This window comes from Aquipseudomonas guryensis, assembly GCF_014164785.1.
Classification (GTDB): domain Bacteria; phylum Pseudomonadota; class Gammaproteobacteria; order Pseudomonadales; family Pseudomonadaceae; genus Aquipseudomonas; species Aquipseudomonas guryensis.
In genome coordinates this window covers 790,856-848,526 of the sequence record NZ_JACJFN010000002.1, presented here as the reverse complement: position 1 = coordinate 848,526, position 57,671 = coordinate 790,856, and the positions used below count along the sequence as shown (strand labels likewise).

35 protein-coding genes (2 of these 35 running past the window's edge) are annotated in these 57,671 nt (G+C 65.1%); 21 read left to right on the top strand and 14 right to left on the bottom strand.

The window, feature by feature from the left end; translation table 11 throughout:
• Nucleotides 1–143, bottom strand: partial view of a LysR family transcriptional regulator gene (locus H3H45_RS11600; protein WP_182833868.1) — the 5' end (the start) only. The gene continues 793 nt to the left of window position 1, outside the view; the window shows 143 of its 936 coding nt (coding positions 1–143); it begins with the start codon at nt 141–143; its stop codon lies beyond the left edge, outside the window.
• A gap of 159 nt (nt 144–302) precedes the next feature.
• Between H3H45_RS11600 and H3H45_RS11595 the strand changes: the two genes are divergently transcribed.
• Entirely contained in the window at nt 303–1,532 is a 1,230-nt protein-coding gene (locus H3H45_RS11595) for an acyl-CoA dehydrogenase (RefSeq protein WP_182833867.1), read from the top strand.
• A gap of 119 nt (nt 1,533–1,651) precedes the next feature.
• On the opposite strand, the gene H3H45_RS11590 is transcribed toward H3H45_RS11595, so the two are convergent.
• The 4 genes from H3H45_RS11590 to xthA form a co-directional block, all read right to left on the bottom strand.
• Entirely contained in the window at nt 1,652–1,834 is a 183-nt protein-coding gene (locus tag H3H45_RS11590) for a hypothetical protein (RefSeq protein WP_182833866.1), read from the bottom strand.
• The gene (locus H3H45_RS11585) at nt 1,834–2,826 is read right to left on the bottom strand and encodes a TerC family protein (RefSeq protein WP_182833865.1); all 993 of its coding nucleotides are present in this window, start codon (nt 2,824–2,826) and stop codon (nt 1,834–1,836) included. The genes H3H45_RS11590 and H3H45_RS11585 overlap by 1 nt, the downstream gene beginning before the upstream one ends.
• A gap of 204 nt (nt 2,827–3,030) precedes the next feature.
• On the bottom strand, nt 3,031–4,401 hold the full coding sequence (locus H3H45_RS11580) for a substrate-binding domain-containing protein (protein WP_182833864.1): 1,371 nt from the start codon (nt 4,399–4,401) through the stop codon (nt 3,031–3,033).
• A 247-nt stretch (nt 4,402–4,648) separates the two neighbouring features.
• Entirely contained in the window at nt 4,649–5,461 is an 813-nt protein-coding gene (xthA, locus tag H3H45_RS11575; protein WP_182833863.1) for an exodeoxyribonuclease III, read from the bottom strand.
• Nucleotides 5,462–5,594: 133 nt separating this feature from the next.
• Between xthA and H3H45_RS11570 the strand changes: the two genes are divergently transcribed.
• From H3H45_RS11570 to H3H45_RS11540, 7 genes are all read left to right on the top strand, one after another.
• The gene (locus H3H45_RS11570; protein ID WP_182833862.1) at nt 5,595–6,239 is read left to right on the top strand and encodes a GNAT family N-acetyltransferase; all 645 of its coding nucleotides are present in this window, start codon (nt 5,595–5,597) and stop codon (nt 6,237–6,239) included.
• A 226-nt stretch (nt 6,240–6,465) separates the two neighbouring features.
• On the top strand, nt 6,466–7,812 hold the full coding sequence (locus H3H45_RS11565) for an alanine/glycine:cation symporter family protein (RefSeq protein WP_182833861.1): 1,347 nt from the start codon (nt 6,466–6,468) through the stop codon (nt 7,810–7,812).
• Nucleotides 7,813–7,882: 70 nt separating this feature from the next.
• Nucleotides 7,883–8,383, top strand: a complete 501-nt coding sequence (tpx, locus tag H3H45_RS11560) for a thiol peroxidase (protein WP_182833860.1) — start codon at nt 7,883–7,885, stop codon at nt 8,381–8,383.
• Between the two features lie 162 nt (nt 8,384–8,545).
• A complete protein-coding gene (locus H3H45_RS11555) occupies nt 8,546–9,760 on the top strand; it encodes an MdtA/MuxA family multidrug efflux RND transporter periplasmic adaptor subunit (protein ID WP_182833859.1) in 1,215 nt (404 codons plus the stop codon).
• Entirely contained in the window at nt 9,757–12,849 is a 3,093-nt protein-coding gene (locus H3H45_RS11550; protein ID WP_182833858.1) for an MdtB/MuxB family multidrug efflux RND transporter permease subunit, read from the top strand. The genes H3H45_RS11555 and H3H45_RS11550 overlap by 4 nt, the downstream gene beginning before the upstream one ends.
• 103 nt (nt 12,850–12,952) lie before the next feature.
• A complete protein-coding gene (locus H3H45_RS11545; RefSeq protein ID WP_182833857.1) occupies nt 12,953–16,060 on the top strand; it encodes an efflux RND transporter permease subunit in 3,108 nt (1,035 codons plus the stop codon).
• A complete protein-coding gene (locus H3H45_RS11540; RefSeq protein ID WP_182833856.1) occupies nt 16,057–17,574 on the top strand; it encodes an efflux transporter outer membrane subunit in 1,518 nt (505 codons plus the stop codon). Before H3H45_RS11545 ends, H3H45_RS11540 begins: the two co-directional genes overlap by 4 nt.
• Before the next feature lie 163 nt (nt 17,575–17,737).
• Here H3H45_RS11540 and H3H45_RS11535 read toward each other — a convergent pair whose 3' ends face one another.
• Nucleotides 17,738–18,187, bottom strand: a complete 450-nt coding sequence (locus tag H3H45_RS11535) for a DUF4440 domain-containing protein (RefSeq protein ID WP_182833855.1) — start codon at nt 18,185–18,187, stop codon at nt 17,738–17,740.
• A gap of 78 nt (nt 18,188–18,265) precedes the next feature.
• On the bottom strand, nt 18,266–19,561 hold the full coding sequence (locus H3H45_RS11530) for a glycosyltransferase (protein ID WP_182833854.1): 1,296 nt from the start codon (nt 19,559–19,561) through the stop codon (nt 18,266–18,268).
• Between H3H45_RS11530 and H3H45_RS11525 the strand changes: the two genes are divergently transcribed.
• On the top strand, nt 19,545–19,991 hold the full coding sequence (locus H3H45_RS11525; protein ID WP_182833916.1) for a hypothetical protein: 447 nt from the start codon (nt 19,545–19,547) through the stop codon (nt 19,989–19,991). The genes H3H45_RS11530 and H3H45_RS11525 overlap by 17 nt on opposite strands.
• Nucleotides 19,992–20,087: 96 nt before the next feature.
• Entirely contained in the window at nt 20,088–20,306 is a 219-nt protein-coding gene (locus H3H45_RS11520; RefSeq protein WP_182833853.1) for an LPXTG cell wall anchor domain-containing protein, read from the top strand.
• 130 nt (nt 20,307–20,436) lie between these two features.
• Here the strand turns inward: H3H45_RS11520 and H3H45_RS11515 are convergent, their stop codons facing one another.
• The 4 genes from H3H45_RS11515 to H3H45_RS11500 all read right to left on the bottom strand — a co-directional run bounded on the left by H3H45_RS11515 (nt 20,437) and on the right by H3H45_RS11500 (nt 27,454).
• A complete protein-coding gene (locus H3H45_RS11515) occupies nt 20,437–21,933 on the bottom strand; it encodes an efflux transporter outer membrane subunit (protein ID WP_182833852.1) in 1,497 nt (498 codons plus the stop codon).
• Entirely contained in the window at nt 21,930–25,109 is a 3,180-nt protein-coding gene (locus H3H45_RS11510; RefSeq protein WP_182833851.1) for an efflux RND transporter permease subunit, read from the bottom strand. The genes H3H45_RS11515 and H3H45_RS11510 overlap by 4 nt, the downstream gene beginning before the upstream one ends.
• A 13-nt stretch (nt 25,110–25,122) precedes the next feature.
• On the bottom strand, nt 25,123–26,364 hold the full coding sequence (mexE, locus tag H3H45_RS11505) for a multidrug efflux RND transporter periplasmic adaptor subunit MexE (RefSeq protein ID WP_182833850.1): 1,242 nt from the start codon (nt 26,362–26,364) through the stop codon (nt 25,123–25,125).
• A 172-nt stretch (nt 26,365–26,536) separates the two neighbouring features.
• A complete protein-coding gene (locus H3H45_RS11500) occupies nt 26,537–27,454 on the bottom strand; it encodes a LysR family transcriptional regulator (protein WP_235983577.1) in 918 nt (305 codons plus the stop codon).
• 202 nt (nt 27,455–27,656) lie between these two features.
• On the opposite strand from H3H45_RS11500, the gene H3H45_RS11495 reads away from it, so the two are divergent.
• The 11 genes from H3H45_RS11495 (at nt 27,657) to fhuF (ending at nt 53,883) form a co-directional block, all read left to right on the top strand.
• Nucleotides 27,657–28,676, top strand: coding sequence for a zinc-dependent alcohol dehydrogenase family protein (locus tag H3H45_RS11495; RefSeq protein ID WP_182833849.1), 1,020 nt, complete (start codon nt 27,657–27,659; stop codon nt 28,674–28,676).
• Nucleotides 28,677–28,910: 234 nt separating this feature from the next.
• Nucleotides 28,911–29,414, top strand: a complete 504-nt coding sequence (locus H3H45_RS11490; protein WP_182833848.1) for a sigma-70 family RNA polymerase sigma factor — start codon at nt 28,911–28,913, stop codon at nt 29,412–29,414.
• A 32-nt stretch (nt 29,415–29,446) separates the two neighbouring features.
• Nucleotides 29,447–31,135 (top strand): multidrug ABC transporter permease/ATP-binding protein, encoded by a 1,689-nt coding sequence (locus H3H45_RS11485; protein ID WP_182833847.1) that lies wholly within the window; start codon nt 29,447–29,449, stop codon nt 31,133–31,135.
• Between the two features lie 128 nt (nt 31,136–31,263).
• Nucleotides 31,264–31,467 (top strand): MbtH family protein, encoded by a 204-nt coding sequence (locus H3H45_RS11480; protein ID WP_182833846.1) that lies wholly within the window; start codon nt 31,264–31,266, stop codon nt 31,465–31,467.
• Nucleotides 31,467–32,192, top strand: coding sequence for a thioesterase II family protein (locus tag H3H45_RS11475; protein WP_182833845.1), 726 nt, complete (start codon nt 31,467–31,469; stop codon nt 32,190–32,192). Before H3H45_RS11480 ends, H3H45_RS11475 begins: the two co-directional genes overlap by 1 nt.
• 24 nt (nt 32,193–32,216) lie before the next feature.
• Nucleotides 32,217–43,007: a non-ribosomal peptide synthetase gene (locus H3H45_RS11470; RefSeq protein WP_182833844.1), complete on the top strand. Its 10,791-nt coding sequence runs from the start codon at nt 32,217–32,219 to the stop codon at nt 43,005–43,007.
• Nucleotides 43,004–48,391, top strand: coding sequence for a non-ribosomal peptide synthetase (locus tag H3H45_RS11465; protein WP_220494233.1), 5,388 nt, complete (start codon nt 43,004–43,006; stop codon nt 48,389–48,391). Before H3H45_RS11470 ends, H3H45_RS11465 begins: the two co-directional genes overlap by 4 nt.
• Before the next feature lie 105 nt (nt 48,392–48,496).
• Complete coding sequence (locus H3H45_RS11460; protein ID WP_182833843.1) at nt 48,497–50,686, top strand: TonB-dependent siderophore receptor; 2,190 nt, start codon at nt 48,497–48,499, stop codon at nt 50,684–50,686.
• Complete coding sequence (locus tag H3H45_RS11455) at nt 50,676–51,674, top strand: GNAT family N-acetyltransferase (protein WP_182833842.1); 999 nt, start codon at nt 50,676–50,678, stop codon at nt 51,672–51,674. Before H3H45_RS11460 ends, H3H45_RS11455 begins: the two co-directional genes overlap by 11 nt.
• A 144-nt stretch (nt 51,675–51,818) precedes the next feature.
• Complete coding sequence (locus tag H3H45_RS11450; protein WP_182833841.1) at nt 51,819–53,117, top strand: lysine N(6)-hydroxylase/L-ornithine N(5)-oxygenase family protein; 1,299 nt, start codon at nt 51,819–51,821, stop codon at nt 53,115–53,117.
• A gap of 16 nt (nt 53,118–53,133) precedes the next feature.
• Nucleotides 53,134–53,883, top strand: a complete 750-nt coding sequence (fhuF, locus tag H3H45_RS11445) for a siderophore-iron reductase FhuF (RefSeq protein WP_182833840.1) — start codon at nt 53,134–53,136, stop codon at nt 53,881–53,883.
• 166 nt (nt 53,884–54,049) lie between these two features.
• On the opposite strand, the gene fhuB is transcribed toward fhuF, so the two are convergent.
• The 3 genes in view from fhuB to H3H45_RS11430 are tightly spaced (each overlapping or abutting the next) and all read right to left on the bottom strand, a layout consistent with a single transcriptional unit that may run on beyond the window.
• Nucleotides 54,050–56,065: a Fe(3+)-hydroxamate ABC transporter permease FhuB gene (gene fhuB, locus H3H45_RS11440; RefSeq protein WP_182833839.1), complete on the bottom strand. Its 2,016-nt coding sequence runs from the start codon at nt 56,063–56,065 to the stop codon at nt 54,050–54,052.
• Nucleotides 56,062–56,919 (bottom strand): ABC transporter substrate-binding protein, encoded by an 858-nt coding sequence (locus H3H45_RS11435; RefSeq protein ID WP_182833838.1) that lies wholly within the window; start codon nt 56,917–56,919, stop codon nt 56,062–56,064. The genes fhuB and H3H45_RS11435 overlap by 4 nt, the downstream gene beginning before the upstream one ends.
• On the bottom strand, nt 56,919–57,671 hold the 3' portion of the coding sequence (locus H3H45_RS11430) for an ATP-binding cassette domain-containing protein (protein WP_182833837.1). The gene runs 15 nt beyond the window's last position; the window shows 753 of its 768 coding nt (coding positions 16–768); the start codon falls outside the window, past its right edge — the gene reads right to left on this strand; the stop codon is at nt 56,919–56,921. Before H3H45_RS11430 ends, H3H45_RS11435 begins: the two co-directional genes overlap by 1 nt.

The window sequence follows — 57,671 nt, the reverse complement described above, 5'->3', positions numbered from 1 at the left end:
AAGGTTTCGCGCAGGCGCGACAGGGCGTTGGACACCGCCGGCTGGGTGATGCCGACGATCTGCCCGGCGCGAGTCAGGTTGGCTTCGGTGTAGATGGCGTCGAAGACGATGAAGAGGTTGAGGTCGACCTTGCTCAGATTCATTGCGGGCTCTCGTCATGCCGATCCAGGGCGCCGGATCATATATCAGTGATGAATGTTAATAAGCCATGAAAATAGGTTCGATAAATCAAGGTCACTGTTCTAGCATCATTTGCAGATTGAAACCACAACCTCGCCCTGGTCGTTAGAAGGTAGCTACCCATGGATTTCGCCTACTCCCCCAAAGTTCAGGAACTGCGTGAACGCGTCACCGCCTTCATGGATACCCACGTTTACCCGAACGAGAGCGTGTTCGAGCAGCAGGTCAACGAAGGTGACCGCTGGCAGCCGACGGCGATCATGGAAGAGCTGAAGAACAAGGCCAAAGCCGAAGGCCTGTGGAACCTGTTTCTGCCGGAGTCCGAGTACGGTGCCGGCCTGACCAACATGGAATACGCGCCGCTGGCCGAGATCATGGGCCGCTCGCTGATGGGCCCCGAGCCGTTCAACTGCTCGGCCCCGGACACCGGCAACATGGAAACCCTGGTGCGCTACGCCAGCGAGGCGCAGAAGCAGCAGTGGCTGGAGCCGCTGCTGCGTGGCGAGATCCGCTCGGCCTTCGCCATGACCGAGCCGGGTGTGGCCTCATCCGACGCCACCAACATGGAAGCCAACGCCGTGCGCGATGGCGATGAGTGGGTGATCAATGGCCGCAAGTGGTGGACTTCCGGCGCCTGCGACCCGCGCTGCAAGATCATGATCTTCATGGGCCTGACCAACCCGGACGCGCCGCGCCATCAGCAGCACTCGATGATCCTGGTGCCGACCGATACCCCCGGGGTGAAAATCCTCCGTCCGTTGCCGGTATTCGGCTACGACGACGCGCCGCATGGCCACGCCGAAGTGCTGTTCGAGAACGTGCGCGTGCCCTACGAGAACGTGCTGCTCGGCGAGGGTCGTGGCTTCGAGATCGCCCAGGGTCGCCTTGGCCCAGGCCGTATCCACCACTGCATGCGCTCCATCGGCATGGCCGAGCGCGCCCTGGAACTGATGTGCAAGCGCGCGGTCAGCCGCACCGCCTTCGGCAAGCCGCTGGCACGCCTGGGCGGCAACATCGATCACATCGCCAACTCGCGCATCGAAATCAACCAGGCGCGCCTGCTGACGCTGAACGCCGCCTACATGATGGACACCGTGGGCAACAAGGTCGCGGCCAGCGAAATCGCCCAGATCAAGGTGGTGGCCCCCAACGTCGCGCTCAATGTGATCGACCGGGCGATCCAGATCCACGGCGGGGCCGGCGTTTCCAACGATACGCCGCTGGCCTACTTCTACGCCATGCAGCGCACCCTGCGCCTGGCCGACGGCCCGGACGAAGTGCACCGCATGGCCATCGGCAAGTTCGAGATCGGCAAGTACGTGCCGCGTGAGGCGATGAAAGCCAGCCGCTAACACCGGCTCGGTAACGACAAGGCCCGCAGATGCGGGCCTTGTCGTATTTGTCGGTGGGTAGCCCGGATGCAATCCGGGAAAGAGGCAGCTCCGCTCCCGGATTGCATCCGGGCTGCGCATCAGTGGCTGTCGGCGCTGTCTGCCTGCGCCTGCCGGCTCAGCCAGTCCAGGCGAATATGCAGTTGAGCGGCAAAGGTGCGCGCGGCCAGCTCCTCGTGAAAGGTCAGGGCGCGCCTGCCCACACGTACCCGCCACACCTGACGGCCTTGCTGTTCCAGCGTTTCGATGCGCACATCGGGCATTAGGGTTTGCTCTCCTGGTCCTGCTCGCGGGTTTTCAGCAGCGACAGCAACACACCACCCACCAGCAGGCCGAAGGTTACGCCAAGAGAGAGCAAGGCGGGAATCTTGCCGATCAGGCCGTGCAGGAAAATCTTCCCGCCGATGAACACCAGCACCAGGGCCAGGGCGTACTTCAGGTAGATGAAGCGGTGCATCAGCGCGGCCAGGGCGAAGTACAGCGAGCGCAGGCCGAGAATGGCGAAGATGTTCGAGGTGTAGACGATGAACGGGTCCTGGGTGATGGCAAACACGGCCGGCACGCTGTCCACGGCGAACACCAGGTCGGCCAGCTCGATCAGTACCAGGGCGAGAAACAGCGGCGTGGCATAGAGCAGGGGATGGGGCTGCCCCGGTGGCTGCAGGCGCACGAAGAAATGCCCGTCATACAGGCTGTCGGTGATGCGAAAATGCCGGCGGATAAAGCGCAGCAGTGGGTTCTGCGCCAGGTCCGGGTGCTGTTCGGGGTGGCTGAAGAGCATTTTCACGCCGCTGAACAAGAGGAAGGCGCCGAACAGGTAGAGCATCCATTCGAAGCGCTGCACCAGCGCCGTACCCAGGCCAATCATCAGGGCGCGCAGTACGATCACCCCGAGAATGCCCCAGAACAGTACGCGGTGTTGGTAACGCCGGGGGATATCGAAGAAGCCGAAGATCATTGCCATGACAAACACGTTGTCCATCGACAACGATTGCTCGACCAGGAAACCGGTGTAGAACTCCAGAGCGCTTTGCGCGCCGAGTTCGTACCAGACCCATACACCGAACAGCACGCCAACGCTGAAATAGCCGCTGTACAGCAGCAGGCTCTCGCGCATCTCGATTTCATGCTGGTCGCGGTGCAATACGCCGAGATCGAATACCAGCAGGGCGATGACGATGACGAAGAAGCTCAGCCACAGCCAGGTCGGCGTGCCAAGCATGGGACTGGTGAGGATACTGAACAGGTCGTGCATGGGGCCCTCCCGTCGCTGCCTGCAGACAGTGACTCCGACATCACGGTGAAAGATTCACCGCCAGAGGGGCCCGGCGTCACTACTGGCAGGCTAGTGCGCCTGATGGGCTAGGGCAACTCGCCGGCTGTTGCAAAAGCTCCACAGCCTGAAAAGAGCAACGCCCTGATGTGCAGGGCGTTGGTTGTGGCGTGCGGGGCTGGGCAGTCAGTAGACCCAGACTTCCACCCGACGATTCTTGCTGCGGCCTTCATCGCCACTGTTGGCGGCCACCGGCAGCTGGGCGCCGAGCCCGGTGATGTCGCGGAAAATCACTCCACCGCGCGACAGCTCACGACGCACTTCCATGGCCCGCAGTTTGGACAGCAGGGCTGAGCGGCTGGGGTCGTTCTTCGGATCGCCGAAACCGACCAGCACCACCTTGCTGCGCAGCTTGTCGTGGATTTTCAGGTAGTCGAGCACCCGGGCGATATCGCGCTGGGCTTTGTTGTCCAGGGTGGCGCTGTTTTCCTGGAAGCGGAAATTCACCGACAGGCGCTGGGCCTCGCTGGTCAGCTTCTGGTAGCTGGCCGGCATGCTCGGGCTGCCATTGACCTTAACCGCCTGCACCGTCTGCGCGATGAAGCCGTTCTGTTCGACGATCGCCTGGCCTGCCGGGCTGTGGGCGAATTCCAGCAGGGACTTGGCCCAGGCATTCTCGGCAGTGGGCGAGGTGTAGAGGAACAGGCGGCGCGACAGCGGATAGTCCTCGGTGGCGATCAGCGTAGTGCTCGGTAGCATCGGCTGGGATTCACCGGCGGCAATCGCGACGGCCTTGCTCTGGCGGATATAGGGCAGGCCGATGAAACCGATGGCGCTGGGGTCCTGGCTGACACTGTCGGACAGCTGGGTGCTCGACTCGAAGCGCTTGGCACCAGCGGCGAGGCTCTTGCCATTGGCCGTCAGCACCAGTTCCTTGAAGGTGTCATAGGTGCCGGATTTGTCATCGCGGGCATACAGGGTGATGGGGCCACCACGGCCACCCAGCTGTTCCCAGGTGCTGATTTCGCCGGCAAAGATCGCCGCCAGTTGCTCGGTGCTGAGCGCTGTCAGCGGGTTGCCCGGATGCAGGATAATGGCCAGGCCGTCGATGGCGATGATCTGTTCGGCCGCGCGGCTACGCATGTCGCCGAGCCTGGTCAGACTATCGGCCTCGCCATCCTTGATCGGCCGCGACGAGGCAGCCAGTTCGGCCGTGCCGTCCAGCAGCGAAGTGAAACCGGTGCCCGAGCCATGCGCCGCAACGCTGATGCTCAGCGCTCGGCCGTTTTTGTCTTCGGCCATTACCAATTGCTCGTTCTCGGCGGCAGCCGGTTCGATACGGATATTGCGCAGCCCCTGCTGCTCGAACAGGCCCTGCACCAGGGCCGGGCCGAGCTTGGCGCCGATGGTGTTGGAGCCCTGGATGCGCAGCACGCTTTCGGCATCGTTTGCGGCGAACACGGACCAGGGCAGGGCGTAGCAGATGAAACCGAGGAGCAGCCAGGCATAGGCCTGGCGCCAGGAGTGCCGATCACTAATGGGCAGGGTGCGCGACATCGCAGCAGGAACCTTCTTCGAGGGAGGGAAAGTGCCGCGCAGATTAAGACGGTTAGATTGCAGCCAGGTTACAGCGGCCGCTCTGGGTAAGGCCTTTCACCGTATTTCAGTCCGTAGCCCGGATATAATCCGGGAAGCAGGTGGCACCGCTCCCGGATTGCATCCGGGCTACAACGCGACCATTCAGCCCCTGTTTAGGAAGCCCACAGCCTACTCCCCTAGCCCGTGGACCGCAGGCGCCCTTGCTTCAGTTCAGCTCCAGCCAGATCGGCGCATGGTCCGAGGGCTTTTCCATGCCACGTAGCTCGTAGTCGACGCCGGCATCCTTGATTCGCGCCTGCAGTGGTGTGCTGGTCAGGATCACGTCGATGCGCAGGCCACGCTTGGGCTCATCCTCGAAGCCGCGGCTGCGGTAGTCGAACCAGCTGAAGCGGTCGTTCACCGTCGGGTTGAGGTGGCGGAAGCTGTCGACCAGGCCCCAGCCCTTGAGGGTGGCCAGCCATTCACGCTCTTCCGGCAGGAAACTGCACTTGCCGGTCTTCAGCCAGCGCAGGCGGTTCGCTTCGCCGATGCCGATGTCGCAGTCTTCCGGGGAGATATTGATGTCGCCCATCACCACCAGCGCCTGCTCCGGCTTGAACGAATCGTTCAGCAGGTTCTGCAGGTCGGCGTAGAAGCGCTGCTTGGCCGGAAACTTGGTGGGGTGGTCACGGCTCTCGCCCTGGGGGAAGTAGCCGTTCATCACGGTCACCGGATTGCCCTGGGCGTCGACGAAGGTGCCGTAGATAAAGCGGCGCTGGGCGTCTTCCTCATCACTGGGAAAACCCTTGTGCAGTTCCAGCGGTGCCTGGCGCGAGAGCAGGGCTACGCCGTAGTGGCCCTTCTGCCCGTGGTAGTGCACGTGGTAGCCGAGCGCACGAATTTCTGCTTCCGGGAACTGCTCGTCGGAGACCTTGGTTTCCTGCAGGCCGATCACATCCGGCTGGTGCTTCTCGATCAGCGCCGCCAACTGGTGGGGGCGGGCGCGCAGGCCGTTGATATTGAAGGAAACGATCTTCATGGGCAGCTACCGGCAAAGTAAAAACGCGATGCTAGCCCAGTCATCCGGTGACGGCCAGCGTCTGGCGGGCCTCACGGCACGGTGCTACCTTGGCTTTCGACCCGCAAAATCTATAACAAATGAGGTCAGCCCGATGCCCCATCGTACCGCCGAAGTCCGCATGCTCGACCATGGCTACAGCCGCGAAGCCCGCTCCCTGCTGTACCACGCCTACCGTCACGACCCGACCTTCGCCTACCTGTTCGAAAGCGAGCGCCCCGGCTTCGACCAGCGTGTGCGCGCTACCGTGCGCGAGCTGGTGCAGCAGCACTTTGCCGAGGAGCTGCCGGCCATCGGCCTGCTGATCGAGGAACGCCTGGTCGGGATCGCCCTGATCGCCCCGCCAATCCGTCGCCTGGACATCACCGAAAGCTGGGGCTGGCGCCTGCGCATGCTGATGACCACCGGTTTCCGTTGCACCAAGCGCTACCTGGAGTACCACGACGCGGTACTCGCCTGCCTGCCGCCCGGCCCCTATCACGTACTGCCGTTGATCGGTGTGCACCCGGAATTCCAGGGCCAGCACCTCGGCGAACAACTGCTCGGCGCGCTGCACAACTGGTGCGCGGAAGATGCCGACTCCCAGGGCGTAGTGCTGGATACCGGCAACCCGCATTACCTGGAGTTCTACAAGCGCCAGGGCTACGAGGAAATCGGCGAAGTGGCGGTGGGACCGATTCGCGAGCATGTGTTTTTTCATGCCAATCCGCAGCCAGCAGTGCAACGGGTTACGGCCTGATCCGGCATCACGCACACAAATCCTGCAGATCGTGTAAAAATCCCCGGCGGCGTTGCGAGCGTCTGCCGCGGGCCTTGTTGCATGTCGTACAGCTAGTTCTGGCCACTTCGTCGCGATGCCAACCATTGTCTGACGACGGCTGATCACGGAGCACTGCCTTACCGGCAGTCGCATCCAATCCAGGCGCGTTACCCGCGTGCCTTATAAGAAAAATGGAGCGTGACCAATGGAGATCCTCAACTCGCTAGTCAACCAGATCAACGGCTTGGTCTGGGGCCCGCCGATGCTGGTGCTGATTCTCGGCACCGGCCTGATCCTGATGCTGATGCTCAAATTCATGCCTGTGCTGCGTATCGGCACCGGCTTCGCTCTGATGTGGCAAGGGCGCGCCAAGGGCGACGCCAGCAGCGGCGAAATCAGCCCATTCCAGGCGCTGATGACCTGCCTGGCGGCCACTGTCGGCACCGGCAACATTGCCGGCGTGGCCACGGCAATCTTCCTCGGTGGCCCGGGCGCGTTGTTCTGGATGTGGTGCACGGCCCTGGTGGGCATGGCCACCAAGTATTGCGAAGTGGTGCTGGCGGTGCATTACCGCGAGAAGGATGACCGTGGTGAGCATGTCGGCGGGCCGATGTATGCGATTAAGAACGGTCTGGGCAAGAAGTGGGCCTGGCTTGGCGGCGCCTTTGCCATCTTTGGCGGCTTCGCCGGCTTCGGCATTGGCAACATGGTTCAGGTCAACAGCATGGCCGACGCCCTGCATGGCTCCTTCGGCATCCCCGACTGGATCACTGGCGTGGTGACCATGGTCATCGTCGGCCTGGTGATCCTCGGCGGCATTCAGCGCATCGGCAAGGTAGCCGCGACCCTGGTGCCGTTCATGTGCGTGGCTTATGTCATTGCCGCCATCGTGGTGCTGGTGGTGAATGTCGAGGCGATTCCCGGTGCCTTTGCCCTGATCTTCGAATCGGCGTTCAACCCGGTTGCCGCCACCGGCGGTTTTGCCGGCGCGGCGGTGATGGCAGCGATCCGTTTCGGCGTGGCCCGTGGCATCTTCTCCAACGAGGCAGGCCTGGGCACTGCCGGTATCGCCCAGGCGGCCGGCACCACCGACAGCCCGGTACGTTCGGGGATGATCGGCATGATCGGTACGTTCATCGACACCATCATCATCTGCAGCATGACTGGCCTGGCGATCATCTGCTCCGGCGTCTGGACCAGTGGCGCCAGCGGTGCGGCCCTGTCCGGGGCAGCCTTCGAGTCGGCGATGCCGGGTATCGGCGGCTATATTCTGACCGCTGCCCTGGCAGTGTTCGCCTTCACCACTATTCTGGGCTGGAGCTACTACGGCGAAAAATGCTGGGAGTATCTGGTCGGCACTCGGGCGATTCTGCCGTTTCGCATCGTCTGGGTGCTGGCGGTGCCGTTCGGCGCCATCGCCCAACTGGATTTCGCCTGGCTGCTGGCCGACACCCTCAACGGTCTGATGGCCTTGCCCAACTTGATGGCGCTGTTGCTGCTCAGCCCGGTGGTGGTCAAGCTGACTCGCGAGCACTTCGCCCAGAACCGATGATCTATCCGCCGGGCAGGGTTCTGCCCGGTTTCCCACCTGCAATATCTCACCTGCAAAAAAGGACATTGAAATGGCTCAAGTAACCCTCAAGGGCACCCCGATCCAGGTTGACGGCCAGCTGCCGCAAGCCGGCCAGCAGGCGCCGGCCTTCAGCCTGGTGGGCAAGGATCTCTCCGACGTGAGCCTGGCCAGCCTGGCCGGCAAGCGCAAAGTGCTGAATATCTTCCCCAGCGTCGACACCCCGACCTGCGCCACCTCGGTGCGTACGTTCAATAGCGAAGCGAGCAAGCTGGCCAACACCGTGGTGCTGTGCATTTCCGCCGACCTGCCGTTCGCTCAGTCGCGTTTCTGCGGCGCCGAAGGCCTGGAGAATGTGATCAACCTGTCGACCATGCGCGGCGCCGAGTTCCTCAAGAACTACGGCGTGGCCATTGCCAACGGCCCGCTGGCCGGCGTTTCCGCCCGTGCCGTGGTGGTGCTGGATGAGAACGATAAAGTGCTGCACAGCGAGCTGGTCGGCGAGATCGCCGATGAGCCGAATTACGCGGCCGCCATCGCTGCACTCAAGTAACGTCTCCCGTGGTACACGACGGCCTGCTCTGCAGGCCGTTTTCATTTCTAAACTTCCAACGTTTTGTTACGTCAATTAAGGGTAAATAGGCGGTAAAGACCCTTTGCCTGGCAGCGCAGAGTACTTATCGTTCACGCTCTCCAGGAAAGTGACCCCCGAACCATGCCTGATATTCGTTCTGCATCGCGCTCTTACCGTCCCTGGCTGATCGCCTTGGCACTGCTCGCCGTCGTCCTGCTGCTATGGTGGTTGTGGCCGGAGAAGCCTGCCGAAGAGGATGAGCGCGCCGATCCCTGGGGGCGCGACAGTGGCCCGGTACCGGTACGCGTAACCGAGGTCAGCCAGGGCGACTTCAATATCGAGCTCAAGGCTCTCGGCACGGTCACCGCGCTGAACACCGTGAGCGTGCGCTCGCGGGTGGACGGCGAACTGGTCAAGGTGCTGTTCGAGGAAGGTCAACTGGTCAAGGCCGGCGACCTGCTGGCGCAAATCGATCCGCGCGCCTACCAGGTCGCCCTGCAACAGGCCGAAGGCACCCTGGCGCAGAACCAGGCGCAGTTGAAGAACGCCGAGATCGATCTGGCCCGCTACAAAAGCCTGTACGCCGAAGACTCCATCGCCAAACAGACCCTGGACACCCAGGAAGCGCTGGTCGGCCAATACCGTGGCACCGTGAAGAACAACCAGGCCGCCGTCGCCGAGGCGCGCCTCAACCTCGACTTCACCCGCATCCGCGCGCCCATCGACGGCCGCCTGGGCCTGCGTCAGGTTGATGCCGGTAACCTGATCAGCAGTGGTGACACCACGCCGCTGGTGGTGATCACCCAGGTCAAGCCGATCACGGTCAATTTCACCCTCGCCGAGAACGACCTGCCACCGGTGCTGGCGCGGGTGCGCAATAACGAACAATTGCTGGTGCAGGCCTGGGATCGCGGTGAGAAACAACTGCTGGCCGAAGGCGTGCTGCACAGCCTGGACAACCAGATCGACGTCGCCACCGGCACGGTCAAGCTCAAGGCGCGTTTCGACAACGCCAGCGAGAGCCTGTTTCCCAATCAGTTCGTCAATGTCCGCCTGCGCGTGGAAACCCGCCAGGGCGCCACGCTGATTCCTTCGGCGGCCTTGCAGTTCGGTGCCCGTGGCACTTTCGTCTTCCTCCTCGATAACGAGGACAAGGTGCAGCTGCGCAAAGTCGAAGTCGGTGCCAGCAGCGGGGCGCTGACCCTTATCAGCGCTGGCCTGAAAGTCGGCGAACGGCTGGTGCTGGAAGGCACCGACAAACTCAAGGACGGCAGCGAAGTGCAGGTGATCGGCGAGCCCGGTGCCGTGGCCCAGCCGGCTAACAAGGGCAAAGCCGAGCAGAAGCACGACGCATGAATGCTTCGCGCCTGTTCATCCTGCGTCCGGTTGCAACCACCCTGTTGATGGTGGCGATCTTCCTCATCGGCCTGATCGCCTACCGCCTGTTGCCGGTGTCGGCGCTGCCGGAGGTGGATTACCCGACCATCCGCGTGCTCACCCTGTATCCCGGCGCCAGCCCGGAGGTGATGACCAGTGCGGTGACCGCACCGCTGGAGCGTCAGTTCGGCCAGATGCCGGGCTTGAAACAGATGTCCTCGACCAGCTCGGGCGGCGCCTCGGTGATCACCTTGCGCTTCACCCTGGAAGTGAACCTGGATGTGGCCGAGCAGGAGGTGCAGGCGGCGATCAACGCGGCGAGCAACCTGCTGCCCAGCGACCTGCCAGCACCGCCGGTATACAACAAGGTCAACCCGGCCGACACCCCGGTGCTGACCCTGGCGATCAGCTCGGCGAGCCTGCCGCTGACCGAAGTGCATGACCTGATCGACACCCGCATGGCGCAGAAGATCGCCCAGATCAGCGGCGTCGGCCTGGTCAGCCTGGCCGGTGGCCAGCGCAAGGCGGTGCGGATCAAGGTCAACCCCGAGGCTCTGGCCAGCCATGGCCTCAATCTGTCCGATGTGCGCGCACTGATCACCGCCAGCAACGTCAACCAGCCCAAGGGCAACTTCGACGGCCCGACCCGCGTCTCGCAGCTCGATGCCAACGACCAGCTGGAATCGGCCGAGGCCTACCTCGACCTGATCCTCAAATACGAAAACGGCGCTGCGCTGCGCCTCAAGGATGTCTCGACCGTTATCGACGGCGCCGAGAACGAGCGCCTGGCCGCCTGGGCCGACCGCAACCAGACCGTGCTGCTGAGCATCCAGCGCCAGCCGGGGGCCAACGTCATCGAGGTGGTCGAGCGCATCCAGGAATTGCTGCCGCAGATCACCGCCAGCCTGCCGGCCAGCATCGAGGTCAAGCTGCTCACCGACCGTACCCAGACCATCCGCGCGGCCATCGACGACGTACGCTTCGAGCTGATCCTGGCCATCGGCCTGGTGGTACTGGTGACCTTCCTGTTCCTGCGCAAGCTGTCTGCCACCATCATCCCGTCCATCGTGGTGCCGCTGTCGCTGATCGGAACCTTCGGCGTGATGTACCTGGCCGGCTTCTCGGTCAACAACCTGACCCTGATGGCCCTGACCATCGCCACCGGCTTCGTGGTCGATGACGCCATCGTCATGCTGGAGAACATCGCCCGCCATCTGGAGGAGGGTGAGACGCCGCTGAATGCCGCGCTCAAGGGCGCCAAACAGATCGGCTTCACCCTGATCTCGCTGACCTTCTCGCTGATTGCGGTGCTGATCCCGCTGCTGTTTATGGCGGATGTCGTCGGGAGATTGTTCCGCGAGTTCGCCATCACCCTGGCGGTGGCCATCCTGATTTCCCTGGTGGTGTCGCTGACCCTGACGCCAATGATGTGTGCGCGCCTGCTCAAGGCCGAGAAGGAGGAAGAGCAGGGGCGTTTCTACCGCGCCAGCGGCGCCTTTATCGACCACCTGATCGAGCGCTACGGGGTCGGCCTGCAATGGGTGCTCCGGCACCAGCCGCTGACCCTGCTGGTGGCTCTTGGCACCCTGGCGCTGACCGTGGTGCTCTATCTGGCAGTGCCCAAGGGCTTCTTCCCGGTGCAGGACACCGGGGTGATCCAGGGCATTTCCGAGGCGCCACAGAGCATTTCCTTCGCCGCCATGAGCGAGCGCCAGCAGCGTCTGGCCGAAGTGATCCTGCAGGACGAGGCTGTCGCGAGCCTGTCGTCCTATATCGGCGTGGACGGCGACAACGCCACGCTCAACAGCGGTCGCCTGCTGATCAACCTCAAGCCGCATGCCGAGCGCGAGGTCAGCGCCAGCGAGGTGATCGAGCGCCTGCGCCCCGAACTGGCGGCGATTCCCGGCATCCAGCTGTACCTGCAGCCGGTGCAGGACCTGACCATCGAGGATCGGGTCAGCCGCACCCAGTTCCAGTTCAGCCTGGAGTCGCCGGACGCCGCGCTGCTGGAAGAGTGGACGCCCAAACTGATCGAGGTGCTGAGTGAGCAGGCCGAGTTGCGTGACGTGGCCAGCGACCTGCAGAACCGTGGCTTGCAGGTGTACCTGCAGATCGACCGCGACGCTGCCTCGCGCCTGGGCGTGAGCATCAGTGACATCGACGATGCGCTGTATGACGCCTTCGGCCAGCGGCAGATCTCCACTATCTTCACCCAGGCCAGCCAGTACCGCGTGGTGCTGGAGAGTGCCGGCGCCGGCGAACTCGGCCCACAGGCCTTGCAGCAGGTGCATGTGGCCACCGCCAGCGGCGGCCAGGTGCCGCTGGCCTCGCTGGCGCGCATCGACCAGCGCGCGGCCAGCCTGCTGGTCAACCATATCGGCCAGTTCCCGGCGGTGACCGTATCGTTCAACCTGGCCAGTGGCGTGTCGCTGGGCGAGGCGGTGGCGGTGATCGAGCAGGTGCAGCAGGACATCGGCCTGCCAGCGGGTATCCAGAGCCATTTTCAGGGCGCCGCCGAGGCCTTCCGTGCCTCGCTGTCGAGCACCTTGCTGCTGATTCTGGCGGCCATCGTCACCATGTACATCGTGCTCGGCGTGCTCTACGAGAGCTACATCCACCCGATCACCATCCTCTCGACCTTGCCTTCGGCCGGGGTCGGCGCGCTGCTGGCGCTGCTGCTGACCGGCAACGACCTGGGCCTGATCGCCATCATCGGCATAATCCTGCTGATCGGCATCGTCAAGAAGAACGCGATCATGATGATCGACTTCGCCTTGGAGGCCGAGCGGCATCAGGGCATGGCGCCCGAGGCGGCGATCTACCAGGCGGCGCTGCTGCGTTTCCGCCCGATCCTGATGACCACCCTGGCCGCGCTGTTTGGCGCCATCCCGCTGATGCTGGCCTCGGGCTCCGGCGCCGAACTGCGTCAGCCGCTGGGCTTGGTAATGGTCGGCGGCCTGCTGCTCAGCCAGGTGCTGACGCTGTTTACCACGCCGGTGATCTACCTGTGGTTCGATCGCCTGTCGCGCCGCTATTTCGGTCGTAGCGCGGCGGGAGTGACGGTGTGACTCAGGTGGCCGAGGTCTATTGTGGGAGCGGCTTCAGCCGCGATTGGCCGACCTCGTGCGCGCCGGTATCGCGGCTGAAGCCGCTCCCACAGGGCCGTTGCTGATGAACATCTCCGCGCCCTTTATCCGTCGCCCGGTTGCCACGCTGCTGTTGAGTCTGGCGATTCTACTGCTCGGCTGGGTCAGCTTCGGTCTGCTGTCGGTGGCGCCGCTGCCGAAGATGGATTTCCCGGCCATCGTGGTCAACGCCACGCTGCCGGGCGCCAGTCCGCAGGTGATGGCGTCGAGCGTGGCCACGCCGCTGGAACGCTCGCTCGGCAGCATCGCCGGGATCAGCGAGATGACCAGTCGCAGCAGCCAGGGCAGCACGCAGATCGTCATCCTCTTCGACCTCGAACGTAACGTCGACGCCGCCGCCCGCGAGGTACAGGCGGCCATCAACGCGGCGCGCAACCTGCTGCCCAGCGGCATGCGCAGCATGCCCACCTACAAGAAGTTCAACCCGTCTCAGGCACCGATCATGGTGCTGTCGCTGACCTCGCCGTTGCTGGACAAGAGCCAGCTATACGACGTCGCCTCCACCGTGCTGGCGCAGAAGCTCGCGCAGGTACAGGGCGTCGGGCAGATCCAGATCGGCGGCAGCTCGTTGCCGGCGGTGCGGGTGGAGTTGCAGCCGCGGCTGCTCGATCAGTACGGCATCGCCCTGGACGAGGTGCGCAACGCCATCGTCCAGGCCAACGTCGACCGGCCCAAGGGAGCTGTGGAAGACGCCAGCCGCCACTGGCAGATCCAGGCCAACGACCAGCTGGAAAAAGCCGCCGACTACCAGCCGCTGATCATCCGCTACCAGAACAATGCAGCGGTGCGCCTGAGCGATGTGGCGACGGTCCGCGACTCGGTGGAGAACCGCTACAACAGCGGCTTCTACAACGACAACGACTCGGTGCTGCTGGTGATCAACCGCCAGCCCGGTGCCAATATCATCGAGACCATCGAGGACATCCGTGCCGAGCTGCCGGCGCTGCAGGCGGTTATTCCGTCCAGTGTGCAGCTGGAAGTGGCCATGGACCGCTCGCCGGTGATCCGCGCCACCCTGCACGAGGCCGAGCGCACCCTGCTGATCGCCGTAGCCCTGGTGATCCTCGTGGTGTTCGCCTTCCTCGGCCGCTGGCGTGCCGCTCTGATCCCGGCGCTGGCGGTGCCGGTGTCGCTGGTCGGCACCTTCGCGGTGATGTACCTGCTGGATTTCTCCCTCAACAACCTGTCGCTGATGGCGCTGATCATCGCCACCGGCCTGGTGGTGGACGACGCCATCGTGGTGCTGGAGAACATCTCGCGGCATATCGAGGCCGGCGAAAAGCCCATGGCGGCGGCGTTCAAGGGCGCCCAGGAAGTCGGCTTCACCCTGCTGTCGATGAACCTGTCGTTGGTTGCGGTGTTCCTCTCCATCCTGTTCATGGGCGGCATCGTCGGCAGCCTGTTCCGCGAGTTTTCCCTCACTTTGACGGTGGCGATCCTGATCTCCATGCTGGTCTCGCTGACCCTGACGCCGATGCTCTGCGCGCGTTGGCTCAAGGCTGAGGAAACCGAACGTAAGCCCGGCCGCCTGCAGCGTTTCGGTACGCGCCTGCAGGAGCGTGTGCTGGCTGGCTATGCGCGCAGCCTGGATTGGGCCCTGCGTCACTCGCGGCTGACCCTGTGCAGCCTGCTGGCGACCATCGCGTTTAACGTGTTTCTGTTCATCGAAGTGCCGAAGACCTTCATGCCGCAGCAGGACACCGGCCAACTGATCGGCTTTATCCGCGGCGACGACGGCCTGTCGTTCCAGGTCATGCAGCCGAAGATGGAGATCTACCGCCGCGGGCTGCTGGCCGATCCGGCGGTGCACAGCGTGGCCGGTTTCATCGGCGGCAGCGGCGGGATCAACAACGCCTTTCTGGTGGTGCGCCTGAAACCCATCGGTGAGCGCGGCGTATCGGCCCAAGACGTGATCGACCGCCTGCGTGACAGCGTGCCCAAGGTGCCGGGCGGACGGCTGATGCTGATGCCCGACCAGGACCTGCAGTTCGGCGGCCGCCAGGGGCGCAGCTCGGAGAACGAATACGTGCTGCTGGCCAGCAACCTGGACGACCTGCGCGAGTGGCTGCCCAAGGTGCGTGACGCCCTGGCCAAGCTGCCCGAGCTGACCGATATCGATGCCAACGAAGGCGAGGGCGCCCAGCAGATCAGCCTGCAGATCGACCGCGCCACCGCCCAGCGCCTGGGCGTGGACATGGCCATGATCACGTCGGTACTGAACAACGCCTTCAGCCAGCGGCAGATTTCCACAATCTACGACAGCCTCAACCAGTACAGCGTGGTGATGGAGATCGATCCGACGTTCGCCGAATACCCGGAGGCGCTGGACCAGATCCAGGTGATCAGCGCCGACGGTGCGCGGGTGCCGCTGTCCAGCTTCGCCCGCTGGGAACGCAGCCTGGAGGAGGACCGGGTCAACCACCAGGGCCAGTTTGCCGCGGAAAGCGTCGGCTACTCGCTGGCCGAGGACGTGACCCAGGAACAGGCCAACGCGGCGATCGGCAAGGCGGTCGCCGAACTTAATCTGCCGACCGAAATGCAGGGCATCCTCGGCGGTACGGGCGGCCAGTTCGAAAAGGCGGCCAAGGGCCAGCCCGGGATGATCCTGATGGCCCTGCTGGTGGTGTACATCGTGCTCGGCATCCTCTACGAGAGCTATATCCACCCGCTGACCATCCTCTCCACACTGCCCTCGGCCGGGGTCGGCGCGTTGCTGGCGATCATCCTCAGCGGCGGCGAGTTCAGCCTGATCTCGCTACTCGGCCTGTTCCTGCTGATCGGCGTGGTGAAGAAGAACGCCATCCTGATGATCGATCTGGCCCTGGAACTCGAGCGCCACGACCAGCTGAGCCCGCAGGAATCGATCCGCCGCGCCTGCCTGCTGCGTTTCCGGCCGATCATCATGACCACTCTGGCCGCCATGCTCGGCGCCTTGCCGCTGCTGCTGGGCATGAGCGAAGGCGCAGAAATGCGCCAGCCGCTGGGCCTGACCATCGTCGGCGGACTGATCCTCAGCCAGTTGCTGACCCTCTACACCACCCCGGTGGTTTACCTCTACCTCGACCGCCTGCGCCACCGCGTCAACCGCTGGCGCGGCGTGCGTAGTGATGCTGCCCTGGATACCCCCGTATGAAGTCTGCACTGACCCTAGGAGCGAGCTCTGCTCGCGAAGCTTTTACCTTGTCGGGATTCGCGAGCAGAACTCGCTCCTGCAGCGGCCGCCTGACGCTGTTGGCCCTGAGCCTGGCCTTGGCCAGTTGCGCCATCGGCCCGGACTACCAGCGCCCGGCTTCCGCCGAATCGGCGCAGTTCAAGCAGGCGGCCGGCTGGAAGGCTGCCGCCCCGGCCGACACTGTGCTGCGCGGCAACTGGTGGGAGCTGTACGGCGATGCCGAACTCAATGGGCTGATCGAGCGGCTCAACGCCAACAACCAGAGCCTGGCCAGCGCGGAAGCCCAATACCGGCAGGCCAAGGCCCTGGCCCGTGGCGCACGGGCCGCGTTTTTCCCGACTATCGGCCTGGACACCGGCGTCAGCCGTGTGGGGCAGGGTGGCGGCGACAGCACTATCGGCACCACCGGCGGGGTCAGCGTCAGCGGCTCGAATGCCGCACAGACCTCCAAGACCTATGACACCAGCCTGGGTGTCAGCTGGGAGCTGGATATCTGGGGCAAGTTGCGTCGTCAGCTGGAATCAGACAACGCCAGCATGCAGGCCAGCGCTGCCGACCTGGCCGCGATGCGCCTCAGTCAGCAGTCCGAGCTGGTGCAGAGCTACCTGCAGTTGCGCGTACTGGACGAACAGAAACGCCTGCTCGACGAGACCGTGGCGGCTTACCAGCAGGCGTTTCGCATCGCCGAGAACCAGTACAAGGCCGGTATCGTGCCGCGCTCCGATGTAACCCAAGCGCTGACCCAGCTGAAAAGCACCGAGGCCGAGGCGGTCGACCTGGAGTACCAGCGTGCCCAGCTGGAACACGCCCTGGCCGTGCTGGTCGGGGTAGCGCCATCGCAGTTCGAACTGGCCGCACGCGAACAGGTACCGCAGCTGCCGGCGGTACCGCTGAGCCTGCCCTCGACCTTGCTGGAGCGCCGCCCGGATATCGCCGCCGCCGAACGCCGGGTGATCGCCGCCAACGCCTCGATCGGCGTGGCCAAGGCCGCCTACTACCCGGATCTGACCCTAAGCGCCACTGGCGGCTACCGCAGCGGCAGCCTGAATGACTGGATCAGCTCGCCCAACCGCTTCTGGTCGATCGGCCCGCAGTTCGCCATGACCCTGTTCGATGGCGGGTTGATCAGTTCCCGAGTCGAACAGGCCGAGGCCAACTACGACCAGACCGTGGCCGACTACCGGCAGACGGTACTGGAGGGCTTCCGCGAAGTGGAGGATTACCTGGTGCAACTGGCCGTGCTGGAGCGCGAGGCCGTGGTACAGCAAGAAGGGCTGGATGCCGCGCGCGAATCACTGCGGCTGATCCTCAACCAGTACAAGGCCGGCACCGTGGAGTTCACCGACGTAGTCAGCGTGCAGACCAGCGCCCTGTCCAGCGAACGCACGCGCCTGACCCTGCAAGGCAACCGCCTGACCGCCAGCGTGCAGCTGATCGCCGCCCTAGGCGGTGGCTGGCAGGGGGAACTGGAATAACGGCTTCGTGCCCCCGGACCCGATGAGCCGCTGGGCTCACCCTCCCGTTTACGGTAGACGACTGCATGGAGGCAGGAGGCAGGAGGCAGGGTGAAGCATGGCGCCCGAACCGAGGGCTGGGGAGAGGGCGTGGGAATAGGGGCGCTGCCAAGATGCTAGCCGCTCAGGGCTGCACCACCGCCTCAATCAGACTGATCTTCGGCTCGCCATCAACCAGACGCAGGGTGGCGGTTTCCCGGGTGCTGGTCTGCTGAGTCTGGCCTTGCACCTGGTAGGACTCCTGCGTCCGGTCGATCACCGTGGCGCTTTGCCCGTCGTCCGCCACCTCGATGCTGTCGATGTTGACCGTCACCTGGTAACCATCGATCGCGCCCCAGCCCTGCTGCAGCAGGTCGCGATACATGGTCATGTCCAGATCCAGGCTGCCGCTGGGGTCCTTGATCTGTACGCGGGCATCCTCGCTCATATGGCGCAGAACCCCTTCGATATCCCTGGCCTGTGCGGCTGCGGTCAGTTCGGCGTACATGGCGCGGATATTGTCTTCGTTGAGCCTGTCGGCGGCGTGGGCGGCTGGTAGCACCAACAGCAACAGCGTGAAAAATAGCGTCTTCATGGTATGTCCTTATGCATGAACCTGCGCTCGCAGGCAGAGCAGAGATACTAGTGCAGCCAGGGCCAGGTTGGGTCGCCCCTAGGATTTTTCTGCTGGAATGCTGCGATTTTTTGCCGCAATCCACTGCGCCATGTACTGGGTGCTCTTGAGCATATGGTGGCGCAGCATGCCGCCGACGAAGTTGGCGCGGCGCTCGGCTGCCAGGTTGGCACGCAGGGCCAGCAGCCGCTCGATCAGTGCCTGGCCGGACTGCTGGCGGTCAAAACGTTCGGCAAGAATGCGCGCGCCATTGGCTTGCGCCTGCAACCACAGGGCCTGATTTTCATGCAGCGCCACGGCGGCTTCGGCAAAGGCCTGCGCATCGCTGACCACCGCGCCGCCCCAGGGCAGCTCGCCACACATGCCTTCGCTGCCGATCGGCGTAGTCACGCTGGGCGTGCCGCAGGCCATGGCATCGGCCAGTTTGCCCTTGATCCCTGCGCCGAAACGCAGCGGCGCCAGGCACACGCGGGCCTGCACCATCACCGCATGGGCATCGTCGGCCCAGCCCAGTACATGAAAACCCTGCTTGGGGTTGTGCAGGGCGGTGGCCTTGGGCGGCGTGTAGGAGCCGTAGACATGCAGCTGGGCCTGCGGCAGGCGCTGGCGGATCAGCGGCCAGAGTTGCTGCTTGAGCCACAGCACGGCGTCCCAGTTGGGCGCATGGCGGAAGTTGCCGATGCTGAGGAAGTGCGCACGCTCATCGAAGGTCGGCTGCGCGGTGGCCGTGGGAATCAGCATCAGCGTGCAATGCTGGAGCAGGGCGGCGGGCACGCCGAACTGCTCACACAGCAACTGCAGTTCGAAGTCGGAGATCAGCAGGGTCAGGTCGCAGCGGTAGATGGCGGCGATCTCGCGCTGCGCCATGTCGTCACTGGCCATGGCGTTGAACAGCTCAACGGCCGTGGTGCTGACGGCGCCTTGCTGGTGATTTTCCGCTTCGCTGCTGCAGGCCTGTTGCGCCGCCTTGAGCTGGCGATGACGGACATCACGCAGGCTGTGCAGATCACTGGTTTCAAGGATGCGCAGGGCATGCGGACAGGCCCTTTCGACCCGCCAGCCAAACTGCTCCTCGCTGAAGAACCGATCGAACAGTACCAGGTCCGGCTGTAAGGCACTGACGAAGGTATCGAAACTGTCGCAATTAAGGGTGATCGGCACTTCCGGCACGTCGAGCGCCGCCAGGTCGGCGCGGTGCTCGGACAGTGCCGCGGCGCTGGCGAAGGTCACGGCCCAGCGCTGGGCACGGAACAGCTCGATCAGCTCGATCATCCGGCTACCTGCTGCCGAGGAACGTGGCTCAGGCCAGACATAGCCGATGATCAGTACTTTCATGTGCGTGCGCCGGAAAAATGCAGGGCGCGAGTATAACCGCCGGCAAAAAAATCAGCTTCTAGGCACCAATAATCCTCATTTCAGTCTGGAGGTGCGCCAGCGCACCGATAGCGGCGGGCATTGGGCGCAGTGTGTGTGGAGGGCGCGATGCAGTTTTTTCAGCCACGCACAAGCTCGCATGGAGGCCAGCGCAGGAAATACAGGTCACCCGAGCCCTGTCGATCGAGTCGAACGCCCGGCAACGAGGAGAAACAACATGTCATTCGCACTTTATATCGCTGGAGCCCTGATCTTTATCGGCGGGCTGATTTACGGCGCCGTGCTGCTGGAAGTCCCCGTGCAGTGGATTGCCGCGGGCGCCTTGGTGACGCTGGGGCTGGCCTGCCTGAGTGCGGTCAAGGTGACGCGGCAAAAGGATTCTGGGGAATAGGAGGTGGCAGGGCGCCGGCTTCGCAGCGGCGCAAAGGTCCCGTTTGCAGGTGTTGCTGCAGCCCGCGCTCAGGTGCTGCACAGAGGAGAAGAGAAGATGGACGCAGTCAAGATCGTGGCGTTAGTGCTGATAATCGCCGGAGCCTTGGGGCTCGCCTATGGCGGCTTCAGCTACACCAAGGAGACCCATAACGTCGACGTGGGGCCGTTGCATATGGAGGTTGTAGAAAAACAGCAGGTCAGTATCCCGACCTGGGCCGGTTTGGGCGCCATCCTGGTGGGTGGGCTGTTGCTGGTGATACGCCGCAAAAGCTAGGGCTGCCCGTAAAAAAGCCCCACGGCAAGGAGCACTGCCGTGGGGCTGGAGTGGTCGATAAGGAGGAAATCGACCCAGGAGGAACTGGTTTAGCGTATGGCGGGTGCAACCCGCGTCGCTCTGGAGAGAGTTAGGCTTGCGGCTGCCACCCACCGCCCAGGGCCTTGTAGATGGCGACTATGCCGCGGTACAGCTCGACCTCGGCCTGGGCCTGGGCGTCTTCGGCGGCCAGGCGTTCGCGTTCGGCGTCCAGCAACACGAGGAAATCCACCGTGCCTTCGCGGTAACGCACGGCGGCCTGCTCGGCGGCGGCACGGCTGGCTTGCGACTGGCGCACCAGGGCGAGCAGACGTTGCTGGCGTTTGGCGTAGTCGCTGAAGGCGTTTTCCGATTCTTCCAGGGCCAGCAGCACCTGCTGCTCGTAGCCAGCCAGTGCGCCATCGGCTTCTGCTTCGGCACCGCGTAGACGAGCGCGCACGCTACCCAGATCAAATGCGGCCCAGCTGATGGTTGGCGCCACGCCCCAGGCCTGGGCGGCGGAAGCGCCCAGCTGCGAACCACGCCCAGCGGTGAAACCAAGGAAACCGGACAGGCTCACCCGTGGAAACAGGTCGGCAGTGGCCACCCCGACATTGGCGGTGGCGGTGGCCAGCTGACGTTCGGCGGCGCGAATATCCGGCCGGCGGCGCAGCAGCTCGGCCGGATCGCCAATCGACAACGCCTTGGCGATCACCGGCAGCGGCTTGGCCGACAGGTCGACCGTCAGTTGCTCCGGCCGCTGGCCGAGCAAGGTGGCGATGCGGTTGCGCGCCCGCGCCTGCGTGGCCTGCAGTTGCGGCAGGCTGGCTTCGGTGGCAGCCAGACGCGCGTCACTGCGCAGCACATCCAGCTCGCTGCCGACGCCGGCGTCGCGCAACTGTTCGGTGAGGCCGCGCGATTCCTGCTGGTTCTTCAGGTTGTCGCGGGCAATGCGTTCACGCAGTTGCGCGCCGCGCATGTCGCCATAGGCATCCACCAGTTCGGCGATCAGACTGACCTGCAGCTGGAACAGCTCGGCTTCGGCGACGTCCTGCGCCGCCTCGCTGGCCTCGATCTGGCGCTGGATGCGGCCGAACAGGTCGAGCTCCCAGGCCATATCCAGGCCCAGGTCGTAACGCTCCTGGCGGATGCGCTCCTCGCTGGTCGGCGGTTGCTGGGCCTTGCCGAACTCGCCACTGGCACGACTGGTGATGGTCGGCAACTGGTCGTTGGCCGCGTCGTCACGGATGGCGCGGGCGGCGCGCAGACGGGCGAAGGCCACGCGCAGCTCACGGTTTTCCTTGAGCGACTGCTGCACCAGCTGATTCAGCGTCGGGTCATCGAACTGCTGCCACCAGACCGCCTCGAAGCGCGTGCGGTCATAGTTGCCGGCTTCCAGGCTGTTCAGCTGGGCCGGCGCGGTGGCTGGGGCCTGATAGTCGGGGCCGACGGCGCAGGCGCTGACAGCCAGTGCCAGCGCTGCCGGGATAAACAGCCTGTAGGAGCGGAGGGGGACGCCCAGTCCTCTGCGCGCGAAGCTCTTGAAACCGCTCAGGTGATCCGCTCGCGAGCAGAGCTCGCTCCTACGGAGGCTAGGCAACGGGCTCATGGCTGCACCTCCTGCAGGCGCGCGGCTTTTTGCGCTTCGCGTTTCTCCACGAAGCCGCGAATCAGCACGTAGAACACCGGGGTCAGCAGCAGGCCGAAGAAGGTCACGCCGAGCATGCCGCTGAATACCGCGACGCCCATGGCATGGCGCATCTCGGCGCCGGCACCGGAAGACAGCACCAGCGGCACCACACCCATGATGAAGGCGAAGCTGGTCATCAGGATCGGCCGCAGGCGCAGGCGGCAGGCTTCCAGCACCGCGCTGACGCGGTCCATGCCTTCTTCCTGTTTCTCCTTGGCGAACTCGACGATCAGGATGGCGTTCTTGCACGCCAGGCCCACCAGTACGATCAAGCCGATCTGGGTGAAGATGTTGTTGTCGCCTCCAGCCAGGATCACCCCGGTGATGGCCGACAGCAGGGTCATCGGCACGATCAGGATCACCGCCAGCGGCAGGCTCCAGCTTTCGTACTGGGCGGCCAGCACCAGGAAGGCCAGCAGCACGCAGAGCGGGAAGACGAAGATCGCGCTGTTACCGGCGAGAATCTGTTGGTAGGTCAGGTCGGTCCATTCGAAGCTCATGCCGTTGGGCAATTCTTCCTTGAGCAGCTTGGCGATTGCCGCTTCGGCCTGGCCGGAGCTGTAGCCGGGAGCTGCTGCACCATTGATCTCGGCGGTGAGGAAGCCGTTGTAATGCATCACCCGATCCGGGCCGGAGCTGGCATCCACCTTGAGGAAAGCCGACAGCGGCACCATTTCCCCGCGGTTGTTGCGCACCTTGAGCTGGCCGATCTGCTCCGGCTCCAGGCGGAACTGCTGCTCGGCCTGCACGTTGACCTGGTAGGTACGGCCAAAGCGGTTGAAGTCGTTGGCGTAAAGCGAGCCCAGGTAGATCTGCATGGTGTCGAAGATGTCGCTGATCGCCACGCCGTGGGTCTTGGCCTTTTCGCGGTCGATGGCGGCATCGATCTGCGGCACATTGACCTGGTAGCTGGTGAACACCGACATCGGGTCCAGCTCTGGCAGCTGGCGGGCCTTGGCGATGACATTCTGGGTCTGCACATACAGCTCGTCATAGCCGAGGTTGCCACGGTCTTGCACCTGCAGGCGGAAGCCGCCGATGGTGCCCAGGCCTTGTACCGGCGGTGGCGGGAAGATGGCGATATAGGCGTCCTGGATTTCGCTGAACTGCGCGTTCAGCTCCGCGGCGATGGCGGTGGCACTCATCGACGGATCACTGCGCTCATCGAACGGCTTGAGTGGGGTGAAGACGATGCCGCTGTTCGGGCTGTTGGTGAAGCCGTTGATCGACAGACCCGGGAAGGCCACGGTGTTTTCTACACCGGGGTGCTTGCCGGCAATTTCCGACATCTTCTTGATCACGTCTTCGGTGCGATCAAGCGTTGCCGCATCCGGCAGCTGGGCGAAGGCGACCAGGTACTGCTTGTCCTGCGCCGGCACAAAGCCTGTGGGCGTGGTGGCAAAGCCCAGGTAGGTCAGGCCCATCAAGCCGGCATAGACGAACAGGGCGATGCCGCTGCCGCGCAGCACGCGCTTCACGGTGCCGACATAGCCGTGGCTGGCGCGGTCGAACAGGCGGTTGAACGGGGTGAACAGCCAGCCACCAAACAGCTTGTCGAGCACCTTGGAGAAACGGTCTTTCGGCGCGTCGTGGCTTTTCAGCAGCACGGCAGCAAGGGCAGGGGACAGGGTCAGCGAGTTGAAGGCCGAGATTACCGTGGAGATGGCGATGGTCAGCGCGAACTGCTGGTAGAACTGTCCGGTAAGGCCAGAGATAAAGGCGGTCGGCACGAACACGGCGCACAGCACCAGGGCGGTGGCGACGATGGGACCGGTGACTTCCTTCATCGCCTGCTTGGTGGCCTCCACCGGCGACTTGCCCAGGCCGATATTACGTTCGACGTTCTCCACCACGACGATGGCGTCGTCCACCACGATGCCGATGGCCAGCACCAGGCCGAACAGCGACAGCGCGTTGAGCGAGAAACCGAACATGTGCATCACGGCGAAGGTGCCGATCAGCGACACCGGCACGGCGGCCAGCGGGATGATCGAGGCGCGCCAGGTCTGCAGGAACAGAATCACCACCAGTACCACCAGGATGATGGCTTCGAGCAGGGTGTGTACCACCGCCTCGATGGAACCGCGCACGAAGATGGTCGGGTCGTAGACGATCTCGTAGTCCACACCCTGCGGGAAGCTCTGCTTCAGCTCGGCCATGCGCGCGCGCACCGCATCGGAAATCTCGATGGCGTTGGAGCCGGGGCGCTGGAATACCGGGATGGCGACTGCCGGCTTGTTGTTGAGCAAGGAGCGCAGGGCGTACTGGCTGGAGCCCAGTTCGATGCGGGCGATGTCCTTCAGGCGGGTGATTTCGCCATCTTCACCGGCGCGGATGATGATGTTCTCGAACTCTTCCTCACTGACCAGACGGCCCTGGGTGTTGATCGACAGCTGGAAGCTGTTGCCCGCATCCGACGGCGGCGCACCGAGCGAACCGGCGGCGACCTGGCGGTTCTGCTCACGAATGGCGTTGACCACATCCGAGGCAGTCAGGTTGCGCGAAGCCACCTTGTTCGGGTCCAGCCACACGCGCAGCGAGTAGTTGCCGAGGCCGAACAGCTGCACGTCACCCACACCGTCCAAACGCGCCAGCTCGTCCTTGACGTTGAGCGCGGCGTAGTTGGACAGGTAGAGCATGTCGTAGCGGTCGTCCGGCGAGGTCAGGTGCACGACCATGGTCAGGTCGGGCGAGGCCTTGTCGACGGTCACGCCGAGGCGCTGCACTTCGGTGGGCAGGGTCGGCATGGTGCGGGTCACGCGGTTCTGCACCTGCACCTGGGCGTTGTCCAGGTCGGTGCCGAGGGCGAAGGTGATGGTCAGGGTCAGCTTGCCGTCGGCGGTGCCCTGGGAGGACATGTAGAGCATGCCCTCGACCCCGGTGATCGCCTGTTCCAGCGGCGAGGCGACGGTTTCGCCGATCACCTTGGGGTTGGCGCCGGGGAAGGCGGCGCGCACCACCACGGTGGGCGGCACCACTTCCGGGTATTCGCTGATCGGCAGCTGGAACAGCGAGATGGCGCCGCCGATCAGGATCAGCAGCGACAGCACGGCGGCGAAGATCGGCCGCTGGATAAAGAATTGCGAGAAATTCATCGTCTTCTACCTGTTAGCCGCGCGGCGCAGTGGCGGGCTTGGCGGTTTTCTCGGCCACGCGCGGGGCGGCGCTGGCGTCCACGGCCTGGCGTTGACTGGCCAGGGCGGCGAGGGTTTGCTCGTCGGCCATCGGCACGGCCTGCGGATCGACCGTCGAGCCGGGGAAGGCGCGCTGCAGGCCGTTGACCACGATCTTCTCGCCCTTGGCCAGGCCCTTGCGCACAATGCGTAGGCCTTCCAGCTTCGGCCCCAGCTCGATGGCGCGGTATTGCACGGCGTTGTCCTTGTCGAGCACCAGGACGAACTTCTTGCCCAGGTCGGTGCCGACCGCGGCGTCCTGAATCAGTGTGGCGTCGTACTTGCTGCTGCCCACCAGTTTCAGCCGTGCATACAGGCCGGGGGTGAAGCGGCCATCGCGGTTGTCGAACACGGCGCGGCCACGGATGGTGCCGGTCTGCGGGTTGACCTGGTTGTCGAGGAAGTCCAGCTGACCGAGGTGCGGGTTGCCGTCTTCGCTGGACAGGCCGAGGTATACCGGGCTGGCATCGCGGGTCTGGCCACCGGACTGGCGGGCCAGCTCGACGTACTTGAGGAACACGCGCTCGTCGGCGTCGAAGTAGGCGTAGACCTTGTCGGTGGAGACCAGGGTGGTCAGCAGCGACTGGCCGGCGCCCACCAGGTTGCCTTCGGTGATCTCGGCGCGGCTGACACGACCGTCGATGGGTGCGGTGATGCGGGTGAAGCTGAGGTTGAGCTTGGCGTTGTCCAGTTCGGCCTGGGCGGCGGCAACGGCGGCCTGGGCCTCGGTGGCGGCGCTGGCGCGGGCATCCGCCAGCTCGGCAGAGATTGCGTTGCTCTGGCGCAGACGTTCACCGCGGCGGGCCTCATTGGCGGCGCGGGTGTGGCTGGCGCGGGCTTGTTGCACTTGCGCCTGCAGGCGCTTGACCTCGGCCTCGAACGGGCGCGGGTCGATCTGGAACAGCAGGTCGCCTTTCTTCACCAGGCTGCCTTCGCGGAAGGCCACGCGGTCGATGTAGCCGGAGACACGCGGACGCACTTCCACCGACTCCGGAGCTTCCAGGCGACCGGTGAACTCGTCCCATTCGTTGATCGGCTGCTGAATCACTTCGGCCACGCTGACCTTGGCGGCTGGCTGCTGGGCGGCGCTTTCCGGCGCCTTGCCGCAGGCACTGAGTACCAGAATCGCGGCGAGGGCCAGGGGATAGCGCAAGAAGGGGGTAGGAAACCGGTCCATGTGAGAACTCCGCCAGATTGGATTTACGAATGGGCGGAGTCTGCGACGCTGAGTTGCACGCGACGAATCGATCAATTCGAAGGTGAGTATCAGCAGGAATGATGATTAGTGTACTTGTATCGATAAACCGCTATGTGCGCAAAGAGCGCCGAGATAGAAGGGGCGCCTGGCCTCAGGCCAGGCTATCCGGGTCACCACAGAACATCTGGATCCGCGAACGCAACCAGCGCTCGGCCGGGTCGTTGTCCTGGGCGCCGCGCCAGGCCATGTGCAGTTCGAAGGTTTGCGCATCGACCGGCAGGTCTTCTGAACGCAGGCCGCCGGCGGCGGTAAGGGCGGCAGCGGTGTAGTCGGGTACGGTGGCGACGATATCGGTACCAGCGAGCAGGGTGCCGAGGCCGTTGAACTGTGGCACGGCCAGTACCACGCTGCGCTTGCGCCCGAGCTTCTCCAGGGTCTCGTCGATAAAGCCACTGAGGTCACCGGCAAACGACACCAGGGCGTGCGGGCGGCTGCAATAGTCGTCCAGGCTGAGACTGCCCGGCACACTGTCGGCACGCAGCAGCTTGGGTTTGCTACGGCGAAGTACCTTGCGCTTGGCGTTGGCCGGCAGTTCTTCGGTGTAGCCGACGCCCACGGAAATTTCCCCGGAGGCCAGCAAGCCCGGCATCAGCAGGTAGTTGGCGCGGCGGATCACCAGGACCACTCCCGGCGCCTCGCCGCGCAAGCGACGCAGCAGTGGCGGCAGCAGGGCGAACTCGACATCGTCGGACAGGCCGATGCGAAACACCGTCTTGCTGGTCGCCGGATCGAAGTCGGTGGCGCGGCTGACGGCGGTGGAAATGGAGTCGAGGGCCGGGGAGAGCAGGGCGAAGATTTCGCCGGCGCGGGCGGTCGGCTCCATGCTGCGCCCGGTGCGCACGAACAGCGGATCGTCGAACAGGCTGCGCAGGCGGGCCAGTGCCGCACTGATTGCCGGTTGGCCGAGAAACAGCTTCTCCGCCGCGCGGGTGACACTGCGCTCGTGCATCAGCGTTTCAAAAACGATCAGCAAATTGAGGTCAACACGACGCAAGTCGTTGCGGTTCATGGCCGTCTTCCATGTGGGATGTGTGAAAGGTGCGGCTATGGCAAGCTGCCGTCAAGAGCGCAACCTGCTGCGCTGCGATAGGTCTGTATTAATGAGCCCCGGATCATCCGCATTTATGGTGACTATCAATCTGTGCGGGTAGTTTTGCCGGGAAAGCCCGTATAGAGTCCGTGGCCATAGAGAGCCTATGGCGAGGTGTGTGATGTCCCGCATGATCCGTTTCCACCAGTTCGGCGATGCCAGCGTATTACGCTCGGAGGACGTGCCGACCCCGAAACCCGGCCCTGGCGAAGTCCTGATTCGTACCCAGGCCTTGGGCGTGAACTGGCGTGACGTGCTCTGGCGGCAGAACCTGGCCCCGGAGCAGGCGCGTCTGCCGGCCGGTGTGGGCTCTGAATTGGCCGGCGTGGTCGAAGCCGTCGGCGAAGGTGTCGACGATCTCACTCCCGGTGTGGCGGTGGCCAGTTTCCCGGCCTTCAGCCTCAACCAGTATCAGTCCTGGGGCGACCTGGTGCTGATGCCGCGTCTGGCGCTGACCCGTTACCCCGATGTGCTGACGTCCCAGGAAGCCGCCGTGCATTACACCGGCTATCTGTCTGCCTACTTCGCCCTGGTCGAGCTGGCCAAGCTGCAACCTGGCCAGCATGTGCTGATCACCGAAGCGGCCCATTGCAATGCCCCGCAGGCCGTGCAGATGGCCAAGGCACTGGGCGCCAAGGTCATCGCCGCCACCAGCGAAGCCGCTAGCCGCGACTTCCTGCGTGAGCTGGGCGCCGACAAGATCATCTGCACCGAAGAGCAGGATCTGGTCCTGGAAGTCGAGCGCTATACCCAGGGGCAGGGCGTCGAAGTGGTGCTCGACCAGTGCGCCGGCCCGCAGATGAAACTGCTCGGCGACGTCGCCGCGACCCGTGGCAAGCTGATCATCTGTGGCGTCAACGGTGGTAACGACGCGGCATTCCCGGCCTGCGCGGCGTTCAAGAAGCACCTGCAGTTTTATCGGCACTGTGTACTGGATTTCACCGGTCTGCCGGAACTGGGCCTGGAGCGCAACGAGGAAGCCGTGCAGCGCGCGCTGAGCAAGATCAACCAGCTGACCGCAGACCGCCTGCTCAAGCCGGACATCAGCAAGGTGTTCGACGCCAAGGATTTCGTTGCCGCCAGCCAGTTCATGGAAACCTGTCCGGCCAACGGTCGGGTGGTGATGAGCGTCAGCGCGTAAGCATTCTTCCGCCTTGTTCTACCTTCCGCGCCGCCCGTTCTGGGCGGCGCTGCGTTTGTGCTCTGTCTTTTCTCGAGAAGCCCTGTTTTTTAGCGGCATTGCTGACTGCTAGTATTGTAATGATAAGAATTATCATTAAGATGCGCATCACCGTGCAGCCGAGGACAGGCTATGGGAAGGTTATTCACATTGACGGAGCAGGGCTCAGAAGCGACAGCGCTACCTGAGGGTGCTGTGTTTGAGCCGCTGGAACAGCTCTATCACGGTAGTCATCGCAGCCTGGTGGATGCCGCCCAGGCGCTGCTGGGTTGCCGCGCGCGGGCCGAAGACGTGGTCCAGGATGCCTTTCTCAAACTCTGGGAAAGTGGCGATCAGCATGTCATCCAGGAACCTATCCGCTACCTGTTCCGCATGGTGCGCAACCTGGCCATCGACCGCCTGCGTCGCCTGGCGCTGGAAGGCCGCTATCGCTTCGACGAAGAGCCGCTGGACGAGCTGCCAGCGCCGCAATCCACCCCGGAACAGGCCGCCATCAGTGAGCTGGAGTGGCAGCGCATGTACCAGGCCATCGGCGAATTGCCCGAGCGCACCCGCACCGTGTTCACCATGAGCCAGCTGGAAGGTTACAGCCAGCGCGAAGTGGCCAGCCACCTGAATGCCTCGCCCACCCTGGTGCATTTCCTCTTACGCGATGCCCTGACCCATTGCCGCAGCCGTCTCGGTTTCGAGGCGGCATGACGCTCATCGCCGAGCACTCTGGAATCGATTCAATGAAACTGCTCAACCTGCTGTTCCGCGACAACCGCCTGCCATTCGCCGGCATCATCGTGCTGAGCCTGTGCAGCGCCTTGCTCAGCATCGGCGTGATCGCCTTCGTCAACTGGCGCTTGATCGGCCTGCAGAGCGATCTGGGCAGTGCCCTGGCGACCTTCCTCGGCCTGCTGGTGCTGCTGCTGATCTGCGCCGCCGCCGGGCAGATCTCGCTGCATCGGCTGGGCCATGCCTTCGTCTACCGCCTGCGTCGCAGCCTAGTCGGGCGGGTGATGAACACCGATATCGAGCGCCTGGAGCGCATCGGCGGTGCGCGCATCCTGGCCAGTCTGGCCAGCGACATTCGCAACATCACCATCGCCTTCGTTCATCTGCCGGAGCTGGTCTACGGCCTGATCCTCAGCCTGGCTGCCTTCGCTTTCCTGGCCTGGCTGTCGCCCGCGCTGTTCGGCATCACCATTTCCTGGCTGACCCTGACCCTGGTGGTGGGCTGGCTGCTGGTGGGCAAGGTCAATCGCCATATCCGCCTGCTGCGCGAGGCCGAGGACCACCTCTACCAGGACTACCAGGCGATCATCGACGGGCGCAAGGAGCTGGCACTCAACCGCGACCGCGCGCGCCTGCTGTTCGACGAGGAGTTCGACCGCGATGCCCGCGCCTACCGCGACCATGTCACCCGCGCCGACATCTACAACGGCCTGGCCGGCAATTGGGCCAACTGCATGGTGCTGGGCAGCATCGGCCTGGTGTTTTTCTGCGCCAGCGGCCTGGGTTGGGCGACCAGCGCGGTGGCCGCAACCTTCGCCCTGACCGTGCTGTTCCTGCGTGCACCACTGGTGTCCAGCGTCGCCGCGCTGCCGGCGCTGCTCGCCGCACGCATCTCGCTGGACAAGCTGGAGGCCCTGGAACTGGCGTCCGAGCACAGCACCCAGGCCATCAGCCCGCTGGGCGACTGGCAGCAGTTGCAACTCTGTGGCCTGCACTATCGCTACCCGGGTGAGGGCGATGAAAGTGGCTTCGACGTCGGCCCCATCGACCTGCAGCTGCGCCGCGGCGAATTGGTCTTCCTGGTCGGCGGCAACGGCAGCGGCAAGTCGACCCTGGCCCGTTTGCTGACCGGCCTGCATCGCCCGGATGCAGGCACAATCCGTCTGGATGGCCAGGCCCTGGCCGCCGAACAGTGGCCGGCCTACCGCCAGCTGTTTGCCAGCGTATTCACCGACTTCCACCTGTTCGCCCGTCTGCTCGGCCCGCAGGGCGGCGAGGTGCCGGAGTCCCTGGTCGGGCACTGGCTGGAGCGCCTGCGCCTGAGTCACAAGGTACGTTTCGCCAGTGGCCGCCTGGCCGACACACGTTTCTCTCAGGGCCAGCGCAAGCGCCTGGCGCTGATGCTGGCGATGCTCGAGGGGCGCGACATCCTGGTGCTCGACGAATGGGCGGCCGACCAGGATCCGCTGTTCCGCCGCCTGTTCTACCGCGAGCTGTTGCCGCAGCTCAAAGCTGCCGGCAAGACCATCATTGCCATCACCCACGACGACCATTACTTCGACCAGGCCGACCGCCTGCTGAAGATGGATGGCGGCCGCCTGTACGAACTGAGTGGCCAGGCTCGTGAACGCGCCACTCGCGACGCAGTGCTGGAAATTGGCGGCAACGCCAAGACCGAAGCAGTCGGCAACTCCCTTTGAGCTGAAGCCCGCAGCGCTTGCGGGCGCGGGCTTCGTTCGTCTGTTATTTGCATTTAAATGAAAATTATTCGCAACGATATCCGTCTTTAAAGCGAGCCGTTTCGATCGGCATCTGCGAGGTACTGAAAATGAGCCTGGACAATCCGCAAACCACCTTCCTGGTGGTGATCAATGAAGAACAGCAATACGCCATCTGGCCGGCCTACAAGGCCGTGCCCGCCGGCTGGCAGGAGGTTGGCGTGCGCGGTGACAAGCCGACCTGCCTGGCGCATATCTCCAGCGTCTGGACCGACATGCGCCCGCGCAGCTTGCGTGAGGCGATGGACGCCTGATGCAGCTGTTCTGCCTGGCACATGCCGGCGCCAGCGCCATGGCCTATGCGCGCTGGCGGCGTCGCCTACCGCGCTGGCTGGACGTCTGTCCGCTGGAGCTGCCGGGTCGCGGTGCGCGCCAGCAGGAGCCGCTGTGCCAGGACCTGCCGGCGATGCTCGCCGACCTCATGGCCTCCTGGCGGCGCGAGTGCAGCGGCCCGTATCTGCTGTGGGGCCACAGCCTCGGTGGGCTACTCGCTTATGAGCTGGCCCATGCGTTGATCGGCGCCGGGCAGAACGCGCCACTGGCGCTGTTCGCTTCCGCCTCGCGCGCGCCGTCGCTGCGCGCCCAGGCGCCACGTCTGGCGCAGCGTAGCGATAGCGAACTGCTGTCGTGTCTGGCCGGCTTCGCCCGCTTGCCACGGGAGCTGCTGGCCGATCCGCTATTTCGCGGCGAGATGCTGCCGGTGCTGCGCAGTGATTTCGCCCTGGCCGAAGGTTACCGCTATCAGCGTCGTGCGCCATTGCCCTGTGCCCTGCATGTGCTGGGCGCGCGGCACGACAGCCTGAGCGAAGAAGACCTGCGCGCCTGGCGGCGTGAAACCCGCAGTGCTTTCACCCTGGAGTGGCTGGAGGGCGATCACGCCTACCTGCGCCCCCAGGAAGACGAGTTGCTGTCCCTGATCGAATTCCATGCCTTGCGCCTGTTGCGGCGCGAGGCGGCCGGCGCGCCCCTAAGCGCCTAGGCCAATGCCTGCGAGGTAGTGTTGATGAACGCGCAAACCGAGTGCCAGCCCGTTGCCGCTCTGCAATGGGCGCCGCTGTCCTTCGCCCAGCAACGGCTGTGGTTCTTCAGCCGCCTGGAGAGTGGCAGCACGGCCTACAACATCGGTGGCCTGCTGCGTTTCGCCGGCGAACTGGACCTGGACAGCCTGCGCCACGGCCTGGATCAGGTGTATGCCCGTCACGCCGCGCTGCGCACGGTGTTTCGCGAGCACGACGGTCTGGCCCAGCAGGCGGTAATGCCGGTAGGGCCCATGCCTTTCGAATTGATCGATCTGCAAGGTTGCGCCGAGCAGGTCGAAGCCCTGGCCCGTGACTTTATCGAGGCCGACTACGACCTGACCCGTGGCCCGCTGGTGCGCTGCGTCCTCTATCGTCTGGGCGAGAACAGCTACGCTCTGGCCGTGGGCATGCACCACATCATCTCCGACGCCTGGTCGGTGCGTGTGCTGGTGGAGGAGATGGCCGAGTTCTATCGTGCCCGCCAGCAAAACCGCCAGCCGTTCATGACCGCGCAACCGCTGCAGTACAGCGAGTACGCCATCGGCCAGCGCGAGTGGCTGGGCAGCGAAGCCGGTATCCAGCAGATGGCGTTCTGGCGCGAGCGCCTGGGTGGCGAACAGCCGCCGCTGAGTCTGACGCCCGACTACCCGCATAGCGCCCAGGCCGCCCGTCGTGCGGCCTATCGCACGCTGCAGATGGAACCAAGCCTGGTAACACGCCTCAGCAACCTGGCCAAGGCCAATGGCGTCACGCTGTTCACCGTATTGCTGGCCGCTTTGCAATTGCAGCTGGCGCGCCTATCCGGGCAGCGGGAAGTGCGTATTGGCGTGCCAGTGGCGGGCCGGGCAAAGGGCTTCGAGCGCCTGGTCGGTTTCTTCGTCAACACCGTGGTGCTCAAGGCCGAGCCGCCCCCCGAGCTGTCGGTGGCCGAGTGGCTGGAGCAGACCCGCGCCGGCCTGAAACAGGCCCAGGCCCATCAGGAAATGCCCTTCGAGCGCCTGGTCGAGGAACTGGCGCCGACTCGTAGCCTGGGCCAGCAGCCATTGTTCCAGGTAGCTTTCAACTACCGTCGCCAGCATCCGCTGGCAGCTAACTGGCTGCCAGGCATCGAGACCCAGTTGGCCGAGCTGCCGTCCAGCCAGATTCCCTTTGACCTGGCTCTGGACGGGGTGCGCGACAAGGGCGACCAGTTGTCGATCAACTTCGCCTACGCCGCCGACCTGTTCGCCGAGAACAGCATCGAACGCCTGATCGCCGGTTTCCTCGAAGTGCTCGACGGCTTCGCCCGCTCGCCGCAGGCGGCGCTGGGTGAAGCGGCGCTGGTGACTGCGCCGGAGCTGGCGCAGTTGAGTGAGTGGAATACGCCACGGCAGGACTTCGATGCCGCGCGCCTGCTGCCCGAGCTGATCGCCGTACAGGCGCGTCTGCGTCCGCAGGCCATCGCCCTGGTACATGGCAGCGAGCGCATCAGCTTTGCCGAACTGGAAGACCGTGCCAATCGCCTGGCCCATCTGCTGGCAGAGCAGGGTGTATGTGCCGAATCTCGTGTCGGCATGTCGCTTGAGCGCGGCAACGCCATGATTGTGGCCATGCTGGCGGTGCTGAAATCCGGTGGCGCCTTTGTACCGCTGGATCCGGATTACCCGCGTGAGCGCCTGAGCTACATGGTCGAGGACTCTGGGCTGAAGTGGCTGATCACCAGCTCTGACCTGGCCGAGCGCCTGCCGCTGGGAGAGGGCGTTGAGCCGCTGTATCTGGATCAGCTCGATCTGACTGCCTTTGAGTCGTCAGCGCCAAGCGTCGAGCCGCATCCACTGAATCTGGCCTACCTGATCTACACCTCCGGCTCCACCGGCCAGCCCAAGGGCGTGGCGGTGAACCACCTCGGCCTGAGCATGCATGTACAGACCATCGGCCAGCGCTATGGCATGACCCCGGACGACGTGGAGCTGCATTTCGCCTCGATCAGTTTCGACGGCGCCCTGGAGCGCTGGACCGTACCGCTGGCCTTTGGCAGCCGCCTGGTGATTCGCGACCAGGAACTGTGGAGCGCCGAGAAGACCTGCCAGGTGATCGCCGACGAAGGCGTGACCATCTCCTGCCTGCCGCCCAGCTATGCCCAGCAACTGTTGGATTGGGTCGAGTCGCAAGGTCTGCAACTGTCGGTACGTTCCTGGACCCTGGGCGGTGAGGCCTTTACCCGCGAGACCTACGAGCGTCTGCAGAAAGTCCTGCAGCCGCAACGCATCATCAACGGCTACGGCCCGACCGAGACGGTGGTGACCCCGCTGATCTGGGAAGCCTTCCCTGGCGACAGTTTCGAGGCTGCCTATGCGCCGATCGGCAATCCAGTCGGCCCGCGCAGCCTCTATGTGCTGGATGCCGAGCTGAACCTGCTGCCCATCGGCGTGGCTGGCGAGCTGTATATCGGCGGCGAAGTCGGCCTGGCCCGTGGCTACTTCCAGCGTCCCGAGCTGACTGCCGAGCGCTTCCTGCCTGATCCCTTCGGCGCAGCTGGCGAACGCATGTACCGCACCGGCGACCTGGTGCGCTGGCGTGAAGACGGCACCCTGGATTACCTGGGTCGCGTCGATCACCAGGTGAAGATCCGTGGTTTCCGTATCGAGCTGGGCGAGATCGAGAGTCAGCTGCTGGCTCTTGAAGGCGTGCAGGAAGCAGCGGTGATTGCCCGTGAGACGCCGACCGGCAAGCAGCTGGTGGGCTATGTCGTCGCCCGCGACAACACCGATACCAATGCTCTACGCAGCGAACTGGCCAAGGTACTGCCGGACTATATGGTCCCGGCGCAGATCATTGTCCTGGACAAGCTGCCGCTGACCCCAGCCGGCAAGCTGGATCGCGCCGCGCTGCCGGAACCGACGTGGCAGAGCCAGGACTACGAGGCCCCGCAAACCGACAATGAACGCATTCTCGCCGCCATCTGGGTAGAAGTGCTGGGGGTGGAGCGGGTAGGGCGCCAGGACCATTTCTTCGAGCTGGGCGGTGATTCCATCGTCGCCTTGCAGGTGGTCAGCCGTGCACGCCAGCAGGGGCTGGGTCTGACGCCCAAGGACCTGTTCCAGCAGCAGACCCTGGCGCAGCTTGCCGGAGTCGCCCGCCTTGTGGCCGCCCCGCTGGCCGAGCAGGGCCCGGTGACCGGCGCCGCACCGTTGATGCCAATCCAGTCCCGGCTGCTGCAGCGCGAAGGCCTGGCCCCGTGCAACCAGTACCTGCTGCTGGAGCTGGCCGAGCCGTTGCCGGCCGCCCAGCTGGAACAGGCGCTGCAAGCCCTGGTTCAGCACCACGACGCCCTGCGCCTGCGCTTTGAGCCGCTCGATGGCCAGTGGCAGCAAATGCATGCCAGCGAAGGCGGCAGCCCGCTGCTGCAACAGGTCGAACTGGCTATCGGCGAGGACCCGCAGCCGCACTATGACGCCGCGCAGCGCAGCATTGATCCGGCCAGCGGTTTACACCTGCTTGGTCTGTATCTGACCCAGCCAGGACAGGCCGATCGCCTGCTGCTGTCTATCCACCACCTGGTGGTCGATGGGGTGTCCTGGCGCGTACTGCTGGAAGACCTGCAGCGTGCCTGTCTGCAACTGGCCAGCGGCCTGCCGGTGCAGCTGCCGGCCAAGACCAGTGCCTTCAAGACCTGGGGCGAGCGCCTGGTCGACTGGAATGTGGACGCACAACTGCCGTATTGGCAGGCCCAACAGACCGGCGGCGAGCTGCCCCTGCAGAGCCAGGAGGCGGGCACCGAAGGAACCAGCAAGCGTATCGAGCTGAGTCTGGAGGCCGGCTTCACTCGCGACCTGCTGCAGGCTGGCCAGCGCGCCTATCGCCTGCGTGCCGATGAACTGCTGCTGACCGCCCTGAGCCGCGTGCTGTGCAGCTGGAGCGAGCAGCCGGCGCTGACCCTGCACCTAGAGAGCCATGGCCGCGCGCCGCTGTTCGAGGATATCGACCTGTCGCGCAGCGTCGGCTGGTTCACCAGCCTCTACCCCGTGCGCCTGCAGCCCGAGACCGAGCTGACTGCCAATCTCAAGGCGATCAAGGAGCAACTGCGCGCCGTGCCCGATCTGGGCCTGGGCTTTGGTCTACTGGCCCAACAAGGTCAATTGACCGAGCGCGCTCCGCAACTGCTGTTCAACTACCTGGGCCAGTTCGACCAGGGCGAGGGCGGCTTGCGGCTGCTCGAAGGTGGACTCTGGCGCGAAGCCGATGCGTCCATGGATGCGCCATTGGTCATCAACGCCGAGCAGCGTGGCGGTGCCCTGCAGCTGCACATCGACTTCAACCCGGCGCAGCTGGCGCGCACCACCGTGGAAGGTCTGGTCGCACGCCTGCAGGATGAGTTGCACAGCATCGCCCAGCACTGTGCCAAGGTCTCGCCACGGCTGACGCCCAGCGATGTGCCGCTGGCCGGTCTGAGTCAGGTCGAACTGGATGCATTGGCCGGCGTGGAAGACATCCACCCGCTGTCGCCGCTGCAGCAGGGCCTGCTGTTCCACAGCCAGCTGGAAGGTGCCGGCAGCTATGTCAGCCAGCTGCTGCTGCCGTTCACCGGCCTCGATCCGGCTCGCCTGCAGAACGCCTGGTGCCAGGTGCTGGCGCGCCATGGCGTGCTACGCAGCCGCTTCCTGCTGGGCGAACGCCCGTTGCAACTGGTGCAGGCCGAGGTCGAACTGGACTGGCAGGAGCTCGACTGGCGCGGCGTCGCCGATTTCGATGCGCAGCTGCAGGCCTTCTGCAGCGCCGAGCGCGAGCGCGGCTTTGCCCTCGACCAGGCGCCGCTGCTGCGTCTGGCGCTGATCCAGCGCGGCGCCGGCGACTTCGTGCTGGTCTGGACCCTGCACCATCTGTTGCTGGACGGCTGGAGCAACGGCCTGCTGTTCGCCGAGGTGCTGGCCCTGTATCACGGTGATCGCCTGCCGGCACCGGGCGGTCAGTTCCGTGACTATATCCACTGGCTCGAAGGCCAGGATGCGGCTACCGAGCAGGCCTTCTGGCGTGAACAGCTGGCCCCGCTGGACGGCGCCACCCGCATCGCCGGCTGCCTGCCGTGCCGCGTTCCGGAGCAGGGCCATGCCCGTCATCCGCTGCCGCTCGATAGCGCCACCGAACAACGAATTCGCGGCTTCGCCCAGCGCCATGGCCTGACCCTCAATACCCTGGTACAGGCCGCCTGGGCCTTGCTGCTGGCGCGCCTGACCGGCAAGCGCAGCCTGTGCTTCGGCGCCACCGTGGCCGGTCGCCCGACCGAGCTGGCCGGCAGCGAGCAGATGCTTGGCCTGTTTATCAACAGCCTTCCCGTTGCCGTGCAACTGCCGGCCGAGCAGCCGCTGGGCGACTGGCTGGCCGCGCTGCAGGTGCAGAACCTGCAGCTGCGCGAGCACGAGCACAGCCCGCTGCACGATATCCAGCGCTGGGTCGGCAGCGCCGGCGAGGCGCTGTTCGACAGCCTGCTGGTATTCGAGAACTACCCGCTGGGCGAGGCACTCAAGCAGGCCGAGCGCGGCGAGCTGCGTTTGGGCCTGCCACAAAGCCACGAGTTCACCCATTACCCGATGACCCTGGCCGTGCTGCCGGGCAGCCGCCTGGAGCTGCTGCTGGCCTACGACCGTGCGCATTTCGATGCCGACGGCATTGCCCAGGTCGAGGCGTTGCTGCGCCAGGCCCTGGCGCAGGTCTGCGGCGACCCAGCGCGTGCGCTGGGCAGCCTGCAGCTGAGTTCCGCCGATGAGCAGGCACGGCTGGCCGAGTGGAACAAACCGCGGCAGGCCTTCGATGCCGCGCGCTTGTTGCCTGAATTGATCGCCGAGCAGGCGCGCCTGCGTCCGGATGCCATCGCCCTGGTGCATGGCGGCGAGCGGGTTGCCTTTGCCGAGCTTGAGGCGCGCGCCAATCGCCTGGCCAATCTGCTGGTTTCTCGCGGTGTGCAGTCCGAGTCCCGCGTGGGTGTCTCGCTAGAGCGGGACAATGCGATGATCGTGGCCATGCTGGCGGTGCTGAAGTCGGGTGGTGCCTTTGTGCCGCTCGATCCGGATTACCCGCGCGAGCGCCTGAGCTACATGGTCGAGGACTCTGGGCTGAAGTGGCTGATCACCAGCTCTGACCTGGCCGAGCGCCTGCCTTTGGGTGAGGGTGTCGAGCCGCTGTATCTGGACCGGCTCGATCTATCTGCCTTTGAGTCGTCAGCGCCAAGCGTCGAGCCGCATCCACTGAATCTGGCCTACCTGATCTACACCTCCGGCTCCACCGGCCAGCCCAAGGGCGTGGCGGTGAACCATCTCGGCCTGAGCATGCATGTGCAGACCATCGGCCAGCGTTACGGTATGACGCCGGACGATGTCGAGCTGCATTTCGCCTCGATCAGCTTCGACGGCGCTCTGGAGCGCTGGACGGTACCGCTGGCGTTCGGCAGCCGCCTGGTGATTCGCGACAAGGAGTTGTGGAGCGCGGAGAAGACCTGCCAGGTGATCGCCGACGAAGGCGTGACCATCTCCTGCCTGCCGCCCAGCTATGCCCAGCAACTGTTGGATTGGGTCGAGTCGCAAGGCCTGAAACTGCCGGTACGGTCGTGGACCCTGGGTGGCGAAGCCTTTACCCGTGAAACCTACGAGCGCCTGCAGAAGGTGTTGCAGCCGCAACGGATCATCAATGGTTATGGCCCGACCGAGACGGTGGTCACCCCGCTGATCTGGGAAGCCTACCCGGGTGACTCCTTCGAGGCAGCCTATGCGCCGATCGGCAATCCGGTCGGCCCGCGCAGCCTGTATGTGCTGGATGCTGAGCTGAACCTGCTGCCCATCGGGGTCGCCGGCGAGCTGTATATCGGTGGCGAAGTGGGCCTGGCTCGCGGTTACTACCAGCGTCCCGAACTGACTGCCGAACGCTTCCTGCCCGACCCGTTCGGTGCTGCGGGCGAGCGCATGTACCGCACCGGCGACCTGGTGCGCTGGCGTGCGGATGGCACCCTGGATTACCTGGGCCGCGTCGACCATCAGGTGAAGATCCGTGGTTTCCGTATCGAGCTGGGCGAGATCGAGAGCCAGCTGCTGGTCCTCGAAGGCGTGCAGGAAGCGGCGGTGATCGCCCGCGAGACGCCAACCGGCAAACAACTGGTCGGTTATGTGGTCGCTCGCGACAACAGCGACGTCAATGCTCTGCGCGCCGAACTGGCTAAAACCCTGCCGGACTATATGGTCCCGGCGCAGATTATCGCCCTGGCCAAGCTGCCGTTGACCCCAGCCGGCAAGCTGGACCGTGCCGCGCTGCCGGAGCCGATCTGGCAGAGCCAGAGCTACGAGGCGCCGCAAACCGACCACGAACGCATCCTCGCCGCCATCTGGGCCGACGTACTGGGCGTGGAGCGGGTAGGGCGCCAGGATCATTTCTTTGAGCTGGGCGGCGATTCCATCGTCGCGCTCAAGGTGGTCAGCCGCATCCGCCAGCAGGGCCTGCAGTTGCCGCTCAAGGCCTTGTTCGAGCAGAGCCGACTGGCCGACTGTGCGGCTTCCCTGCAACGCGAAGCCGTCGATGCACCGGTGCTGCGCGCGCTGCCACGCGGTAGCGACCTGCCGCTGTCGCATGCTCAGCAGCGTCTGTGGTTCCTCAACCGTCTGGACCCGAGCAACGGCGCCTACCATATGCCGGCAGGCCTCGACCTGCAGGGCCGCCTGGACCGCCAGGCGCTGCAGGCCGCTTTCGACCAGCTGGAAGCGCGCCATGAGGCGCTGCGTACGCGCTTTGTCGAGGTGGGTGGCGAGGCGCGCCAGCGCATCCTGGCGCCGCAGGGCCAGCGCATCGACTGGTTCGACCTGCGTGAACTGCCGGCCAGTGAGCGTGAAATCGAGGCGCGCGATTATGCGCAGAAGCTGCTCACGCGCCCGTTCAACCTGGCTTCCGAGCCGCTACTGCGGGTGAGCGTGCTGCGCCTGGCCGATCAGGAGTACCGCCTGCTGCTGGTCCAGCACCACATAGTCTCCGATGGCTGGTCGATGCAGCGTTTCATCGGCGAGTTCGCCGCCGCCTACGCGGCGTTCGCCGAGGGCCGTACCGCGCAGTTCGCGCCGCTGCCGCTGCAGTACGCCGACTATGCCCAGTGGCAGCGCGACTGGCTGAAATCCAGCGAAGCCACGCGCCAGCTGGATTACTGGAAGGCGCGCCTGGGTGAACACCAGCCGCTGCTGGAGTTGCCCACCGACCATCCGCGCCCGGCTCAGGGCGCGCGCCAGGGCCTGCGTTGGCGCTTCGAGCTGTCGCCGTTGCTCACCGCGCAACTGCGCGCCCTGGCCCAGCGTGAGGGCAGCACGCTGTTCAGCCTGTTGTTGGCGGCCTGGCAGACCTTGCTGCACCGCTACAGCGGCCAGGAAGATGTCCGAGTCGGCGTACCGGTGGCCGGGCGTAGCCTGGCGGAAATGGACGGCGTGCTCGGTTGCTTCATCAACACCCTGGTGCTGCGCGGCGAGCCAGCGGGGCTGAAACCCTTCCGCGAGCTGCTCGACGAACTGGTCCAGGCCAGCCGCGATGCTCTGGCCAACCAGGAACTGCCCTTCGACCAGTTGGTGGAAGCCCTGCAACCGACGCGCAGCCTGAGCCATCACCCGCTGTTCCAGGTGACCTTCAACCATCAGCAGGTGGACTTCAGCGCCCTCGGCAGCCTGCCGGGCCTGCGTGTGCAACCGCATGACCCGGGCGCCGCCGGCGCGCAGTTCGACTTGGCGCTGGATACCGCTGAGGCGGCCGATGGCAGCCTCAGCGGTTTCGTCAGCTACGCCGCCGAGCTGTTCGAGGCGCGCACCATCTCCCGCCTGGCAAGGCATTTCGTGCGGCTGCTGGAAGGCATCTGCGCCGACCCGAGTCAGCCCATCGGCCTGCTGCCGTTGCTGGAGGAAGACGAGCAGGCGCAGCTCGCCACCTGGAACGACACGGCCAAGGACTACGGGCCGCAGGTTTTCCTCAGTGAGCGCATCAGCCAGCAGGCCGCGCGCACGCCGCAGGCGCCAGCCCTGGTGTTCGGCGAGCAGACGCTGAGCTACGCCGAGTTGGAGGCACGTATCAACCAGTTGGCCAACCGCCTGCGTAGCCTCGGCGTGCGGCGCGGCAGCCTGGTCGGTATCAGCCTGGAGCGCTCGCTGGAGCTGGTGATCGGCCTGCATGCCATCGTCCGCGCCGGCGGTGCTTACGTGCCGCTCGATCCGGAATACCCGCTGGAACGCCTGGCCTATCTGCTGGAGGATTCCGGCGTCGACCTGCTGCTGTCGCACTGCGCGCTGGTCGAGCGCCTACCACTGCCGGCCGGGCTCAAAGCACTGGGCCTGGATCGCGAGGACTGCAGCGCCGAGAGCATCGAACCGCCGCAGGTCGAGCTGCAGGCCGACGACCTGGCTTATCTGATCTACACCTCCGGCTCCACCGGCAAGCCCAAGGGCGCCGGCAACAGCCACGAGGCCCTGGCCAACCGCATTCTGTGGATGCAGGAGGCCTATCAGCTCGGCGCTAGCGATGTGGTGCTGCAGAAAACTCCGTTCAGCTTCGACGTCTCGGTGTGGGAGTTCTTCTGGCCTCTGATCACCGGCGCCTGCCTGGCCGTGGCCGCGCCGGGCGACCATCGCGACCCGCAGAAGCTGGTGGAGCTTATCCAGCGCCACAAGGTCAATACGCTGCACTTCGTGCCCTCCATGCTGCAGGCTTTCCTCCTGCATCCGGACGTGGAGCAGTGCCAGAGCCTGACCCGCGTCATCTGCAGCGGCGAGGCGCTACCGGCTGAGCTGCAGGTGCGCACTTTCCAGCGACTGCCGCAGGCTGGGCTTTACAACCTGTACGGCCCGACCGAGGCAGCCATCGACGTCAGTCACTGGACCTGCGTAGAGGAAGGGCGGCATGCCGTGCCAATCGGCCGGCCGATCGCCAACCTGCGCCTGCATATCCTTGATGCCCAGCTCAACCCGGTGCCGCAGGGTGTGCCCGGCGAGCTGTATATCGCCGGTGTTGGCCTGGCGCGCGGCTACCACCGCCGGCCGGAACTGACCGCCGAGCGCTTCCTGCCCGATCCGTTCAGCAGCGAGGGCGGACGCATGTACCGCACCGGCGACCTGGTGCGCTGGCGCGCCGATGGCGCCATCGACTACCTGGGGCGCATCGACCATCAGGTGAAGATCCGCGGCTTCCGCGTCGAACTGGGCGAGATCGAAGCCCAGCTCGGTGCCCAGCCGGGCGTCGCCGAGGCCGTGGTGGTAGCCCGCGACAGCCAGATAGGCAAGCAGCTGGTCGGCTATCTGGTGGCCGATCCGCTGCCGGTGGATGAGACCGCCTGGCTGGCCGGCATCAAGGCGGCATTGAAGAGCGAGCTGCCCGAGCACATGGTGCCCTCGATCCTGATGCGCCTGGAGCGCATGCCGCTGTCGCCCAACGGCAAGCTGGAGCGTCGTGCGCTGCCCGAGCCGGTGTGGCAGGCACGGGTTTACCGGGCGCCACAGAGCGAACGGGAGATCGCCCTGGCGGCTATCTGGCAGGAAGTGCTGGAAGTGGCCCAGGTCGGCCTCGACGACAACTTCTTCGAACTCGGCGGGCATTCACTGCTGGCCACCCAGGCCGTGGCCCTGCTGCGCCAGCGCCTGGGGCTGGAACTACCGCTGCGCACCTTCTTCGAAGCGGAAAACCTGGCGGCCCTGGCCGCCAATCTTGACGGTCAGGCCCCGGCCGCTGCCGAGGAAGAAGACCAAGACCTGCGCGACATGGCCGCGCTGCTCGACGAACTGGAGGCCCTGTGACCGCGCCCATCGACAAGGCCGCCCTGGCGCGGCGTTTCCTCGCCTTAGGGCCAGCAGAACAGAAGCGTTTCCTCGAATTGCTGGCCAACAAGGGTATCCGCTTCGACCGTCTGCCGCTGGTGCCGGCAACCCGTGGCGAGCATCTGCCAGCCTCGCATGCCCAGCAGCGCCTGTGGCTGGTGGCCCAGCTGGAGCCGGACAGCAGCGCCTACCACATGGTCGGCGCCTTCGCTCTGGAGGGTGAGCTGGATCGTGCCGCGCTGTTGGCGGCTCTGGAGCTGATTGTCGAGCGCCACGAGGCGCTGCGCACGCGTTTCTACGAACATGACGGCCATCTATGCCAGCGCATTGACCCGCCAGGTCCGCTGGCCCTGGAGGAGCGCGACCTGCGCGGTGAGGCCGAGGCCGTGCAGACCCTGGCCGATGCCCATGCAGCACGGGCCTTCGACCTGATCGAAGGGCCGCTGCTGCGCGTGCAGCTGCTGCGTCTGGAAGAGCAGCGCTGGCGCTTGCAGATCGTCTGTCACCACATCGTCTCCGACGGCTGGTCGATCGGCGTGTTCGCCGAGGAACTGGGACGCGCCTATGCCGCGCTGCGCCAGGGGCAGGCGCCGCAGCTGGCCGAGCTGCCGATCCAGTACGCCGATTACGCCCAGTGGCAGCGCGCCTGGCTGGAGGCCGGCGAGCGCGAACGCCAGCTCGGCTACTGGCGTGAACGCTTAGGGCAAGAGCAGCCGGTACTGGCCTTGCCCTACAAACTGGATGCGAGTGGCCAGCGCCATGCCGCGCGCCAGGCCATCGCTGTGCCGCAGGCATTGGCCGAACGCCTGCGCCAGCTGGCCCAGGGCGAGGGCGCGACCCTGTTCATGCTGCTGCTGGCCGCCTTCCAGCTGCTCTTGGCGCGCTACAGCAACCAGCGTGACATCCGCGTCGGTGTGCCGGTAGCCAACCGCCAGCGCGCCGAGACCGCGCCGCTGGTGGGCTTCTTCGTCAACACCCAGGTGCTGCGCGCCGAATTCGATGCCGGCATGAGTTTCCGTCAGCTGCTGGCCGAGGTGCGCCGTCACGCGTTGGACGCTCAGGACCAGCAGGACCTGCCGTTCGATCAGTTGGTGGAGGCCCTGGCGCCCGAGCGCAGCCTGGGCCAGACGCCGCTGTTCCAGGTGCTGTTCAACCACCAGAAGCGCGACCTCGGCGCCTTGCAGCTGCCCGGCCTGCGCCTGGAGCCGCTGGCACAGGGCGTGCCGCACGCGCTGTTCGACCTGGCCCTGGACAGCCTGGAAGACAGCGCCGGCCAGCTGCGCCTGACCCTGACCTGGGCCCGCGAGCGGCTGGACGATGGGCAGATGCAGAAGATGGCGGCGCATCTGCTGAGCCTGCTGGAGCGGGTCAGTACCGCACCGGATCAGCCTTTGGTGCGTCTGGAGGTGCTGGATGGCCAGGATCAGTTGCAACTGGCCGAGTGGAACATGTCGCGGCAGAGCTTCGATGCCGCGCGCCTGTTGCCCGAGCTGATCGCCGAGCAGGCGCGTCTGCGCCCCGAAGCCATCGCCCTGGTGCATGGCGGCGAGCGGATTGCCTTTGCCGAGCTGGAGTCTCGCTCCAACCAACTGGCCAATCTGCTGGTTTCCCACGGCGTACAGCCGGAGTCCCGTGTCGGCGTCTCGCTGGAGCGCGGTAATGCGATGATCGTGGCCATGCTGGCGGTGCTGAAGGCCGGCAGCGCCTTTGTGCCGCTTGATCCGGACTACCCGCGTGAGCGCCTGAGCTACATGGTCGAGGACTCGGGGCTGAAGTGGCTGATCACTTCCTCCGACTTGGCCGAGCGCCTGCCGCTGGGCGAGGGCGTCGAGCCGCTGTATCTGGACCAGCTCGACCTGTCGGCATTTGCGTCGTCTGCACCAAGCGTCAAGCTGCACCCGCTCAATCTGGCCTACCTGATCTACACCTCCGGCTCCACCGGCCAGCCCAAGGGCGTGGCGGTAAACCACCTCGGCCTGAGCATGCATGTGCAGACCATCGGCCAGCGCTACGGCATGACCCCGGACGACGTGGAGCTGCACTTCGCCTCGATCAGCTTCGACGGCGCCCTGGAGCGCTGGACGGTACCGCTGGCCTTTGGCAGCCGCCTGGTGATCCGCGACCAGGAGCTGTGGAGCGCGGAAAAAACCTGCCAGGTCATCGCCGACGAAGGCGTGACCATCTCCTGCCTGCCACCGAGCTATGCCCAGCAACTGCTGGACTGGGTGGAAAGCCAAGACCTGAAACTGCCGGTCCGCTCCTGGACCCTGGGTGGCGAAGCCTTTACACGCGAAACTTACGAGCGCCTGCAGAAGGTGCTGCAGCCGCAACGGATCATCAACGGCTACGGCCCGACCGAGACGGTGGTCACCCCGCTGATCTGGGAAGCCTATCCGGGTGACTCCTTCGAGGCGGCCTATGCCCCCATCGGCAACCCGGTCGGTCCGCGCAGCCTGCATGTGCTGGATGCCGAGCTGAACCTGCTGCCCATCGGCGTGGCCGGTGAGCTGTATATCGGTGGCGAGGTGGGTCTGGCCCGCGGCTACTTCCAGCGTCCGGAGCTGACTGCCGAACGCTTCCTGCCTGATCCATTTGGTACAGCCGGCGAGCGTATGTACCGCACCGGCGACCTGGTGCGCTGGCGCGAAGACGGCACCCTGGATTACCTGGGAAGGGTCGACCATCAGGTGAAGATCCGTGGTTTCCGTATCGAACTGGGCGAGATCGAGAGTCAGCTGCTGGCTCTTGAAGGCGTGCAGGAAGCAGCGGTGATTGCCCGTGAGACGCCGACCGGCAAGCAACTGGTGGGCTATGTCGTCGCCCGCGACAACACCGATACCAATGCTCTACGCAGCGAACTGGCCAAGGTACTGCCGGACTATATGGTCCCGGCGCAGATCATTGTCCTGGACAAGCTGCCGCTGACCCCAGCCGGCAAGCTGGATCGCGCCGCGCTGCCGGAACCGAGGTGGCAGAGCCAGGGCTACGAGGCCCCGCAAACCGACAATGAACGCATTCTCGCCGCCATCTGGGCCGAAGTGCTGGGCGTGGAGCGGGTAGGGCGCCAGGATCACTTCTTCGAGCTGGGCGGTGATTCCATCGTCGCCTTGCAGGTGGTCAGCCGCGTACGCCAGCAAGGGCTGCAACTGGCACCGCGCGAGCTGTTCCAGTTCCCCCGCCTGGCCGAGCTGGCCCAGGCCGCCCGCGCTGCCGGTGAGGAAATCGCGCAGGAACCGGTCACCGGCGAACTGCCGCTGGCGCCGATTCAGGCGCATTTCTTCGCCATGAATCAGGCGGAGCCGGCGCACTGGAACCAGGCGCTGAATCTGGAGCTTCTACGTCCGCTTGATCCGATCCTGCTGGAGCAGGCGCTGCAGGCACTGGTGGCGCATCACGATGGCCTGCGCCTGCGTTTCGAGCAGCGCGACGGTCGCTGGACCCAGCACTACGGCGAGGTGCAAGCCGATCAGCCGCTGCTCTGGCAGCGCGAGGCGGCTGACGACGCTCAGGCCGAGGCCCTGTGCAACGAGGCGCAGCGCAGCCTGGACCTGGTCCGAGGGACACTGTTGCGCGGCTTGCACCTGCGCCAGGCGGGCAAGGCGAATCGCCTGTTGCTCGCCGTCCATCACCTGGTGGTGGATGGCGTGTCCTGGCGCATCCTGCTGGAAGACCTGTTGGCGGCCTATCGCCAGCTGGAAGCGGGGCAGACCGTGCGCCTGCCGGGCAAGAGCCTGTCCTACAAAGGCTGGAGCGAATCGCTGCAGCAGTGGGCGCGCGGCGCGGCGGCGCAGGTCGAGCTGGACGCCTGGTGCAGTCGGCTGAGCGGCCCGGCGCTGGCCCTGCCACGCGAGCTCGACGGCATCAGCGCCAGCCATGGCGACAAGCGCGAAGTGCGCTTGGCCTTGGATGTTGCCGAGACCAAGCGCCTGCTGCAGGCTCCGGCGCAGCTGGGCGTGCGTATCGATGCGTTGTTGCTTACCGCGCTGACGCGCGTCCTGTGCCGTTGGAGCGGCCACTCCGGCCTGCGGGTCAACCTCGAAGGCCACGGCCGCGAGGCGTTGGCCGGCGAGCTGGACCTGTCCCGCACGGTCGGCTGGTTCACCAGCCTGTATCCGCTGCAGCTGCCGCACCTGGACGATCCGCAGCTGCAACTGCAGCGCGTGCAGCAGCATCTGCAGCAGGTCGAACAGGGCGGCCAGGGCTATGGCGTGCTGCGTTGGCTGGGCGATGCGCAGGCGCGGGCTTCTCTTGCTGAGCTGCCGACCGCCGAAGTGATCTTCAACTACCTCGGCCAGTATCAGGCCGGCGCGGCGGCGGACTGGTTCCGTCCGGCCACCGGCGGTGGCGCGGCGGTGGCGGCCGACAACCCGCTGGCGGCGCGTCTGGCGGTCAACGGCCAGGTGTTCGATGGCCAACTGCAGCTGTCCTGGGAGTACGCGGCCAATCAGTATCGCGGCGAAACCATCGAATCCCTGGCTGCGGACTATCGCCGGGAGCTGCTTGGCCTGCTGGAGCTGGCGCGCGGCCAGGCCGTGCAGGGCCCGTCGCCCTTGCTGCGCCTGACCCGTCAGCAGGCAGATAAAACCCCGCTGTTCTGCCCGCACCCGGTCACCGGGCGGGTCACCGGCTACCAGCCGCTGGCGGCGCGCCTGGACGGCACGCGCGAAGTCTTCGGCCTGCAGTGCCGCAGCTTCCTCGACCCGAGCTGGCGCGATGCTTCGCTGGCCGAGATGGCCGATGCCTACCTGGCCGCGCTGCTCCAGCAGCAGCCGCAGGGCCCGTATCACCTGATCGGCTGGTCGCTGGGCGGCAGCCTGGCCCTGGAGTTGGCGGCACGTCTGGAAGCACGGGGGGCGGAGGTGGCCTTCCTCGGCCTGCTCGACTGCTATGTGCCAGGCACCGAGATCGCCGGCGACGATGCCCGCCACCCGCAGGCCCGGGCCAAGCTGGTCGAGCATCTGCAGCTGTTAGCGCCGGAGCTGCCGGCCAAGGCCTGGGATAGCCTGTTCGAACGACTCTTGCAGCTGGAACCGCTGGACTGGCCGCAGGTCGCCAGCACCTGGTTCGCGGGGCAGGCGCTGGACGGCATGACCCGCCAGAGCCTGGAGGAACTGCTGTTCGCCTGGGCGCTGGAGCAGCATATGCGCCGCTTGTGTGCCGGCTACGCACTTCCCACGGTGAAGGTGCGTCCGCACTGCTGGTGGGCGGCGCAGCCAGCCGGACGCGCGGTCTTGCTGGAGCGTGGCCTGGAGCAGGTGCAGGGCCGCGCAGCCAGCCACCGCTTAGTGGATACCGATCACCAGGGCATCGTCCGCCATCCGCAGGTGCTGCAGGAGTTGGCAGCGTTGCTGCAGCCGGCATAAGCAAAATTTTCAGAAATTCCTAAATTTCCTCAGCGCTGGCTCGTCTAGTAGAGATACATAGTTTAAATGCGAATTCTTCTGATTTGATTTAACGGGGAGTAGTTGATGGAACAGCAGTCGAAACACCTGGCCCGCGCGCCGTTCGCCAAAGCACGTTTGCCACTGGCCATGGCCTGTGCGCTGAGCGCCGTTTGCTTTACTGCACAGGCCGAAGAGCAAGTGTTGGAGCTGGGTGCGACCAACATCAGCGGTGAGCTGGACAGCCCGGTTGGCGAAGACCAGGGCTACGTAGCGAAGAACAGCCGCAGCGCCACCAAGATCAACACGCCCCTGAGTGAAACCCCGCGCTCGGTGTCGGTGGTGACCCAGGCGCAGATGGAAGATCGCAATGTGCAGACCATCAGCCAGGCCCTGCAATATTCCGCAGGCGTGCAGGCTGGTTTCTATGGCGAAGACAACAAGCAGGACTGGTTCATCATCCGTGGCTTCAAACAGGCCAACAACGGCTTGTTCATGGATGGTTCGCGCATCTACTCCAGTGCCTTCTACAGCTGGCAGATCGATCCCTACATGCTTGAGCGCATCGAAGTGCTCAAGGGCGCTTCGTCCGTGCTCTACGGCCAGACCCCGCCGGGTGGCCTGATCAACCTGCAGAGCAAGCGCCCGACCGCCGAAGGCACCAACGAAGTCGGTGTGCAGTACGGCAGCTTCGAACGCAAGCAGATCAACGCCGACGTCGGCGGCAAGCTGGATGAAGAGGGCAACCTGCTGTACCGCGTAGTCGCGCTGAGCCGCGACACCGGCACCCAGGTCGACGACGTGGACGCCGCACGCATCCTGCTGGCGCCGTCGATGACCATCAACTTCAACGACGACACCTCGCTGACCCTGCTGGCCAGCATGCAGAAGGATCGCTCCGATCCGCAGCTGCAGTTCCTGCCGTCCAGCGGCACTATCGAACACAACCCGAATGGCGATATCGATACCGATACCGCCGTTGGCAATCCCCAGTACGAGACGTTCGAGCGCGACCAGTACACCCTGGGTTATGAGCTCAACCACCGCCTCAGCGACAACTGGGACTTCCAGCAGAACCTGCGCTACGGTCACATGGATCTGGAACTGCGCCAACTGTTCTACTACGGCAACCTCAGCGACCGTGTGATCAACCGTGGTCTGACCTACAACGACGGCAAGGCCGACAACCTGTCGGTAGACAACCGTCTGCTCGGCAACTGGTTCGGTGATCGCTGGGAAAACACCTTACTGCTTGGTTTCGACTACCAGCAGCTGAAGATTCAGGATCGCAGCCCCAACGGCTATCCGAACTTTGGCGTGATCCCGCCGCTGGATATTTTCAATCCCGGTAACAACACGCCGATCTTTGGTGTCCCGGTCGGTAATGACGCGCCTATCGGTGATTTCGCCCTGGAAGACAAGGACACCCGCGCCGACCAGATGGGCTACTACGTTCAGGAGCAGTTCAAATACGACAGCTGGGTATTCCTGCTCGGCGGCCGTTTCGACAAGTCTCGCACCGACTTCGACAACCAGACCACCGGTGTCGGCCACAATGTGCGTGACGAGGACTTCACCTGGAGTGGTGGCGTTGCCTACGTCTTCGACAATGGCGTAACTCCATATGCCAGCTACTCGGAATTCTTCCTGCCGGTAACCGACCTGAATACCACGGTCACGCCGAACAAACCTTTCGAGCCAGAGACCGGCAACCAGAAGGAAATTGGTATCAAGTACCAGCCAGTGGGTCTGGATGCGATGTTCACTGCAGCTGTATTCGAGCTGACACAAGAGAACGTCAAAAAATACAACGCCGGCACTTATGTGCAGCTCGGCGAGGTTCGCAGTCGCGGTATCGAACTGGAGGCGCAGGCCAATGTCACTGAGAACGTCAGCCTGATCGCCAGCTATACCAAGCTCGACCCGGAAATCACCAAGACTACAAACCCGGCAGAGAAAGACCAGGCCCCGGCCAACGTCGCCGACGAAATGGCTTCGCTGTGGGCCAACTACAAGGTCCTCGGCGGCCCGCTCGATGGTCTGGCTTTCGGGGGTGGCGTGCGCCACACCAGCTCCAGCTACGGCGACAACACCGAGACCCTGGAAGTACCGTCCTTCACCCTGCTGGATGCCATGGTCAGCTACCAGATCCAGGACGTGCGCCTGCAGCTCAACGCCAACAACCTGACCGACAAAGAGTACGTCGCCGCCTGTGACTACTACTGCTGGTACGGCAACCGTCGCAACATCATCGCCAGTGCTACCTATGAGTTCTAACAACATGACCCGGCTGCCGCTGCCTGATGGCCGGCAGCTTAGCACCCGCGACGATGGTGCCAGCCTGGCGCTGCACCTGGACGAGCGTGCACTGCTGCGTGCGCGACGTCAGGGTGAGTTGCTGGTTCCGTTGGAGCTGGCTCTGGCCGACCAGGCCGAAGCGCTGTGGCTGCTGGCCTACTGGTGCTTCGCCAACGAGCCGCAGCGCCAGAGCCTGGCGCTGCAGCTGGAACAGGTCGATCCGGCGTTGCTGAACAGCGGCCTGCTGGTCGCTGAAGGTGACGAGCTACGCATCGAGCGAGCGCTGTTCTGGCAACTGCCGGGGCCGTTCCTGCGTAATGTCAGCCATGCCGGTTACCCGCAGCAGATGGTCATGCACGCCAGCGGGCGGCGTCACCCGCGCCGCGCGCCCAAGCCTGTCGGCGAAGTCTATCGGCGCTTCGATGCCAACCTAGGCGCGTGGATTTCCCTGCGCACGTTAGATATCGAAGAGGACCTCGCGCGCTTCAACCGCTGGCAGAACAGTGCCCGGGTGGCGGCGTTCTGGCAGGAGGAGGGCGATCTGGACAAGCACCGCCGCTACCTGCAGGAACTGCTCGACGATCCGCGCGTACTGCCCCTGATCGGCTGCTTCGACGATCAGCCGTTCGCCTATTACGAAGCCTACTGGGCCAAGGAAGACCGCATCGCGCCGTTCTACGCGGTAGACGACTACGACCGTGGCATCCACATGCTGGTCGGCGAGGAAAACCATCGTGGTCCGCACAAGGTGGCCAGTTGGCTCAATGCACTGACCCATTACCTGTTGCTCGACGACCCACGCACCCAGCGCATTGTCGCCGAACCGCGGGCCGACAACGCCCGGATGATCGGCCACATGCAGGCCCAGGGTTACCACAAGGACAAGGAATTCAATTTCCCCCACAAGCGCGCGGCACTGATGATCCAGTCGCGCGAGGTGTTCTTCGAGCGCTGTTCCCTGGCCTAGAAAGCACTGTCGCTTGGTATGCATACACAAGATGAGTCGCGCTTAACGCGGCCACTGACTGATGAGGTTGGGCAAGGCGAGTGCCGTTCCGCCATAGAACCCACTTGACCTTCACACGAGCCATTTGCGGGATCGGTGCCTGACATGAGCATAGAAACGCTGGAATACGATGTAATCGGACTGGGCTTCGGCCCGGCCAACCTGGCCATTGCCGTGGCCCTCGACGAAGACCGCCGCACGCGCGAGCAGGGCGGTCTGCGTTATTGCTTCCTGGAAAAGAAACCGGCCTTCGAGTGGCACGGTGGCATGCTCCTGGAAGACAGCCGCATGCAGATTTCCTTCCTCAAGGATCTGGCTACCCTGCGCAACCCGGCCAGCCGCTTTACCTTCGTCAACTATCTGCACCAGAAAGGGCGTCTGGCGTCCTTTATCAACGTCGGCACCTTCACGCCGTCGCGCCTGGAGTACAACGACTATCTGGGTTGGGCCGCCGCCCAGTTCAACGACCGCGTGCACTACGGCGAGGAAGTCATTGCTGTCGAACCGGTGCTTGATGGCGGGGAAGTGACCCGGGTCAAGGTGATCTCGCGCCTGGCCGACGGCCGCACCCGTGCGCGCATCACCCGCAACCTGGTGGTCAGCATCGGCGGTGAGCCGGTGGTGCCCGAGGCGTTCCGCCCGCTCAAGGGCGATTCGCGTGTGATGCACTCGTCGGGCTACCTGGAGCGTATCCACGCCTGTGGCGAGCCCAAGCGCCTGGCGGTGCTGGGTTCCGGGCAGAGCGCGGCGGAAATCTTCACCGACCTGTGCGGCCGTTACCCGCAGGCCGAGGTCTCGCTGGTGATGCGCAGCCAGGCCCTGCGCCCGGCGGACGACAGCCCGTTCGTCAACGAGATCTTCGATCCGGACTACACCGACGTGGTTTACGGCCAGTCCTCGGAGGAGCGCCAGGCGTTCATCCAGGCCAACGCGCAGACCAACTACTCGGTGGTCAACCTGGACCTGATCGAGAGCATCTATCACCGTCTGTACCTGCAGAAGGTCACCGGTCATGCGCCGCACAGCCTGCTGACGCAGCGCAGCATCGAAGCGGTGGAGGCGGGCGCCGAGGGCATTCGCCTAAACCTGAGCGGCCCGCAGGGCGTGGAAGAGCGTCTGTACGATGCCGTGGTCTTGGCCACCGGCTATCGCCGCGACGGCTACAAGCGCCTGCTCGGTGGATTGGCCGCGCACCTGGACGAGGGCGTCGAGCGCGACTATCGCCTGTGCTGCCAGCCGCACATGAGCGCAGGTATCTATCTGCAGGGCTGCTGCGAGTCCAGTCACGGCCTGAGCGACACGCTGTTGTCGGTGCTGGCCATACGTTCACAGGAAGTGGTCGACGCTTTGTTGGATGATCGCCGCCACCGACACACCCAAGGAGTCGCCAGCGCATGCGCCTGACCCAGGCGGGGGGCCGATGATCCCGGCCATTGCCCCGCTGTTCCAAGGGCCTTTCGCCCACTACCGCGATGTTCTTACCCTTGCGGATGACCCACGCCCGGCAATGTCCGGGCGTGAGTTTGTCAGCGCCGAACGTCTGGAAGAGCAGATGCTGCGCTTCGCCCCCGAGCACGCCGAAGGCGATCGCCGGGCGCTGATGTCGCTGTGGTCCAAGTACTACTTCCTGCGCCTGATTCCGCCGGTTCTGGCTGCCGGGCTGATCCTCAACTGGCGCCTGCCGCTGGATTTCGACGAGATCCAGGTGGTGGTCGGCGCCGATGGCCTGCCCGAGGCGTTCAAGCTGCCGCACGCCGGCGAGCGCTGGAGCAGCGCTCCGGCCAACGGTTTCGAGCGTTTTTCCGGGCTCCTGGACGACAATCTGCTGCCCTTCATCGACGCCCTGCGCGCTCATCGCAAGATCGCCGCGCGGGTGCTGTGGAGCAACGCTGGCAACTACTTCGAGTGGTTCATGTCGACCCTTGGCGGCCTGCCGTTCCCCAAGCCGATGCTGGCCCAGGGGTTCGAGGTGCTGGAAAGCAAGCTGCGCCCAGACGGCACGCGCAACCCGCTGTTCGAGCCGGTCAGCTATGTGCCCCAGGGCGAGGGCTGCGCGCCCTGGCGCCAGCGCAAGCTGTGCTGCATCCGCAACGAGCTGGGCATGGCAATGTGCGACAACTGCCCGCTACTGGAAGAGCCGCCGGCGGGCGGGGTAGCCGTGCTGGATTGAGGGTGTTCGCGAGCCGTTCTCTCGCGCCAGCATGATTGGTTTGCGTAGGAGCGAGTTTCTGCTGGCGAATAGCTTTCAGTCGTAGCCCGGATGCAATTCGGGAAACAGGCGGCTCGGCTCCCGGATTACATCCCGGCAACAAGGCGAGCGAGCAGCCTTCAGAGCCTCAGCGTCGATACAGGCACAGCATGAAGTAGGCGCCACCCAGCAGCGATGCCAGCAGCCCCGCAGGCAATTGCGCGGGGAACAGCAGGGTGCGTCCCAGCCAATCCGCTGCCACCATCACCAGCGCACCAAGCAGCGCTGCGCCGAGCAGTTGCGGCACGGCGCGGGCCAGGCCAAGCAGGCGCGCCAGGTGCGGCGCCAGCAGGCCGATAAAGCTCAGCGGCCCGACGATCAGGGTGGCACCGGCTGTCAGCAGCGCGGCCAGCAGCAACAGCACGAAACGACTGCGCCCCAGCGGAACGCCCAGGGCGCGCGGCGTGCCATCGCCCAGCGGCAGCAGTTCCAACCAGCGTCCGAAAGGCAGCGCGATAGCCAGCAGCACCAGGCTGCAGACCAGCACCCAGAGTGCCATCTGCGGGCCGACGAAATAGGTCGAGCCGGACATCCAGCCCAGCAGGTTCTGCCCGCGTGGATCGCCGCCGGCCAACAGGATCACCTGCAGGGCGTCGAATAGCGCGGTGATGCTGATGCCGATCAGCAGCACCCGCTCGGGAGCGAAGCCGGAGCGGCGTGACAAGCCGAGCAACAGCAGTAGGGTCAGGCCGGCGCCCAGTCCGCCCAGCGCCAACTGGGCCAGCGGCCCGGAGTAAGGCAGCAGGAACAGCAGGGCGATCAGCCCCAGGGCGGCGCCTGCGCTGATGCCGAGCACCTCGGGGCTGGACATCGGGTTGCCGGTCAGGCGCTGGATCATGCAACCGGCCAGGGCGAGCATGCAGCCGGCGGCAGCAGCGGCCATCACTCTTGGCCAGCGCCAGTCGAGCAGGGTGGCGTCGCCCAGAGTCCATTGCCAACCGTCCAGGCCACGACCCAAACCTAGGGCGATCAGCAGCGCGCAGGCCAAAGCCACAGCCAACGGCAGCAGGCGCCTGGCCGGGAATGGATGACGGCTGAACTGATGGCCGTCGCCACTGTGCGGCTGGCCACCGGCCAGGCGCAGGCGTGGCAACAGCCAGAGCAGCAGAGGCGCGCCGAGCAGGGCGGTGGCGGCACCGGTGGGCACCAGTTCGGCGAGGTTGCCGGCCAGGCGCTGGATACCCAGATCGGTGACGCTCAGCAGCAGGCCGCCGAGCAGCGGCGCCCAGCACAAGCGCTGGGCGAATGTACGCGCGCCGAGCAGGCGTACCAGCGCCGGGGCGGCCAGGCCGATGAAACCGATCACGCCCACCGTGCTGACCACACAGGCAGCCAGGTACACGGCCAGGGTCAGGGTGACGAAGCGCAGGAAACGCAGCGGTACGCCCAGGCTTTTCACGCCGCTGTCGTCGAGTTCCAGCAGGGCCAGCGGACGCAGCAACGGCAGCAGGAGCAGCAGGCCGACGACCAGGCGCGGCACGAGGAACTGCACGCTGCTCCAGCTGTTCTGGCTGAGCGAGCCGGAGCCCCAGATAAACACCGCGTTGAGGTCCTGCTGCTGGACCAGCATCAGGGTCACGTTGAGTGCGCTCAGATACAGCGTCACCACCAGGCCGGCGAGGATCAGTGTCAGCGGCGCCAGGCCACGCCGCCAAGCCAAGGCAAATACCAGCAAGGAGGCCAGGCCGCCGCCAGCAAGGGCCACCCATTCGCGGCCGAAATCCAGTAGCCAGGGCGCCCATAAGGTGGCCACCAGCAGGCCGAGCTGGGCGCCGCTGGCCACACCCAGGGTGGTCGGCGAGGCCAGCGGGTTGCGCAACACCTGCTGCATCAGGGTGCCGGCCAAGGCCAGCACGGCGCCGCAGAGCAGGGCCATGCACAGGCGTGGCAACCAGCTGAAATGCAGGATCAGTTGCGCCATATCGCCGTCTTGTGGGGCGAACATGGCCTGCAGCCATTGTCCGCTCGGCAGACGTTGGCCCAGGTCGGTAAAGGCCAGGCCAAGGGTCAGGAGCAGCAACAGGCAGCACAGCCAGGCGGGGTGACTGGAAAAGCTGCGGCGAGTGCGCACGGGTAACGGCCCCTGGGCCAGCAGGTCGGTCATTGCACGCTCTCCGGCGCCAGGCGCGCCTCCAGCAGGTTGGCGAATCGCTCGGCGGCCATCAGGCCGTTGAAGCTCCAGACTGGCGGTAGGTCATACAGACGCCCCGCGCGCACGGCCGGCAGCTGGTTCCACAAAGCGCTGCTGGCCAGACCATCCTGGGTGCCGGGTGGCATGGGTTTGAGGTAGAGCAGGGCGGCCTCGGGCGTCTCCGCCAGGCGGTCGATACCCTGCTGGCTGAAACCCCAGTAATTGGTCGGGCCCTGCCAGGCGTTATGCAGGCCGACGCGATCGAGCACGCCCTGGTAGATGCTCTGCTTGCCGAACAGGCGCACGTGGCGCTGGTCGAGGAAGGTCAGCACATAGAACGGCGGCAGCACCTGGGGTTCGAGCCGCTGGCGAACCCGCGCCATAGTGGCGTCGATGCGGGCGATCATCGCTTCGCCTTCGGCCTGCCGCCCAAGCAGTTCGGCCAGCTCGCGGGTCACCCGCTGGGCACCGATATAGGCCTCGGTTTCCGGGGTGTAGATGGCCAGCGTGTGCACCGGTGCCACCCGCTCCAGCTGCGCGCGGCTGGCGGCGAACTGCGGGGTGATCAGAATCATGTCCGGCTTGAGCTGGCTGAGCAGCTCCAGATTGGGCTCGATGCGCAGGCCGAGGTCGACCACCTGCGCCGGCAGCTCGGGCGCCTGCACCCAGCGCCGGTAGCCCTCGGTCTGCGCCACGGCGATGGGCGTCACTCCCAGGCCGAGCAGGGTTTCGGTCAGGCCCCAGTCGATCACCGCGATGCGCGGCTGGCGAGTGTCGGCCTGGGCGATTGCCGCCAGCAGGGCGAGCATGCAGAGCAGCCAGCGCATCACACCACCACGGCAATGGGTTGCTGGCCACGCGGGTGGCTGAGCACCTGCATGGGCAGGCCGTAGATGGCCTCCAGGTTGCTGTCGGTCATCAGCTCTGCCGGACTGCCGTCCAGCAGCAGGCGTCCGCTGTGCAGGGCGATCAGGCGGTCGCAGTAACGGCTGGCCATGTTGATGTCGTGCAACACCACGATCACGCTCAGGCCCAACTGGCGGCTGAGCTGATGCACCAGGCCGAGCACGTCGACCTGGTGGGCGATGTCGAGGGCCGAGGTCGGCTCGTCCAGCAGCAGGTAGCGGCTGTTCTGCGCCAGCAGCATGGCCAGCCAGACGCGCTGGCGCTCGCCACCGGAGAGGCTGTCGACCATGCGTTCGGCGAAACGCTCGGTATCGGTCAGTGCCATGGCCTCGCGCACCTTGGCGTGGTCCTCGCTGCCGAAGCGGCCGAGCAGGCCGTGCCAGGGATAGCGACCGAAGCCAACCAGCTCGCGCACCGTCAGGCTATCAGCGGGCGGCAGTTGCTGCGGCAGGTAGGCCACCTGGCGAGCGAAGTCGCGGTCCTTCCAGGCGGCCAGGGGCTGGTCGTCGAGCAGCAGCTGGCCAGAACTGGCCGGCTGCTGGCGAGCAAGCATCTTCAACAGGGTGGATTTGCCGGAGCCGTTATGGCCGATCAGGCCGACCATCTGGCCTTGCGGGATATCGAGCGACAGCGGATGCAGGAGGGTACGCTCCGGCAGGCTGAAGCTGACCGC

What these genes read in the sequence shown, in the direction of transcription:
- H3H45_RS11595 (WP_182833867.1), top strand. Translation starts at nt 303, where the DNA reads ATGGATTTCGCCTACTCCCCCAAAGTTCAGGAACTGCGTGAACGCGTC.
- H3H45_RS11590 (WP_182833866.1), bottom strand. Translation starts at nt 1,834, where the DNA reads ATGCCCGATGTGCGCATCGAAACGCTGGAACAGCAAGGCCGTCAGGTG.
- H3H45_RS11585 (WP_182833865.1), bottom strand. Translation starts at nt 2,826, where the DNA reads ATGCACGACCTGTTCAGTATCCTCACCAGTCCCATGCTTGGCACGCCG.
- H3H45_RS11580 (WP_182833864.1), bottom strand. Translation starts at nt 4,401, where the DNA reads ATGTCGCGCACCCTGCCCATTAGTGATCGGCACTCCTGGCGCCAGGCC.
- xthA (WP_182833863.1), bottom strand. Translation starts at nt 5,461, where the DNA reads ATGAAGATCGTTTCCTTCAATATCAACGGCCTGCGCGCCCGCCCCCAC.
- H3H45_RS11570 (WP_182833862.1), top strand. Translation starts at nt 5,595, where the DNA reads ATGCCCCATCGTACCGCCGAAGTCCGCATGCTCGACCATGGCTACAGC.
- H3H45_RS11565 (WP_182833861.1), top strand. Translation starts at nt 6,466, where the DNA reads ATGGAGATCCTCAACTCGCTAGTCAACCAGATCAACGGCTTGGTCTGG.
- tpx (WP_182833860.1), top strand. Translation starts at nt 7,883, where the DNA reads ATGGCTCAAGTAACCCTCAAGGGCACCCCGATCCAGGTTGACGGCCAG.
- H3H45_RS11555 (WP_182833859.1), top strand. Translation starts at nt 8,546, where the DNA reads ATGCCTGATATTCGTTCTGCATCGCGCTCTTACCGTCCCTGGCTGATC.
- H3H45_RS11550 (WP_182833858.1), top strand. Translation starts at nt 9,757, where the DNA reads ATGAATGCTTCGCGCCTGTTCATCCTGCGTCCGGTTGCAACCACCCTG.
- H3H45_RS11545 (WP_182833857.1), top strand. Translation starts at nt 12,953, where the DNA reads ATGAACATCTCCGCGCCCTTTATCCGTCGCCCGGTTGCCACGCTGCTG.
- H3H45_RS11540 (WP_182833856.1), top strand. Translation starts at nt 16,057, where the DNA reads ATGAAGTCTGCACTGACCCTAGGAGCGAGCTCTGCTCGCGAAGCTTTT.
- H3H45_RS11535 (WP_182833855.1), bottom strand. Translation starts at nt 18,187, where the DNA reads ATGAAGACGCTATTTTTCACGCTGTTGCTGTTGGTGCTACCAGCCGCC.
- H3H45_RS11525 (WP_182833916.1), top strand. Translation starts at nt 19,545, where the DNA reads ATGATCAGTACTTTCATGTGCGTGCGCCGGAAAAATGCAGGGCGCGAG.
- H3H45_RS11530 (WP_182833854.1), bottom strand. Translation starts at nt 19,561, where the DNA reads ATGAAAGTACTGATCATCGGCTATGTCTGGCCTGAGCCACGTTCCTCG.
- H3H45_RS11520 (WP_182833853.1), top strand. Translation starts at nt 20,088, where the DNA reads ATGGACGCAGTCAAGATCGTGGCGTTAGTGCTGATAATCGCCGGAGCC.
- H3H45_RS11515 (WP_182833852.1), bottom strand. Translation starts at nt 21,933, where the DNA reads ATGAGCCCGTTGCCTAGCCTCCGTAGGAGCGAGCTCTGCTCGCGAGCG.
- H3H45_RS11510 (WP_182833851.1), bottom strand. Translation starts at nt 25,109, where the DNA reads ATGAATTTCTCGCAATTCTTTATCCAGCGGCCGATCTTCGCCGCCGTG.
- mexE (WP_182833850.1), bottom strand. Translation starts at nt 26,364, where the DNA reads ATGGACCGGTTTCCTACCCCCTTCTTGCGCTATCCCCTGGCCCTCGCC.
- H3H45_RS11500 (WP_235983577.1), bottom strand. Translation starts at nt 27,454, where the DNA reads ATGAACCGCAACGACTTGCGTCGTGTTGACCTCAATTTGCTGATCGTT.
- H3H45_RS11495 (WP_182833849.1), top strand. Translation starts at nt 27,657, where the DNA reads ATGTCCCGCATGATCCGTTTCCACCAGTTCGGCGATGCCAGCGTATTA.
- H3H45_RS11485 (WP_182833847.1), top strand. Translation starts at nt 29,447, where the DNA reads ATGAAACTGCTCAACCTGCTGTTCCGCGACAACCGCCTGCCATTCGCC.
- H3H45_RS11480 (WP_182833846.1), top strand. Translation starts at nt 31,264, where the DNA reads ATGAGCCTGGACAATCCGCAAACCACCTTCCTGGTGGTGATCAATGAA.
- H3H45_RS11475 (WP_182833845.1), top strand. Translation starts at nt 31,467, where the DNA reads ATGCAGCTGTTCTGCCTGGCACATGCCGGCGCCAGCGCCATGGCCTAT.
- H3H45_RS11470 (WP_182833844.1), top strand. Translation starts at nt 32,217, where the DNA reads ATGAACGCGCAAACCGAGTGCCAGCCCGTTGCCGCTCTGCAATGGGCG.
- H3H45_RS11460 (WP_182833843.1), top strand. Translation starts at nt 48,497, where the DNA reads ATGGAACAGCAGTCGAAACACCTGGCCCGCGCGCCGTTCGCCAAAGCA.
- H3H45_RS11455 (WP_182833842.1), top strand. Translation starts at nt 50,676, where the DNA reads ATGAGTTCTAACAACATGACCCGGCTGCCGCTGCCTGATGGCCGGCAG.
- H3H45_RS11450 (WP_182833841.1), top strand. Translation starts at nt 51,819, where the DNA reads ATGAGCATAGAAACGCTGGAATACGATGTAATCGGACTGGGCTTCGGC.
- fhuF (WP_182833840.1), top strand. Translation starts at nt 53,134, where the DNA reads ATGATCCCGGCCATTGCCCCGCTGTTCCAAGGGCCTTTCGCCCACTAC.
- fhuB (WP_182833839.1), bottom strand. Translation starts at nt 56,065, where the DNA reads ATGACCGACCTGCTGGCCCAGGGGCCGTTACCCGTGCGCACTCGCCGC.
- H3H45_RS11435 (WP_182833838.1), bottom strand. Translation starts at nt 56,919, where the DNA reads ATGCGCTGGCTGCTCTGCATGCTCGCCCTGCTGGCGGCAATCGCCCAG.